At 68.8% G+C, this 56614-nt stretch carries 56 protein-coding genes and 1 pseudogene (1 of these 57 cut by a window edge); 19 read left to right on the forward strand and 38 right to left on the reverse strand.

The annotated features are described in order from the left end of the window. From ACWEVR_RS29225 to dmpG, 3 genes and pseudogenes are all read left to right on the forward strand, one after another. Window positions 1-101: pseudogene (locus tag ACWEVR_RS29225) on the forward strand (2-keto-4-pentenoate hydratase); the annotation flags it as partial. A gap of 85 nt (window positions 102-186) precedes the next feature. Then, window positions 187-1095, forward strand: a complete 909-nt coding sequence (locus ACWEVR_RS29230) for an acetaldehyde dehydrogenase (acetylating) (protein WP_452469560.1) — start codon at window positions 187-189, stop codon at window positions 1093-1095. A gap of 38 nt (window positions 1096-1133) precedes the next feature. Then, entirely contained in the window at window positions 1134-2162 is a 1029-nt protein-coding gene (dmpG, locus tag ACWEVR_RS29235; RefSeq protein ID WP_452469561.1) for a 4-hydroxy-2-oxovalerate aldolase, read from the forward strand. Window positions 2163-2171: 9 nt separating this feature from the next. Here the strand turns inward: dmpG and ACWEVR_RS29240 are convergent, their stop codons facing one another. Together ACWEVR_RS29240 and ACWEVR_RS29245 are read right to left on the reverse strand one after the other, a co-directional pair. Then, window positions 2172-2930, reverse strand: coding sequence for an SDR family oxidoreductase (locus ACWEVR_RS29240; RefSeq protein ID WP_452469562.1), 759 nt, complete (start codon window positions 2928-2930; stop codon window positions 2172-2174). Between the two features lie 121 nt (window positions 2931-3051). Then, window positions 3052-4029, reverse strand: a complete 978-nt coding sequence (locus ACWEVR_RS29245) for an NAD(P)-dependent alcohol dehydrogenase (RefSeq protein ID WP_452469563.1) — start codon at window positions 4027-4029, stop codon at window positions 3052-3054. Window positions 4030-4153: 124 nt separating this feature from the next. Here ACWEVR_RS29245 and ACWEVR_RS29250 point away from each other — a divergent pair, with 124 nt between their 5' ends. Then, on the forward strand, window positions 4154-4513 hold the full coding sequence (locus tag ACWEVR_RS29250) for a winged helix-turn-helix transcriptional regulator (protein WP_452469564.1): 360 nt from the start codon (window positions 4154-4156) through the stop codon (window positions 4511-4513). Between the two features lie 95 nt (window positions 4514-4608). Continuing rightward, window positions 4609-4872: a helix-turn-helix domain-containing protein gene (locus tag ACWEVR_RS29255; protein WP_067492131.1), complete on the forward strand. Its 264-nt coding sequence runs from the start codon at window positions 4609-4611 to the stop codon at window positions 4870-4872. Between the two features lie 44 nt (window positions 4873-4916). On the opposite strand, the gene ACWEVR_RS29260 is transcribed toward ACWEVR_RS29255, so the two are convergent. From ACWEVR_RS29260 to ACWEVR_RS29270, 3 genes are all read right to left on the reverse strand, one after another. Next, the gene (locus ACWEVR_RS29260) at window positions 4917-7325 is read right to left on the reverse strand and encodes an MFS transporter (RefSeq protein WP_452469565.1); all 2409 of its coding nucleotides are present in this window, start codon (window positions 7323-7325) and stop codon (window positions 4917-4919) included. Window positions 7326-7501: 176 nt separating this feature from the next. Further along, entirely contained in the window at window positions 7502-7879 is a 378-nt protein-coding gene (locus tag ACWEVR_RS29265; protein WP_452469566.1) for a DUF5655 domain-containing protein, read from the reverse strand. Further along, window positions 7876-8736 (reverse strand): NAD-dependent protein deacetylase, encoded by an 861-nt coding sequence (locus ACWEVR_RS29270; protein ID WP_452469567.1) that lies wholly within the window; start codon window positions 8734-8736, stop codon window positions 7876-7878. The genes ACWEVR_RS29265 and ACWEVR_RS29270 overlap by 4 nt, the downstream gene beginning before the upstream one ends. Window positions 8737-8846: 110 nt before the next feature. Between ACWEVR_RS29270 and ACWEVR_RS29275 the strand changes: the two genes are divergently transcribed. Both ACWEVR_RS29275 and ACWEVR_RS29280 read left to right on the forward strand, forming a co-directional pair. Continuing rightward, window positions 8847-9302, forward strand: a complete 456-nt coding sequence (locus ACWEVR_RS29275; RefSeq protein ID WP_067492129.1) for a hypothetical protein — start codon at window positions 8847-8849, stop codon at window positions 9300-9302. After that, window positions 9299-9841 (forward strand): hypothetical protein, encoded by a 543-nt coding sequence (locus tag ACWEVR_RS29280; protein WP_452469568.1) that lies wholly within the window; start codon window positions 9299-9301, stop codon window positions 9839-9841. Before ACWEVR_RS29275 ends, ACWEVR_RS29280 begins: the two co-directional genes overlap by 4 nt. Window positions 9842-9850: 9 nt before the next feature. On the opposite strand, the gene ACWEVR_RS29285 is transcribed toward ACWEVR_RS29280, so the two are convergent. Beyond that, window positions 9851-10702 carry an acyl-CoA thioesterase domain-containing protein gene (locus ACWEVR_RS29285; protein WP_452469569.1) on the reverse strand — a complete coding sequence of 284 codons (852 nt, stop codon included), beginning with the start codon at window positions 10700-10702 and terminating at the stop codon, window positions 9851-9853. Window positions 10703-10897: 195 nt separating this feature from the next. Between ACWEVR_RS29285 and ACWEVR_RS29290 the strand changes: the two genes are divergently transcribed. Next, window positions 10898-11440 (forward strand): hypothetical protein, encoded by a 543-nt coding sequence (locus tag ACWEVR_RS29290; RefSeq protein ID WP_452469570.1) that lies wholly within the window; start codon window positions 10898-10900, stop codon window positions 11438-11440. Here the strand turns inward: ACWEVR_RS29290 and cobN are convergent. The 6 genes from cobN to ACWEVR_RS29320 all read right to left on the reverse strand — a co-directional run bounded on the left by cobN (window position 11410) and on the right by ACWEVR_RS29320 (window position 18424). Continuing rightward, entirely contained in the window at window positions 11410-15072 is a 3663-nt protein-coding gene (cobN, locus tag ACWEVR_RS29295) for a cobaltochelatase subunit CobN (protein WP_452469571.1), read from the reverse strand. The genes ACWEVR_RS29290 and cobN overlap by 31 nt on opposite strands. Window positions 15073-15253: 181 nt before the next feature. Beyond that, window positions 15254-15610: a DMT family transporter gene (locus tag ACWEVR_RS29300; RefSeq protein WP_067492124.1), complete on the reverse strand. Its 357-nt coding sequence runs from the start codon at window positions 15608-15610 to the stop codon at window positions 15254-15256. A gap of 41 nt (window positions 15611-15651) precedes the next feature. After that, window positions 15652-15972, reverse strand: coding sequence for a DMT family transporter (locus tag ACWEVR_RS29305; RefSeq protein WP_357146603.1), 321 nt, complete (start codon window positions 15970-15972; stop codon window positions 15652-15654). A 72-nt stretch (window positions 15973-16044) separates the two neighbouring features. Then, a complete protein-coding gene (locus ACWEVR_RS29310; RefSeq protein WP_452469572.1) occupies window positions 16045-16512 on the reverse strand; it encodes a MarR family transcriptional regulator in 468 nt (155 codons plus the stop codon). A gap of 52 nt (window positions 16513-16564) precedes the next feature. Further along, complete coding sequence (locus ACWEVR_RS29315; protein WP_452469573.1) at window positions 16565-17716, reverse strand: DNA polymerase III subunit beta family protein; 1152 nt, start codon at window positions 17714-17716, stop codon at window positions 16565-16567. Window positions 17717-17749: 33 nt separating this feature from the next. Then, window positions 17750-18424 (reverse strand): hypothetical protein, encoded by a 675-nt coding sequence (locus ACWEVR_RS29320; RefSeq protein ID WP_452469574.1) that lies wholly within the window; start codon window positions 18422-18424, stop codon window positions 17750-17752. A 176-nt stretch (window positions 18425-18600) separates the two neighbouring features. On the opposite strand from ACWEVR_RS29320, the gene ACWEVR_RS29325 reads away from it, so the two are divergent. Together ACWEVR_RS29325 and cobG are read left to right on the forward strand one after the other, a co-directional pair. Then, window positions 18601-19215, forward strand: a complete 615-nt coding sequence (locus ACWEVR_RS29325) for a dihydrofolate reductase family protein (protein ID WP_452469575.1) — start codon at window positions 18601-18603, stop codon at window positions 19213-19215. Window positions 19216-19266: 51 nt separating this feature from the next. Then, a complete protein-coding gene (cobG, locus tag ACWEVR_RS29330; RefSeq protein ID WP_452469576.1) occupies window positions 19267-20529 on the forward strand; it encodes a precorrin-3B synthase in 1263 nt (420 codons plus the stop codon). Here cobG and ACWEVR_RS29335 read toward each other — a convergent pair. Next, window positions 20526-20966, reverse strand: coding sequence for a nuclear transport factor 2 family protein (locus ACWEVR_RS29335; RefSeq protein WP_452469577.1), 441 nt, complete (start codon window positions 20964-20966; stop codon window positions 20526-20528). The two genes, cobG and ACWEVR_RS29335, sit on opposite strands and share 4 nt — an antisense overlap. Before the next feature lie 47 nt (window positions 20967-21013). Beyond that, complete coding sequence (locus ACWEVR_RS29340; RefSeq protein ID WP_452469578.1) at window positions 21014-22216, reverse strand: low temperature requirement protein A; 1203 nt, start codon at window positions 22214-22216, stop codon at window positions 21014-21016. 148 nt (window positions 22217-22364) lie between these two features. Between ACWEVR_RS29340 and ACWEVR_RS29345 the strand changes: the two genes are divergently transcribed. Continuing rightward, window positions 22365-23456 (forward strand): RNA ligase (ATP), encoded by a 1092-nt coding sequence (locus ACWEVR_RS29345; RefSeq protein ID WP_452469579.1) that lies wholly within the window; start codon window positions 22365-22367, stop codon window positions 23454-23456. A 37-nt stretch (window positions 23457-23493) separates the two neighbouring features. Here the strand turns inward: ACWEVR_RS29345 and ddaH are convergent, their stop codons facing one another. Next, window positions 23494-24345: a dimethylargininase gene (gene ddaH / locus ACWEVR_RS29350; protein WP_452469580.1), complete on the reverse strand. Its 852-nt coding sequence runs from the start codon at window positions 24343-24345 to the stop codon at window positions 23494-23496. A 129-nt stretch (window positions 24346-24474) separates the two neighbouring features. Between ddaH and ACWEVR_RS29355 the strand changes: the two genes are divergently transcribed. The 4 genes from ACWEVR_RS29355 (at window position 24475) to ACWEVR_RS29370 (ending at window position 27795) form a co-directional block, all read left to right on the forward strand. Continuing rightward, window positions 24475-24912 carry an Lrp/AsnC family transcriptional regulator gene (locus ACWEVR_RS29355; RefSeq protein ID WP_067492196.1) on the forward strand — a complete coding sequence of 146 codons (438 nt, stop codon included), beginning with the start codon at window positions 24475-24477 and terminating at the stop codon, window positions 24910-24912. A 49-nt stretch (window positions 24913-24961) separates the two neighbouring features. Continuing rightward, window positions 24962-25597, forward strand: a complete 636-nt coding sequence (locus tag ACWEVR_RS29360; RefSeq protein WP_452469581.1) for a precorrin-8X methylmutase — start codon at window positions 24962-24964, stop codon at window positions 25595-25597. Next, entirely contained in the window at window positions 25594-27159 is a 1566-nt protein-coding gene (locus tag ACWEVR_RS29365; RefSeq protein ID WP_452469582.1) for a precorrin-2 C(20)-methyltransferase, read from the forward strand. The genes ACWEVR_RS29360 and ACWEVR_RS29365 overlap by 4 nt, the downstream gene beginning before the upstream one ends. 93 nt (window positions 27160-27252) lie before the next feature. After that, window positions 27253-27795: a PadR family transcriptional regulator gene (locus ACWEVR_RS29370; protein ID WP_452469583.1), complete on the forward strand. Its 543-nt coding sequence runs from the start codon at window positions 27253-27255 to the stop codon at window positions 27793-27795. Window positions 27796-27797: 2 nt separating this feature from the next. Here ACWEVR_RS29370 and ACWEVR_RS29375 read toward each other — a convergent pair whose 3' ends face one another. The 3 genes from ACWEVR_RS29375 to ACWEVR_RS29385 form a co-directional block, all read right to left on the reverse strand. Then, on the reverse strand, window positions 27798-28550 hold the full coding sequence (locus ACWEVR_RS29375; RefSeq protein ID WP_452469617.1) for a cobalt-precorrin-6A reductase: 753 nt from the start codon (window positions 28548-28550) through the stop codon (window positions 27798-27800). Between the two features lie 503 nt (window positions 28551-29053). Beyond that, complete coding sequence (cbiE, locus tag ACWEVR_RS29380; protein WP_452469584.1) at window positions 29054-30289, reverse strand: precorrin-6y C5,15-methyltransferase (decarboxylating) subunit CbiE; 1236 nt, start codon at window positions 30287-30289, stop codon at window positions 29054-29056. Window positions 30290-30491: 202 nt separating this feature from the next. Then, window positions 30492-31247, reverse strand: coding sequence for an SDR family NAD(P)-dependent oxidoreductase (locus ACWEVR_RS29385; RefSeq protein ID WP_452469585.1), 756 nt, complete (start codon window positions 31245-31247; stop codon window positions 30492-30494). A 122-nt stretch (window positions 31248-31369) separates the two neighbouring features. On the opposite strand from ACWEVR_RS29385, the gene ACWEVR_RS29390 reads away from it, so the two are divergent. Beyond that, window positions 31370-31768 (forward strand): PPOX class F420-dependent oxidoreductase, encoded by a 399-nt coding sequence (locus ACWEVR_RS29390; RefSeq protein WP_452469586.1) that lies wholly within the window; start codon window positions 31370-31372, stop codon window positions 31766-31768. A gap of 11 nt (window positions 31769-31779) precedes the next feature. Here ACWEVR_RS29390 and ACWEVR_RS29395 read toward each other — a convergent pair whose 3' ends face one another. After that, a complete protein-coding gene (locus ACWEVR_RS29395) occupies window positions 31780-32907 on the reverse strand; it encodes a M24 family metallopeptidase (RefSeq protein ID WP_452469587.1) in 1128 nt (375 codons plus the stop codon). Between the two features lie 153 nt (window positions 32908-33060). On the opposite strand from ACWEVR_RS29395, the gene ACWEVR_RS29400 reads away from it, so the two are divergent. Beyond that, window positions 33061-34035, forward strand: a complete 975-nt coding sequence (locus ACWEVR_RS29400) for a 5'-3' exonuclease (RefSeq protein ID WP_452469588.1) — start codon at window positions 33061-33063, stop codon at window positions 34033-34035. A gap of 79 nt (window positions 34036-34114) precedes the next feature. Here the strand turns inward: ACWEVR_RS29400 and ACWEVR_RS29405 are convergent, their stop codons facing one another. From ACWEVR_RS29405 to ACWEVR_RS29465, 13 genes are all read right to left on the reverse strand, one after another. Then, window positions 34115-34864 (reverse strand): DUF4333 domain-containing protein, encoded by a 750-nt coding sequence (locus tag ACWEVR_RS29405; protein WP_452469589.1) that lies wholly within the window; start codon window positions 34862-34864, stop codon window positions 34115-34117. An 88-nt stretch (window positions 34865-34952) separates the two neighbouring features. Beyond that, a complete protein-coding gene (locus ACWEVR_RS29410; RefSeq protein ID WP_452469590.1) occupies window positions 34953-37655 on the reverse strand; it encodes a DEAD/DEAH box helicase in 2703 nt (900 codons plus the stop codon). 3 nt (window positions 37656-37658) lie between these two features. After that, window positions 37659-38612: a twin-arginine translocase subunit TatC gene (gene tatC, locus ACWEVR_RS29415; RefSeq protein ID WP_452469591.1), complete on the reverse strand. Its 954-nt coding sequence runs from the start codon at window positions 38610-38612 to the stop codon at window positions 37659-37661. Between the two features lie 95 nt (window positions 38613-38707). Beyond that, window positions 38708-38974 carry a Sec-independent protein translocase subunit TatA gene (tatA, locus tag ACWEVR_RS29420; protein WP_067492102.1) on the reverse strand — a complete coding sequence of 89 codons (267 nt, stop codon included), beginning with the start codon at window positions 38972-38974 and terminating at the stop codon, window positions 38708-38710. A 92-nt stretch (window positions 38975-39066) separates the two neighbouring features. Beyond that, the gene (locus ACWEVR_RS29425) at window positions 39067-40095 is read right to left on the reverse strand and encodes a 2-dehydropantoate 2-reductase (RefSeq protein WP_452469592.1); all 1029 of its coding nucleotides are present in this window, start codon (window positions 40093-40095) and stop codon (window positions 39067-39069) included. After that, window positions 40092-41069: a helix-turn-helix transcriptional regulator gene (locus tag ACWEVR_RS29430; protein ID WP_452469593.1), complete on the reverse strand. Its 978-nt coding sequence runs from the start codon at window positions 41067-41069 to the stop codon at window positions 40092-40094. The genes ACWEVR_RS29425 and ACWEVR_RS29430 overlap by 4 nt, the downstream gene beginning before the upstream one ends. Further along, on the reverse strand, window positions 41066-42061 hold the full coding sequence (locus tag ACWEVR_RS29435) for a helix-turn-helix transcriptional regulator (protein WP_084456314.1): 996 nt from the start codon (window positions 42059-42061) through the stop codon (window positions 41066-41068). Before ACWEVR_RS29435 ends, ACWEVR_RS29430 begins: the two co-directional genes overlap by 4 nt. A gap of 65 nt (window positions 42062-42126) precedes the next feature. Beyond that, window positions 42127-42489 (reverse strand): VOC family protein, encoded by a 363-nt coding sequence (locus tag ACWEVR_RS29440; RefSeq protein ID WP_208115299.1) that lies wholly within the window; start codon window positions 42487-42489, stop codon window positions 42127-42129. 139 nt (window positions 42490-42628) lie between these two features. Then, on the reverse strand, window positions 42629-44122 hold the full coding sequence (locus tag ACWEVR_RS29445) for a long-chain-fatty-acid--CoA ligase (RefSeq protein ID WP_452469594.1): 1494 nt from the start codon (window positions 44120-44122) through the stop codon (window positions 42629-42631). A 292-nt stretch (window positions 44123-44414) separates the two neighbouring features. After that, window positions 44415-45611, reverse strand: a complete 1197-nt coding sequence (pcaF, locus tag ACWEVR_RS29450; protein ID WP_452469618.1) for a 3-oxoadipyl-CoA thiolase — start codon at window positions 45609-45611, stop codon at window positions 44415-44417. Then, on the reverse strand, window positions 45611-46768 hold the full coding sequence (locus ACWEVR_RS29455; protein WP_452469595.1) for an acyl-CoA dehydrogenase family protein: 1158 nt from the start codon (window positions 46766-46768) through the stop codon (window positions 45611-45613). Before ACWEVR_RS29455 ends, pcaF begins: the two co-directional genes overlap by 1 nt. Window positions 46769-46783: 15 nt before the next feature. Next, the gene (fabG, locus tag ACWEVR_RS29460; protein ID WP_452469596.1) at window positions 46784-47536 is read right to left on the reverse strand and encodes a 3-oxoacyl-ACP reductase FabG; all 753 of its coding nucleotides are present in this window, start codon (window positions 47534-47536) and stop codon (window positions 46784-46786) included. Window positions 47537-47552: 16 nt separating this feature from the next. Next, window positions 47553-48704 (reverse strand): acyl-CoA dehydrogenase family protein, encoded by a 1152-nt coding sequence (locus ACWEVR_RS29465; RefSeq protein WP_452469597.1) that lies wholly within the window; start codon window positions 48702-48704, stop codon window positions 47553-47555. A 137-nt stretch (window positions 48705-48841) separates the two neighbouring features. Here ACWEVR_RS29465 and ACWEVR_RS29470 point away from each other — a divergent pair, with 137 nt between their 5' ends. Next, window positions 48842-49474, forward strand: coding sequence for a TetR/AcrR family transcriptional regulator (locus ACWEVR_RS29470; protein ID WP_452469598.1), 633 nt, complete (start codon window positions 48842-48844; stop codon window positions 49472-49474). 136 nt (window positions 49475-49610) lie between these two features. Here ACWEVR_RS29470 and pafA read toward each other — a convergent pair whose 3' ends face one another. From pafA to dop, 5 genes are all read right to left on the reverse strand, one after another. Continuing rightward, window positions 49611-50969, reverse strand: coding sequence for a Pup--protein ligase (gene pafA, locus ACWEVR_RS29475; RefSeq protein ID WP_181696425.1), 1359 nt, complete (start codon window positions 50967-50969; stop codon window positions 49611-49613). A 164-nt stretch (window positions 50970-51133) separates the two neighbouring features. Then, complete coding sequence (gene prcA, locus ACWEVR_RS29480) at window positions 51134-51901, reverse strand: proteasome subunit alpha (protein ID WP_067492092.1); 768 nt, start codon at window positions 51899-51901, stop codon at window positions 51134-51136. Further along, complete coding sequence (gene prcB / locus ACWEVR_RS29485) at window positions 51898-52740, reverse strand: proteasome subunit beta (protein WP_452469599.1); 843 nt, start codon at window positions 52738-52740, stop codon at window positions 51898-51900. The genes prcA and prcB overlap by 4 nt, the downstream gene beginning before the upstream one ends. Beyond that, complete coding sequence (locus ACWEVR_RS29490; protein ID WP_067492090.1) at window positions 52737-52931, reverse strand: ubiquitin-like protein Pup; 195 nt, start codon at window positions 52929-52931, stop codon at window positions 52737-52739. The genes prcB and ACWEVR_RS29490 overlap by 4 nt, the downstream gene beginning before the upstream one ends. 117 nt (window positions 52932-53048) lie before the next feature. Next, on the reverse strand, window positions 53049-54548 hold the full coding sequence (gene dop / locus ACWEVR_RS29495) for a depupylase/deamidase Dop (RefSeq protein ID WP_067635717.1): 1500 nt from the start codon (window positions 54546-54548) through the stop codon (window positions 53049-53051). A 169-nt stretch (window positions 54549-54717) separates the two neighbouring features. On the opposite strand from dop, the gene ACWEVR_RS29500 reads away from it, so the two are divergent. Then, window positions 54718-55899, forward strand: coding sequence for a DUF418 domain-containing protein (locus ACWEVR_RS29500; protein WP_452469600.1), 1182 nt, complete (start codon window positions 54718-54720; stop codon window positions 55897-55899). Between the two features lie 3 nt (window positions 55900-55902). Here the strand turns inward: ACWEVR_RS29500 and ACWEVR_RS29505 are convergent, their stop codons facing one another. Then, window positions 55903-56614: the 3' portion of a TetR/AcrR family transcriptional regulator gene (locus ACWEVR_RS29505; protein WP_225282381.1), read on the reverse strand. Its footprint extends 20 nt past the window's final position; only the last 712 of its 732 coding nucleotides appear in the window; the start codon falls outside the window, past its right edge; its stop codon occupies window positions 55903-55905.

A 56614-nucleotide genomic window follows, 5' to 3' on the forward strand; every position in this document is an offset into this window, starting at 1 on the left:
TGCTGCCCGGCTCCTGCACCCGCGCGATCGACGCCCGCCCCGGCGACGACTTCCTCGCCGAATTCACCGGACTCGGTTCTGTCCGTCTGCGTTTCGCCTAGGCCCGCGCTACCTCTCCGCCGCTGAGTCGACGCGGTAATCCAGTACTTCGCCGGTTCGCCGGCCCAAATATCGAGGAGGCTTACCGTGGCCAACGGGAACGTCACCGCCGCGATCGTCGGATCCGGCAATATCAGCACCGATCTGCTCTACAAACTGTTGCGGTCGGAATCCATCGAACCCCGGTGGATGATCGGGATCGACCCGGCCAGTGAAGGGCTGAAGCGGGCTCGTGGGCTCGGCTTGGAGACCTCGGCCGAGGGTGTCGACTGGTTGCTCGCTCAGCCGGAGAAGCCCGACCTTGTCTTCGAAGCGACCTCGGCCTATGTGCATCGTGCCGCCGCACCGCGATACGCCGAATTAGGTATTCGGGCAGTCGATCTGACGCCGGCCGCGGTCGGTCCGGCCGTTGTTCCGCCGGTCAATCTCGCGTCGTTGGTCGACGCGCCGAATGTCAATATGATCACCTGTGGTGGACAGGCGACGATTCCGATCGTGGCCGCTGTCTCGCGAGTCGTTCCGGTGCCCTACGCCGAAATCGTGGCCTCGGTGTCGTCGGTGTCGGCCGGGCCCGGTACCCGCGCCAATATCGATGAATTCACCAAAACCACCAGCCGGGGTGTGGAAACCATCGGCGGCGCCCAGCGCGGCAAGGCGATCATCATTCTCAATCCGGCCGAACCGCCGATGATCATGCGCGACACCATCTTCTGCGCCATCCCCGAAGACGCCGACCAGGCCGCGATCACCGACTCGATCCACCGCATGGTCGCCGACATCCAGCAGTACGTGCCCGGTTACCGGCTTCTGAACGAGCCCCAATTCGACGAACCGTCCGTGGTTTCCGGCGGCTTGGCGAAGGTTTCGGTGTTCGTGGAAGTCGAAGGCGCGGGCGATTTCCTGCCGCCGTATGCGGGCAATCTCGACATCATGACCGCCGCCGCCACCAAGGTCGGCGAAGTCATGGCCGATCAGATCCACGCCGCCCGCGTGTGAGCGCGTATCCCTCCGCCCCGGCCTCGTTAGGAATTCCCATGCCGTACTCCGCTGATCTCGACATCCGTATCACCGACACTTGTCTGCGCGACGGGTCGCACCACAAACGTCACCAATTCACGACCACCGAGGTCCGCGATATCGTCGCCGCGCTCGACGGCGCCGGTGTTCCCGTCATCGAAGTCACCCATGGCGACGGACTCGGCGGTTCCTCGTTCAACTACGGATTCTCCAAAACCCCAGAACAGGAACTGGTTCGAATCGCAGCCGACACCGCCACGCAGGCCAAGATCGCGGTCCTGATGCTGCCCGGGGTGGGAGTCAAAGAAGACATCAGGATCTCCCAGGACAACGGCGCCTCCATCTGCCGCATCGCCACGCACTGCACCGAAGCCGACGTCTCCATCCAGCATTTCGGCTACGCCCGCGACCTCGGTCTGGAAACCGTCGGGTTCCTCATGATGTCGCACACCCAGACCCCTGAGGCGCTGGCGAAACAAGCCCGCATCATGGCCGACGCCGGCTGCCAATGCGTTTACATCGTCGACTCCGCGGGCGCCCTGGTCCTCGATCAGGTCTCCGACCGCGTCGCCGCCCTGGTCGCCGAACTCGGCACCGACGCCCGGGTCGGTTTCCACGGTCACGAAAACCTCGACCTCGCCGTCGCCAACAGCATCTACGCCATTCGCGCGGGTGCCACTCACATCGACGGCAGCGCACGCCGCTTCGGTGCGGGCGCGGGCAACACACCCGTCGAAGCCCTCGTCGGGGTCTGCGACAAACTCGGGATCAAAACCGGCATCGACTTCTTCGCCATCGCCGACGCCGCCGAAGATGTCGTGCGCCCGGCCATGCCGCAGGAATGCCTCCTGGACCGCCAATCCCTCATGATGGGCTACGCGGGCGTCTACTCCAGCTTCCTCAAGCACGCCGAACGCCAAGCCGAACGCTACAACGTCTCCGCCGCCGAAATGCTTGTCCGCGCAGGCGAACGCAAACTCGTCGGCGGGCAGGAAGACCAGCTCATCGACATCGCCCTCGAACTGCAACGCCGAGCCAAGGTCTAGCCGCGGTCACTACCCGACGGCACTCGAGGCGAGATAGTCCGCGCCGCCGACATATACCGTCCGCCCGTCGGCGTCGCGAGACTCGGCCGCGGTCACGATTGCCGCGGCGAAATCCTCGACAGTCGGCAACGGGCCCGCCGCACGGCGTGACGCGACACTGCTCGCGTCACGCCGTTCCAGCAGCCGGACGATGATCGTGCCATCGATCATGTCGCCGGATACAACACTGAAACCTACTCCCCGCGACCGGAATTCGGGAATGCGCGCGCGCAGGGCGTCCTCACCCGCGCGCTTGCTCTGCGCGATCGGTGCGTAACCCACAGGCACATCGGACTTCTCGTGAATGAAGTGCGCCTGATGGCTGGTGACGAACACGATGCGTCCACCCGACGGCATCAAGGGCAGCATCGCCTTCGCGAGATCCACCTGCGCGTCCCGATTGAGGCGCAGCGCGTAGCCGGGGTCCGCGTCACGCTCGAGACCGCCGGAAGCATTGAGCACCAACACATCCAGCCGACCATGTGTTCGCTGGATATCTGCCGCCATGGCAGCGACATCATCTGGCTCCGACACATCCGCGCCGATCGCTGAGGCGCTACCACCGGCCATCACGATCTCGGTGACGACGGTCTCGGCTCGCTTGCGCTTCTCCCGGAAGTTCACGAGCACGTGCGCACCGGTCGCGCCGAACTGCCTCGCCGTCTCCGCACCGATTCCGCGCGAAGCCCCGGTCACCAGCACCACCCGCCGCGCCGTCGATTCCACCATCGTGTTCCTCTCGCCCGCGTGCTTCTGATTCAGAAGCAACTATCGCGCTTCTGAATCAGAAGCGCAACCGGCGGATGATCCCGATGCCCGGCGGAAACGATGCTCCGCCAGGCGATTCGACCTAAGCGGCGACGGTGATCACGATCTTCGCCCTGCCATGTTCGGATTCCATGTAGCTGATGGCTGCGGGCGTCTCGACCAGTGGGTAGGTCCGATCGATGGCCGGGCGGACCTGCCCCGACTCGATCAGCTCACGGAGTTCAGTCAGCGACTCCGGACTCTGCTGAGCCAGCGGGCCGCGGATCGACGGTTTCACGAACGGCCGAGCCAGCTGGCCGAGCGCGAGCAAGCCGACCGGACCGAACACGCTCCCACCGTCGAAATTTCCACCACCGGACAGAACGAGGGTGCCGGTGGGCTCTACCAGGCGAAGGAGTTCGCGTAGGCCACGCGTGCCCGCCAGGTCGAGAACGGTGTCGTAGCGGCCGGTCACGGTCTCGCGGGTGTAGTCGAACACGTGCGCGGCGCCGAGTGACCTTGCCGCCTCGACATTGCGGGTACTGCACACCCCGGTGACCTCGGCACCCCTGGCCCGGGCGATCTGGACCGCGAAGGTACCAACCCCTCCGGAGGCACCGATGATCAACACCCGGTTTCCGGCGCCGACGTGACGCAGGCAGGTCAGGGCGGTGTTGGCGGCCAGCGGTACGGCCGCGGCCTCCTCGAAGCTCAGGTTCTTCGGCTTTCGGTCGAGGAGAGCGCGCGATACCGCGAGGTACTCCGCGAACGCGCCGCTGACCGCCTCTCCGAACACGTCGTCGCCCACCGCGACATCGGTGACCCCGTCGCCCACCGCCTCGACCGTCCCAGCGAAGTCCCCGCCCTGCACCGGATTCGCCGGGCCCTTGCGACGGAACACCGACCGATCCATCCACCGCGCGATCTTCGGATCCCCCCGCATCACATGCCAATCCCGCGCGTTCACCGACGCCGCACGAACCCGAACCAGCACCTCCCCCGCTCCCGCTTCCGGGCGCCCGACATCGGCCACCGCCAACATCGCCGACGACCCGTAAACCTGCTGCACGATTGCCTTCACCTCGACAACGCTAGGCGTCGCGACCGCCCGCACACATCGGGGAACTCCCCCAGGTATTCCGGATTCAGGACCCCGTCCGATCGCCCGAATGCTTCTGATACAGAACCAGCTATCGTGCTTCTGAATGAGAAGCGCAGCCGGCGGTGACGAGACCGCAGAACCCTCGGCGAAGATCATCGCCGCGATCGACCTGCTCGGACAGCGGTGGATGCTGCGCGTGATCTGGGAACTCGAACCCGGTCCCCTCGGCTTCCTCGACCTGCGCCGCCGGATGGGCAATTGCTCGTCGAGCATGCTGTCCGACCGCCTCCAGCAATTGACGTCCGCGGGCCTGACCCGCAAGAACGGACCGCGCGGCGCCTACGAGCTCACCACCGAGGGCGCCCTCCTGGCCGAGTCCCTCCAGCAGGTCTGGGACTGGGCCGAACAATGGACACCCACCGGCGACGGCAACGGCCGAATCCCCTGGCGTCCCACCCGCTAGTTCATGGGCAGTTGATCACCACGCCCTGGGACGGATCAGCGCCGTCAGGAGAGCTTTCTTGGCGGCTCGGTGAGTGAGCACTTACCATCGGGGGCATGGTTCGTCTTCCGCTCAGTCCCGCCCAGGTCGAAGCCGGGCGCCGGCTGGGTCGGCGACTGCGGACGGCTCGGGGCGATCGCGAACTGAACGAGGTGGCCGGGCGGGCGGGGATCTCTCCCGAGACCCTGCGCAAGATCGAGTCCGGGCGCATGCCCTCCCCCGCGTTCGGCACCATCGTCGGGCTCGCCGAAGCGCTCACGATCCCGCTCGCCGAGCTGGCCGAGGTCTACCGCGCCGAGCAGGTCGCCGAATCCGCCTGAGCCGTTCCGGTTCGTGCTCGTCGACGGCGAGGCGCTGGAACGATCTACCGGCGATGCATCGATTCTTCGTTGTCGTATCCCAGGGTGACGTCGTGGGTGATCTCGCCACGAGTGACCGCCACCTGACTCGCGACCGGTGGGTACCCGCGCGCGACGACCGTGTACTCCCCCTCCGGCAGGTCGGGCACGAGGTAGCGGCCCTTCTCGTCGGTGCGGGTGGTGGCGGCCGGGTCGCCGCTGGAATCGAGGACGGTGATCTCGACATCCGCGACCGGGCGGTCGCCGTCGACCCAGGCCGAGCCGGTCAGGATGGCCATCGGTTCCAGGTCGATATCGCGGTGCAGTGAGCCGGTTTCCGGGACGGTCAGGGCGAGTGCTGTCGGGCGCATGTGGTCGGCCACCGCGACCAGGGTGTACGTGCCGCTGACGACATCACGGCAGACGTAGGTACCGTCCTCGCCGGTGATCGCCGCCCCGACCACCTCCCCCTCGGGATCGGTCAGGGTCACGGTCGCACCCCACAGTGGTTCGCCGCGCCGCGCCGAGCGCACCACCCCGGTGAGCTCACCCGCCCCGGTGAGCATCAGGTCGACGTGCTGGGCCCGCTCCCCGATCGACACGCTCACCGCCTCGGGCTGATGACCGGCGGCGGCCGCGATGAGAACATAGTTGCCCGGTCGTGGTGCCTCGATCATGTAGGCGCCGTCGGCGTCGCCGTTGCCGCGCGCCACCTGGTGTCCGTGCTGATCGATCAGGGTGAGCGTCGCCGACGGGACCGGGCGGGCATCGTCACGGCGCAGCAGTCCCGCGATCACCCGGCCCGTCGCGCCCGGCCGCAGTTTGCCCGCCATCTCGTGTGCGTCGTAGAGGCTCACATCCCGCAACTGGGCACCTTCGTCGGCCTCGTCGGGCACGGGATCCTCTTGCAGCGGAATCTCTTTCATGAACACCAGGACCAGGCAGGCGACGATCGCCAGATCGGCGGCCAGCAAAAACACGGTGTGCATCGAGTCGGTGAAACCCTCGAGGATCGGGATCCGCAGGTGGTCGGGCAGGGCCGCGATGCCACTGGTGTCGCTCTGCAGGGCCTCGAGCCGGGCGGCGTCGAAACCCGGCGGGAGGGTGCCGCCGAACGCGCTCAGGATGGAACCGGGCAGGCGATCGAACAGCACGGTGAGGAACACCGCGACACCGAGGGTGCCGCCGAGCTGCCGGAAGAACGTGGCCGCCGCCGTCGACACACCCATCTCGGTGCGCCCGACCGCGTTCTGCGCGGCGATCACCAGTGTCTGCATGCAGCCGCCGAGCCCGAAACCCATGATCGCGCTGTAGGCGAGTGGCTGCCACAGCGGACCGTCGTAGGTGATGCGGGCGAACAATCCGCAGCCGATGGCCAGGATCAGCGCGCCGAGCACCGGCAGCACCTTGTAGCGCCCGCTGGCCTTGGTGATCAGGCCCGACAGCTGGGCGCCGACCATGATGCCGAGCACCAACGGCAACATCAGCAGGCCCGCCTCGGTGGGCGAGAACCCCCGCACCACCTGCAGGTATTGCGGAACCATCGTGATGGCCCCGAACATGGCGACACCGATGAGGAATCCGCCGAGAATCGCGACGCTGAAGGTGGAACTGCGGAACAACCGCAGCGGGATCAGCGCCGCGTCCTTCATCAGGAACTCGACGATGACGAACACCAGCAGCCCGGCAACGCAGATGCCATAGCAGAGCAGCGATTTCGGGGACGTCCAGCCCCACAGCCTGCCCTGCTCGGCGACGATCAGCAGCGGCACCACCCCGACGACCAGCGCCAGCGCACCGAACCAGTCGATCCGGCTGCGCTGCCGGGTGTGGCCGACGTTGAGCACGCGCCACACCACCAGGAACGCGAGCAGACCCACCGGCACGTTGACCAGGAACACCCAGCGCCAGCCTTCGATACCGCCGAGGCTCTCGTAGTCGGACAGGAACCCGCCGACCACCGGCCCGAGTACCGTCGCGATGCCGAAGACCATGAGGAAATAGCCCTGGTAGCGGACCCGTTCCCGGGCGGGCACGATGTCACCGACGATGGTGAACGCCAACGACATCAGCCCGCCTGCCCCGAGGCCCTGGAAGGCGCGGCACCCGGCCAGCTGGTACATGGTCTGGGCGAAGCAGCAGGCCGCCGAACCGATGACGAACAGTGCGATCGCCAGCAGATAGAACGGTTTACGCCCGTAGATGTCGGCGAGTTTGCCGTAGAGGGGCGTGGTGACGGTCGCGGTGATGAGGTATGCCGTTGTCGCCCAGGCCTGTTCGTCGAAGCCGTCGAGGCTGTTCGCGATCCGCACGATCGCGACGCTGACGATGTTCTGATCGAGTGCGGCCAGGAACACCCCGAGTAGCAGGCCGGACAGAATGGTGAGTGTCTGGCGGTGCGTGAGGCGTGGTTCGGCGACGACGGTATCGGTCATGGAAAAGCCCTGGTTCTGATCGGCTGGCTGGTGGGTGTCGATCATTCGGCCCACGCAAGGGCCGACAACCCCGCTGCGAGGAAAACTTTGCGCCGCGGGTGGAACTCTTCATGCGCTGGTGGCCAGAGCTTACCCACGTCGGATCCGGGTCCGTCACCGAGGGATCAAGTTACCGTTCATTTCGCACCGAAGCGGTAGGCGGCGGCAATCAGCTCCGCCAGTCGTGGATCGCGAGCTTCGTCGAGAGAATGCACCACTACCAGGTGATTCCAGCGGGCACGGCCCACCTGTGTCACCCGGTATACCGGCGCGTGCGCCGTTTCCCGGTCGAGCGCGAGCATGATCTGCACGGTGCCTTCGGGATTCTTTCCGGTGACGTTGTAGAGCCACACCCACGCGAACTTCCGCGCGACGGCGAAAACGATCTGCGAAGCCGCCGACACCTCGACCGGACCATTGCTCGCGATCAATTCGCGCAGTACTCCGAAGATCTCACGCGAATGTGGTTTGCCCGAAAAGTACGCCTCGACGGCGGGGCCGACGGAATCGCTCATCGCGGTACGGCCGGGGCCGCGGTGGTGAGCCGCTCGGCCAGGGTGGACAGGGTCTGCGAACAGCCGGCCGGAATGCGCACGGCGGCCAGGTCGTCGGCGCGGGTTGCGCCGCGATTCACGATCACCACCGGCACACCGTTCTTCGCGGCCCGGCGGACGAATCGCAGCCCGGACATCACGGTGAGTGACGACCCAGCCACCAGCAGCGCCTCGGCGTCGTCGACCAGGGCGAAGGCCGCCGCCACCCGCTCGGCGGGGACGGTTTCGCCGAAGTAGACGATGTCGGGCTTGAGCATGCCGCCGCACCGGGCGCAGTCGAGCATCCGGAAGCGGTCGGTGTCGGTGACCACCGCGTCCGCGTCGGGCGCGACCTCGATACCGCCGCCGTGCGAAACCTGGTCGGCGAAATCGGGATTGGCCGCCTCCAGTTGTTCGGCCAGCGTCATGCGGGAGATCACCGCCGCGCAGCGCAGGCAGCACACGCGGGCATACGTGCCGTGCAGGTCGATGACCCGGCGAGCACCTGCTTTCGTGTGCAGCAGGTCGACGTTCTGCGTGATCACAGCCGACACCACGCCCGCGTGTTCCAGCCGGGCCAGCGCGCGGTGGCCCGGATTCGGGCGGGCGGCGTCCATTCGCCGCCAGCCGATGTGGTTGCGGGCCCAGTACCGCTGCCGGAAGGCGGCGTCGCCGACGAACTGCTGGTAGGTCATCGGATTGCGGGGCGGTGAATCGGGGCCGCGGTAGTCGGGGATGCCGCTGTCGGTGCTCAAACCCGCCCCGGACACCACCACGACGCGGCGTCCGGCCAGCAGCTCGGCCGCACGCGCCACCAGGTCCCGGGTGGGCTCGCCCATGAAGTCATGGTACGAGTGGGCGGGCGCGGGGCGGCACGCCGGTGGAGTTGCGTGGCGAGCGGGTGCGGCGACATGATGACTCATCTGCCCGGCGATGTCAGAGGAAACTGGTGTCCGACAACGACGAACACGGCCGAAGCGCGCTCAACGGCGCGGTCGACGGGACCATTGTCGCCGTCCGCCGCATGTTCTATGTCCTCGGTGACGAGGTCGACCGCTCCGAGGGCCCGATCGAGTTCACCTTCCACAACGGTGCCACCCTGTTGCTCGATTCCGGGGTGGACGGCTCGGAACTGCGGATCCGGTCGGCACCGTGGCGTGATCCGTTCGAGCCGCTCGTCGACCCGGTCAATATCGAATACGTCGCCGAATCGGGCAAATACACCGCCTTCGATGTCACCGACGAGGAACCCTACAGCGCCTTCACCGGCCGTCGCGTCGACGCCGTCTCGGTCGTCCCCCTGCCCGACGGCCGCCCCCGCGCGGCGACCCTGTACCTCGGCGAGGCCGTGGTGAAAGCGGAAACGGTGGCCGACGAAGTGATCGTCACCCTGGTGCCCGCATGACGGGCTTCGCCCACCGCATGCGCCGATTGTTCGGCACCGGAACGGATTCCGCACCGACCGTGTTCGAGACGACGCCGTTGCGGCCGGAGTTCGCCGGTGAGCACCTGCCGGGGAACCGGGTATGGGACGGCACTCACGTCACCTATCTCGATGAACAAGCGCGCCTGCGGTTCCGGCTCCACACCCGCGACGGGCTGCTCCACACCGCCGACGGCGCCCTGTTCGACACCACGGCGGCCAGTACCCTGTGGTCACCGGAAGGCGGCCGGGCGATCTTCGTCATGGACGCCGCTGGCGCGCTGTACTCCTCGCCCCAGCACCTGCTCGGCCGGTTCCACCATTCGAGTTTCCTGGCCGGTGGCCCGGTAGCCGCCGCCGGGGAGATCGTGGCGCGACAGGGACGGGTGCTGCTGGTGTCGGATCACAGCACCCACTACCGGCCCCCGCGACGCTTCACCCGGCAGGTTCCGCTCGCCTTGCGCGCCCAGGGCATCGAAGCCGGCGACCTACCCCTCGAAATGCGTTCGCAGGAACCGTGATCGGCGGGCTCAGTGCCCCGACGCCAGTTCCGCCATCACCCTGTCGGTGAGCTTGTCGATGACGGCGCCGCGAATCTGGTGGCTCTCGTTGGCCAGTGCCGTAGTGGTGCACATCCCGAACGCGCCGTCGGCGTCGTAGAGCACGGCCGCGCCCGCCGCGATCCCGTCGTCGCTGAGATGACCTTCCGCCTCGATGCCCATCTCGACGCCGATCGGCATGCGCGAGAACGTGATCGACACATCGGTATTGATGAAACCGATGCCGTCGGTGCCCCAGTTGGTGACCAGACTCGTCTGCTCGCCCGTCATCGCGGCGTAGCAGAACGGGGAGGACTCCTCACCGGCGACGACCGGGATGTTGCGCACCCATTTGCGTTTCCGGGTGTCGTTCTGGTGCTCGGTCATCCGGATCGACCAGCCGTCGGCATGGCCGTCGCTGCCGAACAGGTGCAACCCCTCCTCGATCGCCGCGCGCGCGTCCGGCGGCGGCAGCGGCCGCGCCCGGTCGGACCGCCACACCGCACCGGGCGGCTGCGCCGAGCGCTTCAGCAGCAACGCGCTGCCCCTGGCCACGACCGCGTCGTCCGAGCGCAGGCTGACGGCGACCGCGCGCACACGCTTGCCGTCACGCACCAGCTCGCTCTCGACGGTCACGGGCACGGCGGGCACCGCGCGGTGCAGGTCGACGGTGAACCGGGCGGGCACGAACTCCTCGGTGCAGTACCGCGTCTCCACCTCCCGCGCCATCAACCCGCACACCGGCGGCCCCGACAGCGTCTTGGGACCCCACAGGCTCAGCGAGAACCTGGTCGGCTCGAACACCGCGCCCGTGCGGGTGAAGTACGCCGGTGAGGTGGTCATGGCGACCCTTTCCGGCCAGGGTGTTTCCCGGGCTCACCCGCCAAGATTAGAACGCGTTGCAGTTTTACGGCAACTCGCGTTCGCCGTCGATCACGAGACCTGGGTGGGTTCCCCGACCCGAGTTCAGGGTCGGCACCGGATGTCGCCGATACGACGTCGGCCTAGCGTCGACAGCACACCAACGAGGAGAACACCATGCGAAAAATCACTGTCGCACTCACGGCCGCGACCGTCTACGCCGTGCTGGCGACCCTGGTGGTGTGCACCACGATCGCCGAAACGGTCTTCCTGTACCCGAACTACTTCCACGACATTCCGGCATCGCTGGAGGTGGGCGAGGCATTCACCGCCGTGATCTCGGTCGGCGATGTGATGCGCCCGCTGGGGATGTTCCTGACCCTGAGCGCTGTGCTCGCCGTGGCTGCCGGTGTGTGGTCGGGGCGCGCCCGCGGCTGGCTGCTCGCGTCGCTGGTGCCGTTCGTCTCGGGGATGTTCCTGCTGTCGATGCTGTACCTGTGGCCGCGCTGGCCGATCCTGTTCGAGGATCGCGCCCTGTACACGGTCGACGAATTGCACCGCACGGTCGCCGAGATCGAGGTCGCGCATGCGGTGCGCATCGCCTGCGGCCTGCTCACCGCCGTCTTGGCCGTCATCGCGGCACTGCGGATCTACCGCGACCGGGTTCTGCTGCAGGCCGCGCAGGCGGACTACTCCAATTCGCCCTCGGTCTCGAGGTAGATCTGGCGCAGCTTGTCCAGGGTTTCCGGTTCGGGGTGTTCCCAGAGCTTGCGCTCGGCCGCCTCGAGCAGTCGTTCGGCGATGCCGTGCAGCGCCCACGGGTTGGACTGCTCCATGAACTTGCGGTTCACATCGTCGAAAACGTAGCTCTCGGAGAGCTTTTCGTACATCCAGTCGGCGACGACATTGGTTGTGGCGTCGTAACCGAACAGGTAGTCGACGGTGGCGGCCATCTCGAAGGCGCCCTTGTAGCCGTGGCGGCGCATCGCCTCGAGCCAGCGCGGGTTCACCACGCGCGCACGGAACACGCGGGTGGTTTCCTCCGAGAGAGTGCGGGTGCGCACCGCGTCGGGACGGGTGGAGTCGCCGATGTAGGCCTCGGGGTTCTTCCCGGTGAGCGCGCGCACCGTGGCGACCATGCCGCCGTGGTACTGGAAGTAGTCGTCGGAGTCGGCGATGTCGTGCTCGCGGGTGTCGGTGTTCTTGGCCGCGACCGCGATTCGCTTGTACGCGGTGCGCATGTCGTCGGCGGCGGGGGCGCCGTCGAGGTCGCGGCCGTAGGCGTAGCCGCCCCAGGTGGTGTACACCTGCGCGAGGTCGTCGTCGGTGCGCCAGCTCTTGGAGTCGATGAGCTGCAGCAGGCCCGCGCCGTAGGTGCCGGGCTTGGAACCGAAGATGCGGGTGGTGGCGCGGCGGGCATCGCCGTGCTCGGCCAGGTCCGCATCGGCGTGGGCGCGAACATAATTCGACTCCGCCGGTTCCTCCAGGGCGGCGACGAGGCGAACGGCGTCGTCGAGCAGCGCGAGCACGTGCGGGAAGGCGTCGCGGAAGAAGCCGGAGATGCGCACGGTGACGTCGATGCGCGGGCGACCGAGTTCGTCCAGGGAGATCACCTCGAGCGAGGTGACGCGACGGCTCGCCTCGTCCCATACCGGCCGCACACCGAGCAGCGCGAAGACTTCGGCGATGTCGTCGCCGGAGGTGCGCATGGCCGAGGTGCCCCACACCGACAGGCCGACCGACTTCGGGTACTCGCCGTGGTCGGCCAGATAGCGGGCGAGCAGGGACTCGGCCATGGCCTGACCCGTCTCCCACGCCAGTCGCGACGGGACGGCCTTCGGATCGACGGAGTAGAAATTGCGGCCGGTCGGCAACACGTTGATCAGACCGCGCAGGGGTGAACCACTCGGGCCCGCGGGGATGAAACCACCGTCGAGGGCGTGCAGGACCCGGGCGATCTCGATGCCGGTCTCGCGCAGGCGCGGCACGACCTCGGTCGCGGCGAACCGCAACACGGTCTTCACCGCCTCGAGACGCCCGCTCACCGCGACGCCGCCCGCCGACTCGGGCGCGGACGAATCCTCCACTCCCCCAGCGAGAATCGCGGTGGCGTAGTCGTCGACCAGCGGGTCCACGGCGTCCACGGACCAGTCCGTCGCCTGCAGGGCCGCGAGCAGCTCACGGGCGCGGGCTTCCACTACATCCACGCGGGTGCGGGCTTCGTCACCGGCTTCGCTGAGCCCCAGCGCTTCTCGCAGGCCGGGCACGTTCTGTTCGCCGCCCCACAGCTGGCGGGCACGCAGCATGGCCAGCACCAGGTCGAGTTCCATCTCGCCCTCGGGGGCCTGACCCAGGATGTGCAGGCCGTCGCGGATCTGCACGTCTTTGATCTCGCAGAGCCAGCCGTCGACGTGCAGCAGCATGTCGTCGAAGACGTCCTCGTCGGGGCGTTCGGCCAGGCCGAGGTCGTGGTCCATCTTGGCCGCGCGCATCAGGGTCCAGATCTGCTGGCGGATGGCGGGCAGTTTGGCCGGGTCGAGGGCGGAGATGTTGGCGTGTTCGTCGAGCAGTTGTTCCAGGCGCGAGATGTCGCCGTAGGTTTCGGCGCGCGCCATCGGCGGGATGAGGTGGTCGACGAGGGTGGCGTGGGCGCGGCGCTTGGCCTGGGTGCCCTCACCGGGGTCGTTCACCAGGAACGGATAGATCAGCGGCAGATCGCCGAGGGCGGCGTCGGTGCCACAGGACGCGGACATGCCGAGGGTCTTGCCCGGCAGCCATTCCAGGTTGCCGTGCTTGCCGAGGTGCACCATCGCGTCGGCACCGAAGCCGTCGGCCGACGACAGCCACCGGTAGGCCGCCAGGTAGTGGTGGCTCGGCGGCAGATCGGGGTCGTGATAGATCGCGACCGGGTTCTCCCCGAAACCGCGCGGCGGCTGCACCATCAGCACCACATTGCCGAAACGCAGTGCGGCGATGACGATCTCGCCCTTCGGATCGGCCGACCGGTCCACATACAGTTCGCCCGGCGGCGGCCCCCACGCCTCCACCACGGCTTCGCGCAGGTCGTCGGGCAGCGACTCGAACCAGCGGGTGTAGACGGTGGCGCCGATGCGGATCGGATTGCCCTCGAGCTGTTCGGCGCTGAGCCAGTCGGGATCCTGGCCGCCCGCCGCGATCAGGGCGTGGATCAGGGCGTCACCGTCGCCTTCGGCGAGGCCGGGGATCTCGTCGATATCACCGAGGTCGTAACCGGCGGAACGCATTTCGGTGAGCAGCCGGATGGCGCTCGCCGGGGTGTCCAGGCCGACGGCGTTGCCGATGCGGGCGTGCTTGGTCGGGTAGGCCGACAGCATGAGCGCGATCCGCTTGTCGCCGTTGGGAATATGACGCAGGCGGGCGTGGCGCACCGCGATCCCGGCGACGCGGGCGGCACGTTCGGGATCTGGGACATAGGTGGACAGACCGTCCTCGTCGAACTCCTTGAACGAGAACGGGACCGTGATGATGCGCCCGTCGAACTCCGGGACCGCGACCTGGGTGGCGACATCGAGCGGGGACAGGCCGTCGTCGTTGGCCTCCCACTGGGCGCGCGGACTGGTCAGGCACAGGCCCTGCAGGATCGGCACGTCGAGGGCGGCCAGCGCGGCCACGTCCCAGGCCTCGTCGTCGCCACCGGCCGACGCGGTGGCGGGCTTGCTGCCGCCCGCGGCGAGCACGGTGACCACCAGGGCGTCGGCCCGGCCGAGGAGGGTGAGCAGTTCCGGCTCGGCGGTTCGCAGCGACGCCGCGTAGACGGGCAGGGCGCGGGCGCCCTTGGCTTCGATGGCCGTGCACAGGGCATCGACGTAGCCGGTGTTGCCAGCCAGGTGCTGGGCGCGGTAGTAGACGACGGCGACCGTGGGGGCGTGCGGTTCGAGGATGCGCGCCGAGCGTTCGAGCTCACCCCACGTGGGCAGCTGGACCGGCGGCTCGAACCCGTGACCGGTGAGCAACACCGTGTCGGACAGGAAGTTGTAGAGCTGACGCAGGTTGTCGGCACCACCCGCGGCGAGATAGTTGTGGGCGTCGGCGGCGACACCGACCGGCACGGTGGAACATTCCATCAGTTCCGCGTCGGGTGCGATCTCGCCGCCGAGGGCGACCATCGGAATACCGCTGGCCCGCACCGCGTCCAGGCCCTCTTCCCACGCACGTTTGCCGCCCAGGATGCGCACGATCACCAGCTCGACGCCGTCGAGCAGCTGCCCGAGATCCTCGACCAGCAGCCGGGCGGGGTTGCCCCACCGGTACTCGGCGCCGCTCGCGCGGGCGCTCAGCAGGTCGGTGTCGGAGGTGGACAGCAGCAGGATCACAGGGTGAGACCTTCCTCGGGTTGACGCGCCCATCGGGTTGCGGTGCTCGCCGGAGAGGGTCTGGCTGTTCACAGTGGCGCGACCGCACCGGATTTCCACCGGTTTCCTCGACGCCCGCCGAGCAAGTCGATGGTACTGGCCCGGACGCGCCCGCAACTTTCCAGCCCGCGTCCGGGGTCGCTCAGGCGGCTTCGGCGCGGTCCGCGAGTTTGAGCCAGACCACTCCCGCGATCACCACGGCGAGCCAGAACGCCTTGAGCGGGGTCAGTGTTTCCTCGAAGAACACCGGTCCGAGGAGTGCCGCGCCGACCGCGCCGATGCCCGCCCAGACGGCATAGCCGATTCCTACGTCGATCGTTTTCAGCGCGACGCTGAGGGCGAAGAGTGTGAGGAGGAAGAAGACGATCGCCACCAGCGACCAGGTGAGCACGGTGAAACCGTGACTGCCGCCGACGGCGAGGGCATATCCGACTTCGAAGGCGCCTGCGAGGAGCAGGACGAGCCAGGCGGTGGCGGGAGTGCGGTTGTCGGTGATCATTGTTCGGCCTTTCGGTGAGAAGTGGTCGGGGACGAGGTTGCTCAGGCGCCGCTGCTGAGCTGCAGGCCGACGACACCGCCGATGACGATCACGATGCCGACCGCCTTTCGCCAGTCGACTCGTTGGCCGAACAGCACCGCTCCGAGAGCGACGATTCCGACACCGGCCAGGGAGGTCCAGATCGCGTAGCCGGCGCCGACGTCGAAGGTGAGCAGCGCCAGGCTCAGGAAGTAGGTCGCGATCGCGCCGCTGACCAGTGTGGCGACGGTCCATCGAATATCGGTGAAGCCCTTCGCTTTTCCGGCGGCCAGGGCGACGGTGACCTCGAAGACGACGGCGATGGCGAGGTAGAGCCAGTTCACGGTAATGCCTTTCTATGGTTGTACATACATATACATGCCGAGCGGAAGACCCTTACGGCATGTCAGGTCAGTTCAGGAGTCCTGGTGCCCCGTTCGACGCGCGAGCAGCGCATCGAACATCGGCGACAGCTCTTCGGCGTCGTCGAGCAGACGTTCCAGCTGGAGTCGGAAGGGTTCGCGCGCGCCCCTGACGAGCGCCTCCCCCTCCTCGGTGATCACGGCGTACACACCGCGCCCGTCCTCCGAACACAAGTCCCGCCGCGTGAACCCTCGCGCCTCGAGCCGCCCCAGCAATCGGGTCACCGAACTCTGATTCAACCCGATCCGATGGGCCAGCTCGCTGACCCGGATCTCCTTGTCCGGTGCGGCGGCGAGCTGCCGGAGCGCGTGGTACTCGGTGAGGCCGATGCCGTGGTGCAGCGTCAGCCATTTACCGAGGCCCGAGTCGACGGTCGCGACGAGAGCGGAAGCACGAAACCAGTCGTCGACCGGGTCGCCGACCGAGGGGGTTCCCCGTTCCGTAAGTCCATGCTTGTGCATGCACTTAACTTAGCAGTGAACCTGCCGGGCCACAACCCGGCAGGTCGAGCGATCAAGGGGCCGGTCTGCACGGCATGGCGAGGGTGCGGAGGTCACCGTCATCGGCGGAGCGGATGTGGGCAGGGAGGTCGGGGGCGGACAGCTCGAGCATGATGTCGGGACCGATCGCGTTCGCGATGGCCGGGTAGAGGGTGGTTACGGCGAAGTGGATGGTGATCGATGGGCCGGAGACCGTCGCACGCAGCTCGGTGGGCGGGTTCGGCGTGCCGTCCTGGGTCGACGCGTCCGAGCTCGGCACCGAGATCGTGGCCGTATCCGGGGAATCGAAGCGCAGAGTCACGATCGGTGAGTCCGCGCGTTCCAGCGTTTCCAGCAGGTGCGCGCGGTCGAGGACGGCTCTGGTCGGGGTCGAGGGCAGGGCTGCCAGCATGCGGCGGTAGTCGGGGAACTCCTCGGGCGAGCGGGGGCAGCGCTGACTCGTCGCCGAATCCTCGGTGGCAGTGTGGAATTCGAGGGAATCGGGCGTGGGACGCAGGATCACCGTGTGCCGGCGGCGCAGCCAGGACGCGGTGGCACGCAGTTCGGCGGCATCGATGGTCGCGGACCACTCCGCCCTCGCCGAAGACATCGGGCGCAGGGTTCGCGAGGCCAGCCGGTAGCGATCGGTGGCGGTGAGGATCAGTTCGTCGGGGCGGGCTTCGAACAGGATGGTGTCGAGCACGGGCAGGGCCGGATCGGTGAGGGTTGCCGTGGAGACCTGGTCGATGGCTGCCGCGAGCGCCGGTCCGCCGACCCGCACGGCCTGGTCGGGTTCGGTGCCGGGCACCGCGGCGTGGTCACTTCGGTCCGGCAACGGTCGGGAATCCACACCGAGCGCCCGGTGAGCGGCGGCGGCCGCGGCGTCGAACTCCCTGCGGCGGCAGTGCATTTCGGCGAGGTGGGCGTCGAGGAGATCGGCGGCCCTCGCGGCGTCGGGTTCGGCGAGCACCGCCGCGACAGTCGGCAACGGCATGTCGACGGCGCGCAGATGGCGGATCAGGCAGGCGGGACCGGCCTGGTCGGAGGTGTAGTAGCGGTAGCCGGTGTCCTCGTCCACCAGGGCGGGGACGAGGACTCCGGCGTCGGCGTAGAAGCGCAGGGCGCTGGCGTTCAGTCCGCAGACGCGGGCGAACGCTCCGATGGTGATCAGTTCGGTGTCAGGCACCGGCTCATGATCGGGGTTGCAGCGACTCGAAGGTCAAGACGAACCGTCGCGGGTGCCCGCGGCGACCATCTCGGGCGAACCGGTGCCCAGGTGGCGGTAGACGTTGGCGATGACCAACTGGCCGAGGGCGTTGTTGCCGTAGCCGCCGATCACCGCGCCGATCCCGGCGGGGATGAGGGTGCCGAAGAGCAGCAGTCCGCGTTTGACCAGATAGTTGACGATGAACCGTTTGGCAGGCCCGTCGGGCATGCTCGACAGGCCGGGAATGTGGTCGGTGACGACGGCGAGCCACTGGCCCTTCGTGTGGCCCGCGGTCTGTTCGAGGACCTTCGTGCCCGACTCGCCGAGCACCACCTTCGACACCAATCGCTGCTGGCGCGGATCCTCGGGCGCGATGCCGTACGCCGCGGCGGCGCCCACCGAGAACACCGAGGACGCTTCCACGAAGACGGCGGTGTCCACACCGGTGGCGGCCAGGCCGATCAGCGTGCCGATACCGGGTACGGCGGCGGTGAGCCCCACCGTCACGCCGCTGGCGGTGACGACAACGAGGTACTGGCGCGACAGCCGCTGCACGAGTTCCACCGGTGAATCGTCGGGGTGCCTGCTCCCCAGCCAGTCGACATAACGCTGCACCACGGGTGCTTGCGCATGGGCGACCTTGTCGAGCGCGGGAACTACACGCTTGTCCACGAATTCACGCAGCATGCGGTTGACCTCTCCTGTCGGCACTGCTCCGGCGGCGATCCGCCACTCACACTAGGCGGATACCGTTTCCGTCCGGTGCGCAAACACGAGCACGTCGCGGTACCACCGATGAGTTCGGCGGCGACGTCCCGTCTCTTCCTCTGAAAACAGCAGCTCGACGGAGAGGGATGTCGCCCATGTCGAACAACTCGCAGAGCACCGGCCGCAGAGTCGTGGCGGAGGTCACCGTGTCGATGGACGGATACAGCGGCAGCGGTCCCGACGACGATATGAGCTGGTGCATGGACTACATCACCAGCCCGCAGACCGAGATCTACTACGAGGGCATCTGGCGCGGCGCCGACACCGTCGTCCTCGGGCGTACCAATTGGGAAGGCTTCACGGCGGTGTGGCCGGGCATCACCGCGGATCCGGGCAGTTCCGCCCGCACCCGTGAGCTCGGTGCATGGCTCGCGACCGTCGAGAAGGTCGTCTTCACCAAGACCCTCGACCAAGCCGACCTGGACAAGGCCGAGTGGAGCAACGCGAGAATCGGTCGCGATCCGGAAGCGGACGTGCGTGCGCTCAAAGCGGCGCCGGGGCGCGAGATCCTGATCACCAATAGCGCCAGCATCATCCAGTGCCTGCTGCGCGCCGACCTCGTCGACGACCTCTACCTCACCATCGTTCCCACGACGCTCGGCGGCGGCCTGCGCCTGCTGCCCGACAACTACGCGTCGACCTGGCGCCTCGCCGCCGCGTCAACCTTCCCCGACTCGGGCGCCGTGTCCGTGCACTACGCCCGGCCCTGACGCCGGATCGGTCGCGGAGGGCACCGGCGCTGGTCGTAGGCTTGGGGAATCATGACCAGGAGCGCTCCCGATTCTTGCCCAGGTGTTCTGCGGCTGCACGAGGCCGCGGACGGACCGTTGGCGCGGATCCGTGTGCCCGGCGGACGCCTGGAGTCCGCACAGGTACAGGTGCTCGCGGAGGCGGCGCACGACCTCGGGAACGGCGATCTGGAGCTCACCTCGCGGGGCAATGTGCAGTTACGTCGGGTGCGTGACGCCGGTGAACTGGCGGCCCGGCTGGCGACGGCGGGGCTGCTGCCGAGCCGGACGCACGAGCGGGTGCGCAATATCGTCGCCTCACCGCTGTCGGGGCGGGTGGGCGGATTCGCCGACGTGCACGGGCTGGCCACCGATCTCGATATCGGGTTGCAAGCCGACGCGCGGTTGGCCGACCTGCCCGGGCGCGTCCTGTTCACCCTCGACGACGGACGCGGTGACGTGAGCACGCTGCGCGGCGATATCGGGATCCAGGCCGTCGGTGACGCATTCGCGGTGCTGCTCGCCGGTGCCGACACCGGCATCCGGGTCACCCCCGACGAGGCCGTCACCGTCATGCTCGACGCCGCACGGGGCTTCCTCGATCTGCGGGCGGAATCCGGGCAGTGGCGGTTGCACGAGATCCCCGGCGGTGTCGAGAAGGTCACCGAGACTCTCGACCGCTCCCCCGCCGGCGCTCCCTTGGAACTCGGTGCGACACACGACATTCCGATCGGCTGGCTCGAGCAGGACAACGGACTGGTCGCCCTCGGCGCCGGTGTTCGTCTCGGCACCCTGCCCGCGCGGGTCGCTGAATTCCTGGCCGCCGTCGAGCGCCCCGTGTTCCTCACGCCGTGGCGCAGTGTGGTGCTACCCGACCTGGAGGAAGGCCCCGCCGAAACGGTGGTGCGCGTGCTGGCGCCGATGGGCTTGATCTTCGACGCCGGCTCCCCGTGGTTACAGGTGAGCGCCTGCGCGGGCCGCCCCGGCTGCGCCAAGTCCCACACCGACGTCCGCACCGACCTCACCGAAGCCATCGAAACCGGGCGCGTGCTCGGCGACGAACCACCCGACCCGACCGAGAGGCGTCCCGCGACAGTCGAGCCTGGCCGCGATGCCGAGCGCACCCTTCCCGCCGACGCGGCGGACTGTGCCGAGTCCGGCCTCGATGCCGCCGACGTGGTGGCGACCGGCCGTCAACACTGGTCCGGCTGCGAACGCCGCTGTGGCCGCCCGACCGGACCTGTCACCGACGTCGTCGCCACCGAGAACGGCTACCGCATCGACCGCCTGGACTAGGTGAGGTCGGCGTTGCCCTCGATCACCTTCAGCAGGTAGTGGAACTTGCTGATCCGCCAGCCCGCGGGGGTGCGGCGCGCGGCGAGGGCGTAGCTGCCGATGAAGGTGCGGGTCTTGCCGTTGGTCGCGGAGTTGTTCACGTGGACGGCGATGGAGTCGGCGTGGGCGGTGGCCTCGTCGCCGTCGACGTCGATCAGGTAGTTGCCTGCCTGATGGTGCACGGCGTCGAGGGCGTCCAGCCCCGCCTTCCAGTCGGCGGCGATGTCTTTCGACGAGCGGATCGAGACCACGTCACCGAAGCCGCCGTCGAAGTCGACCTCGTCGGTGAAGACCTCGGTGACCAGGTCGTCCCAGCGCTTCCGATCGCAGTACACGAACATCCGGGTGATCGTCTCGGTGATCGCCGAAGTGTCTGCGAGAGTGTTCGATTCGGCCATGCAGGCGAGCCTAGAACAGTCGGGCTCACCGCGCAGTCCCGGCGGGATCACGCCATCGGCGTAGTCACCCGGGTAGCCTCCGACACCACCGAGGCGATAAGGACGACCGTCACGCCGACCACCGTCCACATCCCGCCGAGGTGTGGTGACACCAGGGCCAGTCCGAGGGCGACGACGAAACACGGCAGCGGCCACCGCAGCAACCAGCGACAGCCCGCACTGGCCACCCCACCCAGTCCGCACACCAGGAAATACGCCGCCGCCCCGCCGCACAGCACCCAGCCCATGCCCGCAGGCAGGTGACCCGACGGGTGCGCGGCGACCAGACCGAGCCCTGCGGCCACGGTGGCCACGGCCCCGCTCAGCGCGCAATGCATCGCCATCAACCGTGGCAGCAGCAGCGGCGACGCATCCGCCGACTGCTCCATCATGCGAGGAACGAACCCGAACCGCAGAGTCAGCGCCCACATCGCCAGCAGCGACAGGAACGCACAGACACCGATCACCGCGACGGGCACCGTCCATTGCTCCGCGGACACCGCCGCGATCACCGAGATCACGCCCTCCCCGAGCACGATGATCAGGAACTGACCGAGCCGCTCACCCAGATGCGGTGAATCGGCGTGCAGCGCTTGCAGTTTCGGCAGGGTCGCGTGGCCGCGTGGCCCGCCGCGCGGCGCCCGGCCACGTCCCCGGCGCAGGCGGGCCCGCATCCGGCGTTCGGCGTCGACCATTCTGCGTTCGGCGTCGACGGCGAACATGATCCACAGGTCGATCGCGAGCCCCACCGCCCAGAGCACGAACTTCCACGGCGCGGGAACCCACAGCGACACCACCCACGGCACGGTGCCCGCGCCGATCTGGGCAACCGGCCAGTCGACCACCACCTGCCCACGCCGCCACACCATCGCCGACACGATCCGCACCAGCACATAGATCGCCGCGAACACCCCGGCGTGTTCGCCGGGCAGCCCGTCGACGGCGGCCATCATCACGCACAGCCCGAACATGCAGCCGAACACCATCGTGGTCCTGGCCTGTTCGCCCGCCACGTTGCTGTACACGGTGACGCAGGCCCACACCACCCAGAAGGCCAGGTAGAGCACGACATACAGCCCGAACTCGGCGAGTGAGGGACCTCGGTGCAGCAGATGGGTGAGCTGGCCGATGCCCGCGACCGCCACCAAGTCGAAGAAGAGTTCGGTCCAGCTGGCGCGCCGTTCCTCGGTGGTGTGCTCCGGGTTTGCCACTCGCCAAGTATGGGGCCCGGCGCCGACCCTTCGCGTCAGCGCTCGGTCGTGTCGCATCGACGACGCGGGCCTGTCCACCGCGCGAAAACCGCTCGACTCCATGAACGGGACGGCCCTACGCTGACGTCCTCGAAACGAGGGGGTTTCCATGTCCACACTGCGCGTGACGGCCGAGCGGCTCGTCGTCGTCCCACACCCGAACGCCGACCGGCTGGAGCTGGCCCAGGTCGGGCTGTACCGGGCCGTCGTTGCCAAGGGGCAGTTCTTCAGCGGCGACCACGCCGTTTACATTCCGGAACAGGCGATCGTGCCGGACCCGCTGATCGCCGAGCTGGGACTCACCGGCAAATTGGCCGGGGCACAACGCAATCGGGTGAAGGCGGTGCGGTTGCGCGGTGAGGTGTCCCAGGGCATCGTCTGCACGCCGAGCGCTCTGTCGGGCACGGATCTCGCGGCGGCGGCCGAGGCGCGCACCGACTTCGCCGCCGAGCTCGGTGTGACGAAATGGGTGCCGCCGGTTCCGGTTTCGATGTCGGGACAAGTGGAGCCCGCTCCCGATCTGCTGCGCTGGGTCGATGTGGAGAACATCAAGCGGTTCCCCGACATCTTCGTCGAAGGCGAGCCGGTGGTGGCGACGGAGAAGATCCACGGCACCGCCTTTCTGCTCACCCATCTGCGCGCCGAGGACCGGATGTTGGTGTCGTCCAAGGGAATCGGTGGCCGGTCGCAGGCACTGATCCGCACCGAGGGCAACCTGTACTGGCGGGCGGTGCACAGCCATCGGCTCGACGAGACCGCCCGCGTGCTCGCCGACGCCCTCGACGCCGACCGGGTCGGGCTCTTCGGTGAGGTGTTCGGGGCGGGCGTGCAGGACCTGCACTACGGTGCGTCGGCCGCGCACGAAGACACGCTCGGTTTCGCCCTGTTCGACGTCGCGGTCGAGCAGGCGGGTGCGCCGGTGCGCTGGCTCGACCACCACGAGATCGGCTCCCTGCTCGGCGAACTCGGCCTCGGCGTCCCGCGCGTACCGGTCCTCTACGAAGGCCCCTACGACGCGGAGTTGTTGCTGAAGCTGGCCGAGGGCACCGAGACCGTCAGCGGGTCGGGCGGCAATATCCGCGAGGGGCTGGTGGTGCGTGCCGCGCGCGAGCGGCACTCGCCCGTGCTCGGCGGCCGTGCCATCGGCAAGATCGTCTCCGACGCGTACCTGCTGCGCGACGGCGGCACCGAGTTCGAATGATCGGGTCGGCCGGGGAGCCCAGTGCTCCCCGGCCGGTTCAGGGGCGGGGTGTGTGCAGTTCGAGGACGCAGCACTTCACGCCGCCACCACCTTTGCGCAGCTCGGACATGTCGACCGGGACCGGTTCGAAACCCCGCTCGCGCAGGGCCGCGATCAGCCCGGTCGCGCCCGGGTCGAGGAAGACGTGGCGGCCGTCGCTCACTCCGTTGAGGCCGAAGGACAGGGCATCGGCCTCGGTGGCCAGGATCGCGTCCGGGTAATGGACGGCCAGTGCCTCGCGGGCCTGCGGGCCGAAGGCCCCTGGGTAGTAGGCGATGGTGGTCTCGTCGAGGCACATCAGCGCGGTGTCGAGGTGATAGAAGCGGGGGTCGGTCAGTTCGAGCGAGAGCACGGGCAGGCCGAAGAACCGTTGCACCTCGGCGTGGGCCGCCGCGGTGCAGCGGAATCCCATTCCGGCCAGGATCCGCTCGCCCGCGAACGTGAAATCGCCCTCCCCCTCGTTGGTTTCGGCCGCCACCGCCAACTCGCGTAACTCCCGCGCCGCGAACCAGCGGTGGAACGCCGGGCCCTCCGGTTGCCGCTCGGGATGGGCGAAACGGGCCGACAACGCACGACCGCCGATCACGATCGCGCTGTTGGCAGCGAACACCATGTCGGGCAGGCCCGGCTCACCGGGCACGGTCTCCACCGAATGCCCGTGCTGTTCGAGCAGCGCGCGCAGGATCTCCCACTGCGACAGCGCCCGCGCCCGGTCCACCGGCGCCGCCGGGTCCATCCACGGATTGATCGCGTAGGTGACCTCGAAGTGGTCCGGTCGGCACATCACGAAGCGGCGCGGGGTGGCCACCCGCGCCGGAGTCGAGGAGGGAAGGGGAAGGACGGCGGTCATCAGGACTCCCGGTGGCTGCGCGGCGCGAATCGACGCCTCGACGGTAAATGTCGTCGCGTTGCGTAGGGAACACCGATTCATTGCGTGTATCGATGGGAAAATGGCGATCCATTGCGTGAGAGGACCCCCATGGACGACATCGACCGCCGCATTCTCGCCGCCCTGCTGAAGAACGCACGCGCGACCTTCGGCGAGATCGGCTCGACCGTCGGATTGTCGGCGCCCGCGGTGAAGCGGCGGGTGGACAAGATGGTGGCGGGTGGGCAGATCACCGGGTTCACCGCCCTGGTCAATCCGGCCGCCCTCGGCTGGACCACCGAGGCGTACGTGGAGGTGTACTACCGCGACAACATCTCCCCCGCCGAACTGCGCCGGACATTGGAACCGATCCCGCAGGTCGTCGGAGTGTGCACCATCGCGGGCGAGGCCGACGCGCTGGTGCACGTGATGGCCACCGACATGGCCGAGATCGAGGTGACCGTGGAGCGGATCAGGGAGAACGCGCGTGTCGGGCGCACCAGGAGTTCGCTGGTGATGTCGCGCATCCTCGAGCGCCCACGCACCTGAGCCGACCGCGCCGAACACCACGTCGCGGCCAGGTTCTAGGGTTGTGCGCATGTCCGACGTGCGCACCAGCTACCTCACCGACGGGGCCGAGATCTATCGGCGCTCGTTCGCGACCATCCGCGCCGAAGCCGACCTCGCCGGTTTCCCCGCCGATGTCGAGCGCGTGGTGGTGCGCATGATCCACGGGTGCGGACAGGTCGACCTGGCGGGCGACATCGCCTACACCCCCGGTGTGGTCGCGGCCGCGCGCACCGCGTTGCGGGCGGGCAAACCGATCATCTGCGACGCCAACATGGTCGCCTCGGGCGTCACCCGCAAGCGGCTACCCGCCGACAACCCGGTGCTGTGCAACCTCACCGATCCGCGCGTTCCCGAGCTGGCCGCGAGCATGGGCAACACCCGCTCGGTCGCCGCGCTCGAACTGCTGCGCGCCGAACTCGACGGCGCGGTGGTCGCCATCGGCAATGCCCCGACCGCGCTGTTCCACCTGCTCGACATGCTCGACGCCGGCGCACCGCGACCCGCCGCGATCATCGGTATCCCCGTCGGTTTCATCGGCGCGGCCGAATCCAAGCAGGCGCTGATCGACTTCGGCGGCGTCGAATATCTGACCGTGCGCGGTAGGCGGGGCGGCAGCGCCATCACCGCGTCGGCGCTGAACGCGATTGCGAGCGAACAGGAATGAGCGGCACACTCTGGGGCATCGGCCTCGGCCCCGGCGATCCCGAACTGGTGACGGTGAAAGCGGCCCGGCTCATCGGCGCCGCCGACGTGGTGGCCTTCCACAGCGCCAGGCACGGACGAAGCATCTCCCGTGGCATCGCCGAGCCGTACCTGCGGCCCGGCCAGATCGAAGAGCACCTCGTCTACCCCGTGACCACCGAGACCACCGACCACCCCGGCGGGTACCAGGGCGCGATCGACGAGTTCTACGAGCAGGCCGCCGCCCGGCTGGCCGCGCACCTCGCCGCCGGACGCGATGTCGCCCTGCTCGCGGCCGGTGACCCGCTGTTCTACTCCTCGTACATGCACATGCACCGCCGCCTGGCCGACCGGTTCCACGCCGAGATCGTCCCCGGCATCACCTCGGTGAGCGCGGCCTCGGCGGCGCTCGGCACGCCACTGGTGGAAGGCGAGCAGGTGCTCACGGTGCTGCCCGGCACCATGCCCGTCGACGAACTCACCGAGCGGCTGCGCGAGACCGACGCCGCGGCGATCATGAAGCTGGGACGCACCTTCCCCGGTGTGCGCCGCGCGCTCGCCGACGCCGGTCGACTCGACGACGCCTACTACGTCGAACGCGCGAGCAGCACCCGTCAGCGGGTACTCGCGGCCGCCGATGTCGACGAGGCGGAGGTGCCCTACTTCTCGATCACGCTGGTTCCCGGGCCCACCCCGACCACCGGGGTCGCGTCCCTCCTCGGCGGACAGCACCGCGGCGCACCGACAGACGGGTCGGCGCCGACCGAAACGAGTTCGCACGACGAATCTGCAAGCGCGACAGGCGAAGTCGTGGTCGTCGGCCTCGGGCCCGGTGCAACCGACTGGACCACGCCGGAGGTCACCGCCGCTCTGGACGAGGCGACCGATCTCGTCGGCTACACCACCTACATCAACCGTGTCCCCGAGCGGGCCGGCCAGCGCAGGCACGCCAGCGACAACAAGGTCGAGTCGGAGCGCGCCGCGATGGCACTCGATCTGGCCAAGCGGGGTGCGCGGGTCGCCGTGGTGTCCTCCGGTGATCCAGGGGTGTTCGCGATGGCCTCGGCGGTGCTCGAGGTGTCGGCCGAACCGCAGTTCAAGGATGTCCCGGTGCGGGTGCTGCCGGGGCTCACGGCGGCCAACGCGGTGGCGAGCCGGGTCGGGGCACCGCTGGGCCACGACTACGCGATGATCTCGCTCTCCGATCGGCTCAAGCCGTGGGAGGTTGTGGCGCAACGGCTTTCGGCTGTCGCGGCGGCGGATATGGCGATCGCGATCTACAATCCGGCCTCCACGCAGCGACGTTGGCAGGTGGGCGCGATGCGCGAGATCCTGCTGACCCATCGCGACCCGGAGACGCCGGTGGTGCTCGGTCGCGATGTCGGCGGGCCGACGGAATCGGTGCGGGTGGTCACCCTCGCCGACCTGAACCCCGACGAGGTCGACATGCGCACCCTGCTGATCATCGGCGCATCCACCACGACGGCCTTCGACACGCCTGAGGGAACCCGCGTCTTCACGGCGCGCCGCTACGAGAACGCCTAGACCCGCGACACGCCGCGACACGGGCAACCTTGGCGCGATCCCCACCCTGGCCTAACATTCCACATAGGAATGTAGTTCGAAGGGAGTTGACCGTTGACCGACACCGCGACCCGCCGCCGCCCGCTGAACTCCACCGCGGCTTCACTGCTGGGGTTCCTGCACGAGGGTCCGATGTCGGGGTGGGACCTGGCGACTCTCGCCCAGCAACGCATCGGCGACTTCTGGACCATCACCCAGAGCCAGGTCTACCGCGAACTCGCCACGATGGACACGGCGGGCCTGGTGACCAAGGGTGAACGAGGTGCGCGAGAGCGCATCCCCTACCGGATCACCGAGGCCGGGCGGGAGGCGTTCGCCGAATGGATCGCCCGCGATCCCGGCGCCGAGACGATCCGGGTGCCATTGCTGCTCACACTGTCGTTCGGCGAGCACCTCGATCCTGCGCACCGCGACCGGATCATCACCGCCAACCGCAACATCCACCAGGACCGGCTCGACCGGTATCTCGACGAGGACGCGACCGCTCTGGCGCCCCACCAGCGCGCCACTCTCGAATTCGGGATCTGCTACGAGCGCGCGGTGCTGCAGTGGTTCGACCAGCTGCCCGCCGTCTTTGCCGGGCAACCGCCGCGCTGAGCTCAGGAAACGCTGTGCGCGGTCGCGAGCCGCAACCAGTCGAGGGCGGCGCCGACCTCGTCGACGACGTTCGCGCCCGCGGGCAGCGGTGGGCGTTCGATCATGACGACCGGCACGCCTGCCGTGCGCGCCGCGGCGATCTTCGCCTCGGTCTGCGCGCCGCCGCTGTTCTTGGTGACCAGGACGTCGATGCGATGACGCGACATCAGCACCAGCTCCTCGTCGAAGGTGAACGGCCCACGCGCGAGCAGCAATTCGTAGCGCGGTGGCAGCGCGCCGGTCGGCGCGTCGATCGATCGGATGACGAAACGCTGCCTGCGACAGCCCGCGAAGGCGCCGACACCTTGGCGGCCGATGGTGAGCAGCACGTTCTCGCCCCGGTCGGCCAGGGCGGAGGCGGCCCCGGCGAGATCGGGTACCCGCGTCCACAGGTCGCCCCGGCGCGGCACCCATTCGGGGCGGCGCAGGTGCAGCGCGGGCAGGCCGAGGTCGGCGGCCGCGGTCGCCGCATGGGTACTGACCTGGGCCGCGAAGGGGTGAGTGGCATCCACGACGGCATCGATACGGTTCTCGCGTAGCCAGGTTCGGAGGCCCTCGACACCACCGAATCCGCCGATGCGCACCGGACCGACCGGCAATCGCGGGTTGGCGACACGTCCCGCCAGCGAGGAGACGATATCGACTCCACGCTCACCGGACGCCAGGTTCGCCAGCTCACGAGCTTCGCCCGTACCGCCGAGGATCAGAACTCTCAGGACTGCCCGCTGACGTCGTCCCGGTCAGGGGTGGTCGACCTGGTGCACCGCATACAACTCCGTCCATCGAAATCGAGGCTCCGAGTTTTGCCCGGGGCCGCGCCCGACCATACCCCCGTTGGGGAAGTGTTACACCTTCGGTGCATAACTTTCTGGGTGAGCTTGCAGATGCACTCACCGTTCGGCCGTGATCTGGTCGTGATCTGACCGTGATCGGTACGGTGCCGACATGGACGGTTGACCAGCATGTTCGCTGCCCGCGCCCGGGTGGACGGTGCGGGCGCACCGGCGACCCGGGCAACGGTTTCGAGTCCGACAGCGGCACTGGGCGATTGCCCAGCATCTCGATGCCATCGGAGACATACGCCGTGTGCGAGCGATGTTCGGCCGGTGGTGCGCGAGACCACGTGCAGACTGAACAGTCGCATCGGGCGCTCACGCGAAAAGGAGCAAATTCGGGGCGCACACCCCGGCACATCGTTATGCGAGCGACGGGTGACCCGTCAGGAATTTGCGCGCGGTTTGACGACGATCCACTGCGCGACGGGAAGCTGCGGCCGCCACGCGGTGAATCCGCCGAGCGGTTCGCCTCGGTAGATCTGAAATTTGCGCAGTGTCCCACCGTGGCGCGCGCACCAGCCCAGCAGCAGCGTTTCCGACTCGGCGGTCACCGCATTGGCCACCAGGCGGCCGCCGGGCCGCAGACGTTGCCAGCAGGCGTCGAAAACGCCGTCTTGGGTGAGTCCACCGCCGAGGAATATCGCGTCGGGCGCCGGGGAGTCGGTGAGGGTGTCGGGGAACGCGCCGCGCACCGCGATGCCGGGCACACCGAGCGCGTGCGCGTTGGTGGCGATCTGATCGCGACGGGCGGGCAGGCGTTCATAGGTGACCGCGCGGCACGCCGGGTGGGTACGGCACCATTCGATCGCGATGGTGCCCGAACCGCCGCCGACATCCCACAGCAGTTCGCCGGGGGCCGGGGCGAGGGCGCTGACGGTGAGTGCGCGGACCTCGGCCTTGGTGAGCTGGCCGTCGCCGGTGAACGAATCGTCGCGCAGGCCGGGCATTCTCGTGCGGCGCGGGTGATGCGGGTCGGCCACGCAGTCGACGGCACAGAGGTTGAGCGGGTCACCCGGGGGGTGCTGCCAGTCGTCGGCCGTGCCGGTACGCAGGCATTCGTTCTCGCCGCCGAGCTGTTCGAGCACGGTCAGCGTGGAAGCACCGAAACCGTTGTCACGCAGCAGTTTCGCCAGCGCGGCAGGGGTCGATTCGTTCTCGCTCAGGACGAGAATTCGACGGCGGTCGGCCAGTTCCGGCAGCACCGTGGTGAGCGGTCGGGCGACCACACTCACCACCGGGGTCTCGGCCAGCGGCCAGCCGAGCCGGGCGCACGCCAGCGACGCCGACGACGGTTGCGGGTACACGTCGAGCGCGCCGGGTCCGACGATGCGGGCCAGGGTGGCACCGATGCCGTAGAACATGGGATCGCCGCTGGCGAGCACGGTGAGCCGCCGACCGCTGTGGTGGGCAAGCAGATCCGGGAGAGCGGGCAGCAGGGGTGTCGGCCACGGGATTCGCTCGAACTTCCCGTCCGGTACCAGCGCCAGCTGTCGCGGCGACCCGAACACCACTTCGCTGTCCTCGACTGCCGCTTTGGCCCGCTCCCCCAGGCCACCCCACCCGTCCGCGCCGATACCCACCACGCGGATCGGGACACCCGACCACGCCGCACTAGTCATCGGGGTACCCCACCCGTCTGCGAGCGGACTATCGTTGTCGCACGCAGAGCAGTGTCGATGCGCTCACGCCGGGCCGTCGGGACGGCAGCCACCGCGACATACGGCGCCGAACCGGGGCGCGCACGCCGCGCCATCGAAGCCGAGGTCATCGCAGCATCCGGCGCCGAAGCGACACGCGCGCAGGGGACCATCGGGGCGGCAATCACCGTGGCATCCGGCGCCAGATGGACTGCGGCAGAAGGCGCATGACGAAGAAGGCCAGCGCTAGGCGGCCGGGGACGGCGACTCGGGTGGCGCCCTTGTTCAAGGCGCGGACGACGGCGTCGGCGACCTGGTCGGGGGTGCTGGCCATGGGCGCGGGGTCCATGCCCTCGGTCATGCGGCCGATGACGAAACCCGATCGGACCAGCAGCAACTGGACGCCGGTTCCGTGCAGGGCGTCGCCGAGGCCGCTGGCGAAACCGTCGAGGCCCGCCTTGGCCGAACCGTAGACGTAGTTCGCGCGCCGTACCCGCACGCCGGCGATGGAGCTGAACACGACGATCTGACCGCTGCCCTGCGCCCGCATCAGATTCGCGAGCGTGGTCAGGACGCTGACCTGGGCGACGTAATCGGTGTGCACGACAGCGACCGCGTGGTCGGGGTCCTGTTCGGCGCGGGCCTGGTCGCCGAGCACACCGAAAGCCAGGACGGCCGTGGCGATGCCTCCGTGTTCGGCGGCGACCTTCTCGAGCAGAGTGGCGTGCGTCGGGATGTCGTCGGCGTCGAATTCGACCGTGTGCACCGTGGTCGCCCCGGCCGCGCGCACCTGCTCGACCTCGGCGGCCAGCGCGTGGGAGCGGCGGGCCGCGAGGATCACCACCCGATCCGGTGCCAGCCTGCGCGCCACTTCCAGCCCGATCTCACTGCGCCCACCCAAGACCAGAACCGGCCCCTGGTTCGCCTGCTGCTTACCCATGCGCCCAGTCTGTCATCCCGGATCACCGCCGCCACCGGGCCGCCCCGCGATCACGAAGCGCGAGCGCCTGGGTGTAGCGCCCGCCGACCGGGCTTGCGTGCTGACGGACTAGCGTCGAACACATGCCCACCGCGACCACACAACTCTCCCCCGCCGCCCTCGCGTTCGTCACCGAGCGGCACCTGGCCACCCTCACCACCCTGCGGGCGGACGGCACACCGCACGTCGTCGCTGTCGGGTTCACCTGGGACGCGGACAGCGGCATCGCGCGGGTGATCACCGACGGCGCGTCGGTGAAGGCCCGTAATGCCGCGCGGGGTGGGTACGCGGCCGTCAGCCAGGTCGACGGGGCGCGGTGGCTCACCCTCGAAGGGCCGGCCACCGTGCTGACCGACGCCGACGACGTCGCCGAGGCCGTGCGCCGCTACACCGAGCGCTACCGGGTGCCGCGCGAGAACCCGACGCGCGTGGTCGTCGCGATCCAGGTGCGCCGGGTGCTGTCGTCGAGCACGCTCAAATAGCTTGTGGCCGTTTACAACACGGTCAGGCCGTGCGGGCGCTGGTTCATGGACTCGACGCCGTCCTCGGTGACGACCACGATGTCCTCGATGCGCGCACCCCACTGCCCGGGGAAGTAGATGCCCGGTTCGATACTGAACGCCATGCCCGGCTCGAGCACCAGGTCGTTGCCCGCCACGATGTAGGGCTCCTCGTGCACCGACAAGCCGATGCCGTGCCCGGTGCGATGCACGAACGCATCGCCCAGACCCGCGTCGGCCAGCACGGTGCGGGCGGCGGCGTCGATGGATTCGGCGGTGACGCCGGGTCGCACGGCGGCCACTGCCGCCGCCTGCGCCGCCTCGAGCAACGCCATCCGCTCGGCTACCTGCTTCCGCGGCTCGCCGAGCACATAGGTGCGGGTGGAATCGGAGTAGTAGCCGGGCGTCACCGGTCCGCCGATATCGATCACCACCACGTCGCCCTGTTCGATGACACGGTCGGAGAAGAGGTGGTGTGGGATGGCACCGTTCGGGCCGCTGCCGACGATGACGAACTCCGCCTCGGTGTGCCCCTCCTCGACGATCGCCGCCTCGATGTCGGCATGCACCTCGGCCTCGGTGCGGCCCGCCCGCAGGAACTCGCCCATCCGGGCGTGCACGCGGTCGATCGCGGCGCCAGCACGGCGTAAGGCGTCGATCTCGGCCTCGTCCTTGATCATCCGCGACTGGCGCAGCACCGGAGTGGCCGAGGACGGCAGCCCCGTGGTCTGCTCGGCCAGCGGAATCAAGTGCAGGGCGGGCATGGCGTCGGCGACGGCGATGCGTGAACCGGCATGCAGGGTGGAACGAACCAGCTGGTACGGATCGACGCCGTCGACCCAGTCGAGGATCCGCAGACCCAGTTCCCCGGCCGCCGAGCCGTCGAGCGCGGCGAGTTCGAGCTTCGGCACGATAATCGACGGTGTCGCGCCGTCGGCGGTGATCACCAGGCAGGTGAGCCGTTCGAACGATTCGGCATCGGAACCGACGAGGTACCGCAGGTCGGGGCCGGGGGTGATGAGCAGGGCGTCCAGATGCGCCGCGCGCATCAATTCCACCGCCCGCTCGAGCCGCTGACCGTAGACATCCGCCGCGAACCTGGCATTCGTGTGCGCGCTCATAGTCTCCGACGTTACCCGCCGCGCCGCGTGACACACAGATTCGCCCGCACGACGTGCGATCTCGGGCGAACGCACCACAACAGCCGCCCAGCGCGACGGCCGACGCGGCACCGATCTCGCTCACCTGTCGGAGCCACAGGGCACAATCACCGGGTGACCGTTGCCGAGAGCACCCGTGGACCCCTGTTGATCCTCGACGGCGCCAGCCTGTGGTTCCGCGCCTACTACGCGATCCCGGACAAACTGCGCGGCGCCGACGGCCGCTCGGTGAACGCGGTGCGCGGTTTCACCGACATGGTCGCCTCGCTGATCACCAAACACCGGCCGAGCAGGCTCGTCGTCGGGCTGGACCTGGACTGGCGCCCGCCGTTCCGGGTGGCGCTCGTGCCGTCGTACAAGGCGCACCGCCTCGACACCAGCAGTACGGCCACGCCCGGCGCCGAGGAGGTTCCCGACACTCTCACCCCGCAGGTGCCGATGATCCTGGACGTGCTCGCGGCGGCCGGGATCGCCACCGGCGGCGCCGAGGGGCTCGAAGCCGACGACGTCCTCGGCACTCTCGCCCACCGCGAGCGCACCGATTCCGTGGTGGTCGTCAGCGGCGACCGCGACCTGCTGCAACTGGTCCGCGACGACCCGGCACCGCCGGTGCGGGTGCTCTACGCGGGCCGTGGCCTGGCCAAGGCCGAGCTGTACGGGCCCGCCGAGGTGTCCGCGAAATACGGTGTGCCCGTGGTCGATGCGGGGCCCGCCTACGCCGATATGGCCACCTTGCGTGGCGACGCCTCCGACGGGTTGCCGGGTGTGGCGGGCATCGGCGACAAATCCGCCGCCCAGCTCATCTCCCGGTTCGGCTCCCTCGACGCCCTGATGGCCGCCGTCGACGATCCCGCTTCCGATCTCGCCAAGGGTGTGCGGGCCAAACTCGTTGCCGCACAGGACTATCTGAAAGCCGCCGCACCGGTGGTCCGGGTGGTCTGCGATGCCGATGTCGAGCTGTCGGGGCCCGACGCCCTGCCCGCGGTTCCCGCCGACCCGCAGCGGCTGCGCGAACTCGCGGCCGCCTACAACGCCGAGAGCCCGATCACCCGGCTGATCGCGGCGCTGGCCGCCGCGCACACCGCGTGAACGACGCCGGGCCGCCCGCATGCAGTGCGGGCGGCCCGGAAACCACCTGGCGGTAGGCTGAAAACCGCGGTACGACAGCCTAGTTGGGGCGGCCGACCTCGTAGGTACCGTCTTCCTTCGTGATCTTCACGGTGACCTTCTTGTCCTCACCGCTGACCTTCAGGTCACAGGTGAAGGTCGCGTCGACCTCGACCTTCTGACCCGACGGGCACGACACATCGGAGACGTCCGCGATGCCGTAGGAGCCGGTGAGCACCGAGGAGACACCGTCCTGCACCGCCGACTGATCGAGCTCGTCGGCCGAGAACACGACGAGCAGCAGGCCGACCACGGCGGCGATCACCAGCACGCCGGCCACGACGAGGCCGATGATCAGGCCCTTGCCCTTACCCTTGCCGCCGGGACCCTGCTGCGGCTGCTGACCCCACTGCTGCTGCGGCTGCTGGCCCCACTGCTGGGCGCCCGCGGGCTGCTGCGCGTTCCAGTCCTGCGGCGGCGGCTGGGTCTGACCCCACTGCTGCTGCGGACCCGTCGGCTGCTGCGGCTGCGGCTGGCCCCACTGCTGCGGCTGCTGGGGTTGCTGCGGCTGACCCCACTGCTGCTGCGGCTGCTGGGGTTGGCCCCACTGCTGCTGCGGTTGCTGTCCGGCGTTGGGGTCACCCCACTGCTGGGTCGGCTGGGCGCCCTGGGGCGGCTGCTGCGGCGGCTGTGCCGCACCACCCCAGTGCTGGGTGGGACCGGCGCCACCGGCCCCCTGCTGACCCCCCCAGTGCTGGGTGGGATCGTTGCTCCCCTCCCCTGGGCCGTTCGGTCCGTACGGGCCGCTCATCCACTCGCCTCCACTCGCATAGTTGTACACACGGTAGCCCCCCGCGCCAGGCCGGCTACGCCAGGAAATCAAATCACAGACGAAACATCTACGCGGCGTCCACCGCGACGACACCCCGTCGGACGGCACGCACGGCTTTGGCCGCGGTGCTCGCGATCTCGGTGTCGTCGGCGGTGTTGTGGATCTGGTCGAGCAGGTCGATCACCTGCCTGCACCAGCGCACGAAGTCGCCCGCCGACATCACGCTGCTCTGATCGCCGCTGGCCAGCAACGCCTCGGCCAACGCGTCACCGCGCGCCCACTTGTACACCCCGTTCACGAATCCCAGGTCGGGTTCGCGGGTGGGCGGCAGCTTGTGCCTCGCCTCGTCGGCACGCAACTGCCCCCACACCTCGATGGTCGCGGCGACCGCGCGCCGGATGGGGTCGGTCGGGCCGTGCGCGGTGAGCAAGCCGGACTCCTGCCGCGATTCGTACACCAGCGCGGACACCACTCCGGCGAGCTCGGCCGGACCGAGTCCGCGCCACAGCCCCTGCCGCAGGCATTCCGCGACGACCAGGTCGCTTTCGGCGTAGATGCGGGCCAGCCGCCTGCCGTCGGGCGTCACTTCACCGTGCTCGACGAAACCGCGTTCCTCGAGCAGGCCGACGATGCGGTCGAAGGTGCGCGCGAGGGAATTCGTCGTCGCGGCAACCTTCTGGCGCATCGACTCGGTCTCGCGGGCCAGCCGCGCGTAGCGCTCGCCGATACGGCTGAGCTGTTCGCGGTCGGGCCTGCTGTGGGCGGGGTGGGCGCGCAGGCTGCGGCGCAGGGTGGCCAGCTGACGGTCCTCGCCCGCGCGGGCGTGATCGTTGCGCCTGCGCCTGCCACGGCCGGGCGCCGAGATGCCGGTTCCGCGCAGGGCCGAGGCGAGGTCGCGGCGGATGCGGGCGGTGCGGTGGTCGACCCGCCGCGGCAACCGCATATGCCCGAGGGGTTCGGCGGGCACGGGGAAGTCGGCGGCGGAAATCCTTCCGGCCCAATGGTCTTCGGTCAACACCAGGGGTCGTGGATCGCCCGGGGTCTGATCGGGTTCGAGGATCACCGCGAGCCCCGCACGCTTGCCCGACGGGATCGCGACCACATCGCCGCGCCGCAATTCGATCAGCGCGCGCACGGCGGCGCCGCGCCGGTCGGCCCGGCCCTGCTGCTGGATGTCGCGCTCGCGCTGCTTGATCCGGTCCCGCAGCGACAGGTACTCCATGAAGTCACCGTCGACGCCGCCGAGCTGGCTCTCCAGCTTGCGCAACGCGCCCTGGTTCTTCTCGATACCGCGCACCAGCCCGACCACCGAGCGGTCGGCCTGGAACTGGGCGAAGGACCGTTCCAGCAGGTTGCGGGCGTCTTCGGCGCCCATCCGGTCGATCAGGTTGATCGACATGTTGTAGCCGGGCCGGAAGGAACTGCGCAGCGGGTAGGTGCGGGTGGAGGCCAGACCGGCGACCGCGCTGGTGTCGACCTCGGGCTGCCACAGCACCACCGCGTGGCCTTCGACATCGATACCGCGCCTGCCCGCGCGACCGGTGAGCTGGGTGTACTCGCCGGGGGTGAGTTCGGCGTGCGTCTCGCCGTTGAACTTCACCAGGCGCTCGAGCACCACCGTGCGGGCGGGCATGTTGATACCGAGGGCAAGGGTCTCGGTGGCGAACACGGCCCGCACGAGGCCCTTGACGAACAGTTCCTCCACCGTGTGCCGGAAGGCGGGCAGCATGCCCGCGTGGTGGGCGGCGAGCCCGCGCTGCAGCGCCTCGCGCCATTCCCAGTACCCGAGCACCTCGAGATCGGCCTTGGGCAGGTCGCCGGTGTGTTTTTCGATGATCTCGTCGACGATTTCGGCGTCGCCCGGCCTGCTCAGATCGAGCCGGGCACGCAGGCATTGGGCCAGCGCGCCGTCGCAGCCTGCCCGGCTGAAGATGAAGGTGATGGCGGGCAGCAGCCCTTCCTCGTCGAGGCGGGACAGCACCTCCGGGCGCGGCAACGGCCGGAAATTGCCACGGGCGCCGCGGCCGCGCGGACCGCCGTACCCGTGCATGCGGTCACTGGCCTCGCGCTGGCGGATGAACCGGACCAGGTCCTCGTCGACGAGGACCTTCTGATCGCTGGATTTCGTGTCGAACAGGTCGAACATCCGCTTACCGACCATCACGTGCTGCCACAGCGGCACCGGCCGCGTCTCGTCGACCACCACCGCGGTGTCGCCGCGCACGGTCTCCATCCACGCGCCGAACTCCTCGGCGTTCGACACCGTCGCCGACAGGCTCACCAGGCGCACATCGGGCGACAGATGCAGGATCACTTCCTCCCACACCGCGCCGCGGAACCGATCAGCCAGGTAGTGCACCTCGTCCATGACGACGTACGACAGTCCGCGCAGCGCGTCGGAGGAGGCGTAGAGCATGTTGCGCAGCACCTCGGTGGTCATCACGACCACGGGCGCGTCGGGGTTGATGGACTGGTCGCCGGTGAGCAGGCCGACGCTGTCGCGACCGTAGCGGGCGGTGAGGTCGGCGAACTTCTGGTTCGACAGCGCCTTGATCGGCGTGGTGTAGAAGCACTTGCCGCCGGAGGCGAGAGCCAGGTGCACGGCGAACTCGCCGACGATGGTCTTACCCGCACCGGTGGGTGCGCAGACCAGCACGCTGTGCCCCTCTTCCAAGGCCTCGCACGCGGTGCGCTGGAAGGGGTCGAGGTCGAACGAGATTTCGCTGGCGAACTGCGCCAACTCGCTGGTCCGCGCGGGAGAATCGGTCACATCTCAGAGCGTATCGGAGTAGTCCGACACCGGTCGCTCTGTTTTCCGTGCGTCCTCGACGGGTCCGCACGGCGCGACCGGATCGGGGGTGCCGAGCGGGGAAGCCTCGTCGTCGGACAGCCCGGCCAGGCCGTCGGCGGCCGCACGCCTGGCCCGGCGCGCGTCGTTGAACCGGGCGAACTGCACCGCCAGCTCGAACAGCACGGTCAGTGCCAGCGCGAGCGCGAGCATCGAGAACGGGTCCTGCGGGGTGACGATCGCGGCGAAAACGAACAGGCCGAACACGATGCCGCGCCGCCACGCCTTGAGCTTCGCGTACGGCAGCACGCCGACGAGGTTGAGCCCGATGACGATCAGCGGCGTCTCGAAGCTGACACCGAAGATGATGAGCAGCTGGATGATGAACCCGAAGTACTGCGTACCGCTGAGCGCGGTGATCTGCACGTTGTCACCGATGGTGAGCAGGAACGACAGGGCGTGCGACACGACGACGTAGGCGAGCACGGCGCCGGTGACGAACAGCACCGATCCCGCACCGACGAACCCGAAGGCGTACCGGCGTTCCTTGGCGTAGAGGCCGGGGGTGATGAACGCCCACAGCTGATACAGCCAGAACGGCGCGGCCAGCACCACACCGGCGGTGAAACCGACCTTCAGGCGGAGCATGAACTGTTCGAACGGCCCGGTCGCGAGCAGTCGGCAGGCGCCGTCGGGCGTGAGGGTGGCGCGGGCGGAGGCGGGCAGCTCACAGTAGGGGCCGCGCAGGATCTCGCCGAGGCTGTCGAGCCCGAACAGCGGGGTGGCGTACCAGAAGAAGCCGAGCAGGGTGGTGACCGCGATGGCGGCGAGGGCGAGCAGCAACCGGGTGCGCAGCTCCTGCAGGTGCTCGACCAACGACATGGTGCCGTCGGGATTCGTCCTGCGCTTGCTGCGCCGTGGATCGAACGGGATGCGCATGGTTGGTGTGGCCTCTAACCCTCGGTTCGGCGGATGCTCGGCAAACAGCACGGCGCCCCGGAGCGGCCGCTACCGCCCCGGGGTGAATGCGTGGGTCAGAGCGTCTTGTGCTGCGGCTGCGGCTGCGCGACCGGGGTGGCCTGGACCTGCGGAGCCGAGGCGGGCAGCTGCTGCTGTGGCGCCGCGTCGGTGGGCGCGGTGGTCGTGGCCGAGGACTCGGCCTGCATCTGCCCGACCTCGCTCTTGAAGATCCGCAGCGACCGGCCGAGACCGCGCGCCGCGTCCGGCAGCCGCTTCGCACCGAAGAGCAGGACGAACAGCAGCGCGATGATCAGCAGGTGCGACCAGCTGAACGTTCCCATTATGAGTTACCTCCAAAGACTGTGGTGATTACCGATGCTACCTGTGCGCGGAGTTTCGTGGACCCGCGCCCGTGGAGGTGTTCGCCACCCGTTCAACGGGCGACGGCGCGTGCGGCGGCGGTCAGTTCGGCGAACAGGCGGCTGCCGCTGAAGCGTCGTTCGTCGCCGGTTTCGGCGGCCCGGATCAGTTCCACGAGCCTGCGGTTGACCGGTGTCGGCCGTCCGACCATCTCGCCGAGGCGCACGATTTCCCCACACAGCCAGGCGATTTCGGTGCGTTTGCCACGGGCCAGGTCGTCGGCCATCGACGACCGCGCCACCGGGTCGATGGCGAGGACCCGGCCGAACACCCGCCGGAACAGCGAGTCGGGAACGCGCAGCAGATGCACCATCAGTTCCGGTGGCACCGGGGTGAGCTGAGCGGGCCGAATTCGCGCAGTGTTCATCACCGCGAGGGCTTCGGACTGAGTGAGGGCGAGGCAGCGCCGGTAGTCGCGGTCGGCCAGTTCCTCGCGCAGCGGCCTGCCCGACAGCGCGTTGATCGGGTTGTTCAGGTTGAGCAGGAGTTTGGCCCACTGGACGGGCCGCAGGTCACGGTGGCGGCGTAGCGGCAGGCCGGCCTCGCGGAAGCGGTCGGCGAACCGGTCGACGACCGGGTCGTCCTGGATGGCGACGACACCCTCGCTGGCCCGGTGGAACCGGCCCTCGCCCCGGTGCACCACGTTGAACATCACCATGCCCGCCAGGACCACACTGGTCGGCAGGATCTCGCGGATGACGGTGTCGTTGCCGATGCCGTTCTGCAGGCTCACCACCGGGGTGCCCGGGCGTAATCGCCCCGCGACGGCGCGCGCGGCGGCGGCCGTGTCGGCGGATTTCACGGTGACCAGGACGAGGTCGGCGCGTTCGGGCTCGTCGGGGGCGAGCGCCAGCCCGAACCGGTCGGGGCCCACTTCGGTGGCGCCGCCGTCGAGGTCGGTCAGGCGCAGGCCGTGTTCGGCGATGTCGTCGAGGACCCGCTGACGTCCGACGAAGATGACTTCCATACCCGCCGCGGCCAGCTGACCACCGACGAAAACCCCGACGCTACCCGCGCCGAGGACGAGGACTCGCTGACTCACGCGGGTTCGGTCTCCCCCAGCAGTCCGGCCGCCGCGTAGGCGGCCAGGGCGGCATCGGCGCGCTCACGCACCGCCGAGACCAGTTCGGGCGGTCCGAGCACACTCACGCCGGTGCCGAACCCGAGCAGCAGCCGTGCCATCCAGTCGGCCGAGGCGAATCGCATCCCCGCTTCGATGCTGCCGTCGGGGCGCGACCGGATGCGGTGCATCGGGTACTGGTCGAGCACCCAGGCGTAGTCCGCGCGGATGCGTAAGCGGGCGAGCGGAACGTCGGGGTCGTCCTGGAACAGGTCGAGCGCGGCGGCGTCGGCGGCGGCGTGGCTCGGCGGACGGGCCGGTTCGTCGAGTTCGGTAGCGTCCTCGATGCGGTCGAACCGGAACAGCCGGACGCCTTCGGCCTGGCGGCACCAGGCCTGCAGGTAGCTGTTGTTGTCGACGAGCACGACCCTGATCGGGTCGACGACGCGTTCGGAGACCTCGTCGCGGCTGGCCGAGTAGTAGACCAGGCGCAGTGCGTGCGCGTCGGCGAGGGCGGCGCGCACGGTGGCCACCACCGGGCGTTCGACGGGTACCTGCGCGGGCGGGCGACTGACATCGCCGCCCGCGATGGCGGATTCGATCTTGGCGATCGCGGCGTGCGCGGCGGTCGGGTCGACCATGCCCGGCATCTCGACGATCGAGCGCAGCGCCACCAGCAGTGCGGTGGCCTCGGTGGAGGTCAGGCGCAGCGGGCGTTCGATGCCGGCCGAGAAGGTGACATCGATGCTCTCCTCGGAGAACGACAGGTCGATGAGGTCGCCGGGGCCGTAGCCGGGCAGCCCGCACATCCACAGCTGGTTGAGGTCGCTCATCAGCTGCTTGGTGGTGACGCCCAGCTCGGCGGCGGCCTCGGCGGCGCTGATGCCGGGGTGCGCGAGCAGGTAGGGCACCATGTTCAGCAGGCGTGAAAGTCGTAGGGACAGGCGCGAACTCACGATGTCACCTCCGTGTGGTCCAGTACCGACCGTAGCCGGTTCATCACGTCGGCGCGCAATTCCGGTGGATCGAGCACCAGCACATCGGGGCCGAGGCCGGTGATGAGCCGGGCCACCCAGTCGCGTGAGCGCACCGGGACCTCGAGCACCGAGCCCGGGCGGCCGCCGAGGTCACGGGTGTCGACCTCGGTGCCGATGCGGCGCAGTTCGCGGCCGCGACCCTTGGCGACCCACACGGTGGCCGTCCCGGTGACAGGCGCGTCGCCGGTGACCCGGTCGACGATGGCGCGCAGGTCGGCGTCGGCCGGTTTGTGGACCGCGTTGACCGGTCCGTACGCCTTAACCTCGCCCCCGATCCGCGAGAGCCGGAACGTGCGCACCGCGTCGCGTTCCCGATCGTGGCCGACGAGGTACCAGCGACCGTGGCGGGTGACGACACCCCACGGTTCGACATCGCGGGTGACGAACGGGTCGGTGACGGCGCTGTGGTGCCCGAACCGCACCGCCTGCCCCGCGTCGATGGCGGCGAGCAGTTCGCGCAGCACCGGTTCGGAGCCTCGCGTACGGGCGGGCACCGCGGGCACCGAGACACCCACGTTGTCGGTCTCCACGGTGACGCCGGCCGCCCGCAACTTCAGCAATGCGCCTTCGGCGGCACCGGCCAGTTCGGGCGACGCCCACATCTGCACGGCGACCGCGACGGCGGCGGCTTCCTCGCTGGACAGGTCGATATCGGGCAGTTCGTAGGCGTCGCGATTGATCCGGTAGCCCTCCAGCGTCGAGAAGCGACCAACCGGACCTACTTCCAGCGGGATGCCGAGGTCGCGCAGTTCGTTCTTGTCGCGCTCGAACATCCGGCTGAACGCCTCGTCGGTCGCGGACTCCTCGTAACCTGCCACGCTGTCACGGATACGTTCCGCGCTCAGGAACTGCCGGGTCGACAACAGCGCGATGACCAGATTCATCAGCCGCTCGACCTTGGATATCGCCACCCGATAGAGGGTAATGGTCGAGGGCGTCGGCTCGCGCGTCGGCGCACGATTGCCGTCGACCGGCCTCAGGCCCCGTCGATCACCAAGCAGAACGGGTGTCCCGCCGGATCGATGAGGACGCGCCAGCGATCCGGTTCCGGTTGCACCTCGGCTTTGGTGGCGCCGAGCGTCAGCAGCCGGGCTTCGCCTTCGTCGAGGTCCGGGACCGCGAAATCGAGGTGGCACTGCTGGGGTGTCTGCTGTCCCGGCCACTGCGGTGGGCGGTAGTCGGCGACGCGCTCGAAGCCGAGCGACACTCCGTTCGGGCCGGTCAGCTCGATGTACTCGGGATCGGAGTCGGGGCTGCGTTCGAAGCCGGTTGCCCGCGCGTAGAACTCGGCGAGCGCATCCGGGTCGGGGCAGTCGATCGTGACGGCGGCCAGCTTCATCCATACCTCCTGCGTCGATGGCGAGAAGTACCTGTCCTCCGACAGCGTGGCACGACGAACGGCTTCTCGCCACCGGCCCGGATCTCACCCGGAAACGCAAGGGCCGCCGGGCGATCACGCCGAATCTACGTGGCGTCGCTCATTCTCCGGAGCCGAAGCGCTGCCGCAGCTCCCGCTTGAGCACTTTGTGCGTCGGGCCGAGCGGGAGTTCGGTGACGAACTCGACGCGACGCGGGTACTTGTACTTGGCGACCCGGGATCTGGCGAAGTCGATCACCTCCTGCTCGCTCACCTCGCCGTCGGGCACGACTACGGCGACAATCTCCTCGCCGTAGTGCTCGTCGGGCACCCCGATGACAGCCACCTGGGCGATGTGTGGATGCCGCATCAGTGCTGCCTCGACCTCCGTCGGGTACACGTTGAAACCGCCGCGCAGGATCATCTCCTTGATGCGGTCGACGATGCGGATCCGGCCGGTCTCGTCGCGGGTGCCGAGGTCGCCGGTGCGGAACCAGCCGTCGATCACGGCGGCGGCGGTCGCCTCGGGCTTGCCGGTGTAGCCGCTGAACACGTTGTGTCCGCGGACCACCACTTCCCCGACCTCGCCTGCCGGCAGCAGCTCGATGCGGTCGGCGATGTCCGGGTCGGCGATCTCCACGTCGACACCCCATACCGGGTGCCCGACGGTGCCTGCCTCGGTTCCGTACACCGGCTGATTCACCGCGGCCGTCGGTGAGGTCTCCGACAGGCCGTACCCTTCGAGCACGGGCGCCCGGAAGAGCCGTTCGAACTCCTCGAGCACGGACACCGGCAGTGCGGCACCGCCGCTGACACAGAGCTTCAGCGCCGGGAGCCCGGTCGCGGTCGCGGCGGCCTCGATCAGCGACAGGTACATGGTCGGCACCCCGTGGAAGAGGTTGACCCGTTCGGCCGTCATCAATGCGATCGCCTGCGCGGCGTCGAATCTCGGCATCAGTACCAGGGTGCCGCCGACGCGCCAGTGCGAGTTCATCGACACGGTCTGCCCGAACACATGGAACAGTGGCAAGGCGCCGAGGGCGATGTCGTCGCGGTGGATCTCGTTGGCGTCGAAGGTGTTCACCGTCGCGCACATCACCATGTTGAGATGGCTCAGCTCGGCGCCCTTGGGGGTGCCGGTGGTGCCGCTGGTGTAGAACACCACGGCCGTGTCGAGCGGCCCACGCGCGACGAAGTTCGGGATCGGCTCGCCGACAAGGTCTTGCGGCGCCACCACCTCGATTCCGGCGGCCCGCGCGGCCTCGCCACCGGTCTGCGCGACCATCGGGTGGCAGATCAGCAGGCGGGCGCCGCTGTCGCGCAGGACGTATTCCATCTCCGGTGCGGTGAGCAGCAGATGCACCGGCACCACGGTCGCACCGGCGGCCAGCACGGCGAAGTAGGCACGCGGGAAGTCGGCGGTGTTCGGGCACAGCAGCGCCACCCGGTCACCGGGTTTGACACCACGCGCGATCAGCGCTGCGGCCTGCGCGCGGGCTTGCCGCCACAGATCGGCGAAGGTGATGCGGTGTTCGCCCTCGATCAGGGCGAGGTGCTCGGGGCGGCGGCGGGCGGGTTCGGCGAGGATGCTCGCCAGAGAGAGGGTGGCGTTCACGGGGGCTCCTGGGTTCGACGGCGTCGGCGAGGTGTTGTCCGAACCCGCTGGTGCGAGCGGACGTTGTTGCGGTGATGGGCGATAACTGACTCCGACCGGGTCGGGATCGTCATGGATTGCGGGTGGGGCTGGGTTGGGCCGTCGGGTTGCACGACGGTGTCCGACATCGAGGCCGCTCAGGCCGGTGCTACGCGGGTCGGGCAGCTGTGCGTGCCGGCCGGGATGTTTCGCCCGGGTGCGGGCGTGTCAGGCGCGATCGGAGGGCGACACGACCGACTGTTGTGCGGGCGGGTCATCGGTGCAGGTGGACGGCCAGACCTTGGCCCACACCGACGCACAGGGTGGCGATCGCGTGGTGCGCGTCGCGTTCGGCCAGTTCGATCGCCGCGGTGAGTGCCAGCCGGGTGCCGCTTGCCCCGAGCGGATGGCCGAGGGCGATCGCCCCGCCGTTCGGGTTGAGGTGCTCGGCGTCGTCGGGCAGACCGAGCGCCCGCACCACCGCGAGCGCCTGGGCGGCGAAGGCCTCGTTGAGCTCGACCACGTCGATGTCACCGATGCCGAGACCCGTTCGGGCGAGTAGCTTGCCGACCGCCGGAACCGGACCGATGCCCATCGTGCGCGGCGGCACGCCCGCCCCCGCGACCGCACCTACGCGGGCGAGCGGGGTGAGACCGTAGCGGTGTACGGCGGCTTCGGAGGCGAGCAGGACCGCCGCGGCACCGTCGTTGATGCCCGAGGAGTTGCCCGCGGTGATCGAGCCCCCCGCCACCACCGGTGGCAGGGCGGCGAGTTTGTCGGCGCTGGTCTCGCGCGGATGTTCGTCGCGCTCGACGACGACCGGTTCGCCCCGCCGCTGCGTGACCGGGACCGGGGTGATCTCGCGGGCGAGTCGCCCGCGCGCGATCGCGGTCGCCGCCCGCTGCTGCGAGCGCAGGGCGAAGGCGTCCTGATCGGCGCGGGACACGCCGTGCTCGTCGGCGACGTGCTGGGCCGTCTCGGGCATGGTGTCGGTGCCGTACCGCTCGTGCAGGCGCGGATTCACCAGTCGCCAGCCGAGGGTGGTATCGGCCACTTGGGTCGAGCGATCCCAGGGCACGGCACTTTTGGGCAGCACATAGGGTGCCCGCGTCATGGACTCGACCCCGCCGGCGATCACAAGATCGGCATCTCCGGCCCGGATCGCGCGTGCCGCGTACCCCACCGCGTCCAGCCCTGAGGCGCACAGACGGTTCACGGTGACGCCCGGCACGCTGACCGGCAGCCCGGCCAGCAGCGCCGCCATCCGCGCGACGTTACGGTTGTCCTCACCCGCCTGATTGGCGCAGCCGAACACCACATCGTCGACGGCTGCCCAGTCCACAGCGGGAAACCTTTGCACCAGAGCGGAAATCACGTGGGCGGCCAGGTCGTCGGGCCGCACCTCGGCCAGTGCGCCACCGTAGCGGCCGAAGGGAGTTCGCACACCGTCGACCAGATACGCGGTGGCCATCACAGACCCATGTTCTTGGCGATGATCATCTTCATCACCTCGCTGGTGCCGCCGTAGATCCGGTTCACCCGGTTGTCGGCGTACAAGCGCGCCACCGGGTATTCGGTGATGTAGCCGTAGCCGCCGTGCAGTTGCAGGCAGCGGTCGATCACTCGCGAGGCCACCTCGGTGCAGAACAGTTTGGCCGACGCGGCGTCGGCGGGGCTGAGCTCGCCGCTGTCGAGCGCGTCGAGGGCCCGATCCACCACCGCTTCGGCCGCGTCGACCTCGGCCTGGCAGGCGGCCAGCTCGAACTTGGTGTTCTGGAACTGCGCCACCGGCTGACCGAAAACCTTGCGGTCCCTCGTGTATTCGAGGGCGAACCGGATCGCCGCCTTCCCCTGCGCGTAGGCACCGAGCGCGATCGACAGCCGTTCCTGGGGCAGGTTCTGCCCCAGGTAATCGAAACCCTGGTGCGGCTCGCCCAGCAGATCCGACACCGGCACCCGCACATCGGTGAAGGACAGTTCCGCCGTGTCGGACACCTTCAGCCCGAGCTTGTCCAGTTTGCGCCCGACCGCGTATCCCGGAGAGGTCGTGTCGACCGCGAACAGCGAGATCCCGTGTCTGCGATCGGTATCCGAGGGCGGCGCGGTCCGCGCGCAGACGATCACGCGGTCGGCGTGTACCCCGCCGGTGATGAACGTCTTCGCGCCGTTGAGCACGTAATGCGTACCGTCCTCGGCCAACTGGGCGGTCGTGCGCATTCCGGCGAGGTCGGAGCCGGTGCCCGGTTCGGTCATGGCGATGGCGAACATGATCTCGCCCGACACGAAACCCGGCAGCCAGCGGTGCTTCTGTTCCTCGGTGGCGAGGTTCTTCAGGTAGGGCAGGCACAGCCCCACGTGCACACCCGAGCCACCGAAAGACACACCCGCACGGGCCGTTTCCTCGAGCAGGACGGCCTGGAACTTGAACGATTCGATACCGGCGCCACCGTATTCCTCGGGCACTTCGATCCCGAACACACCCAGCTCGGCCAGCTCGCGGTAGAACTCGCGCGGCACGATGCCCGCTTCGTACCACTGGTCGTACACGGGAACGACCCGCGACTCGATGAACGCGCGCACCGTCTTACGGAACGCTTCGTGCTCGTCGGTGAAAACTGTTCGCTGCATGATGATCTCCGCGATTCAGAGACGGCGTCCGCCGTCGACGTACATGGTTTGCCCGGTGACGAATCCGGCGTCGTCGGAGGCCAGGAACGCGACCACGTTCGCGATGTCGGCGGGGGTGCCGACGCGCCGCAACGGGGTGATCTCGGCGGTCTTCGCCTGCAAGTCCTCGGCGCTCACACCCATGCGTTCGGCGGTGGCCGCGGTCATCTCGGTGGCGATGAAGCCCGGCGCCACCGCGTTGACCCGGATACCGAACGGGCCGAGTTCCATCGCCAGCGTCCGGGTGAGTCCCTGGATGCCTGCTTTGGCCGCGGCGTAGTTGGCCTGGCCGCGGTTGCCGAGCGCCGACACACTCGAGGTGTTGACGATGGCCCCACTTCTGTTGTCCACCATGTGTTTCTGCGCGGCTCGGCTGCACAGGAACGCGCCGCGCAGGTGCACGGACATGACGGTGTCCCAGTCGTCGACCGACATCTTGAACAGCAGGTTGTCGCGCAGCACGCCCGCGTTGTTCACCAGCACATCGAGGGACCCGAGGTCGGCGACGGTCCGGGCGACCGCGTCGGCGACCTGGGCCTCGTCGGACACATCGCAGCCGATGCCGATCGCGGTGCCACCCGCGGCGTTGATCTTTCCGGCGGCCAGCTTCGCGGCGTCGGGGTCGAGGTCGACCACCGCCACCGCGCAGCCGGCCTCGGCCAGGCGCGCCGCGGTCGCCGCGCCGATACCGCGCGCGGCCCCGGTCACGAAGGCAGTTCTCGAGGGCATGAGTCGTACTCCTGTGTCAGACAATGGCGTTAACGCCGGTGAGGGCGCGGCCGATGAGCAGTTTCTGGATCTGGGTCGTGCCCTCGTAGAGGGTGAGCACGCGGGCGTCGCGCAGATATTTGGCGACGGGGTATTCGTCGATGTAGCCGTACCCGCCGAACACCTGGATGGCGTTGTTCGCCGCTTTCACCGCGGCTTCGGAGGCGAACAGCTTCGCCATCGAGGCGGCGGTACCGAACGGCTCACCCCGGTCGACGAGGTCGGCCGCGCGCCAGGCGAGCAGTCGCGCGGCCTCGGTCTCCACCGCGATGTCGGCCAGCAGTTCCTGCACGAGCTGATAGCCCGCGATCGGTTTCCCGAACTGCTCGCGTTCACCGGCGTAACGCACCGACGCCTCCAGGCAGGCCCGCGCCACACCCACGCACCCCGCGGCGACGCCGATGCGGCCCTTGTCCAGCGCGCCCATCGCGATACGGAATCCCTGGCCGAGTTCTCCCAACCGATTCGCGTCGGAGACACGCACGCCGTCGAGGACGAGTTCGGCGGTGGCCTGGCCACGCAGCCCGAGTTTGCCCTTGATCTCGGTCCGGCCGAAACCCGGCGCGTCGGTGGGCACGAGGAACGCGGTGATTCCCTTCGGGCCCGGACCGCCGGTGCGAGCGAACACCAGGGCGATGTCGGCCCAGGTGCCGTTGGTGATGAAGATCTTGGTACCGGAAATGACCCAGTCGTCGCCCTCGCGGGTCGCCCGGGTGACCAGGCCCGCCGCGTCGGAGCCGGTGCCCGGCTCGGTCAGCGCGAAACAGCCGAGCCGCTCGCCCTCGCACAGCGACGGCAGGAACCGGCGCTTCTGCTCCTCGGTGCCATAAGCCGCGATCGACTTGCCGACCAGGCCGAGCGAGACCGACACGATGCCGCGCACCGCGCTGTCGCCGCGACCCAACTCCTCGAGCAGCACGCAGTAGGCGAGCATGTCGCCACCGGAACCACCGAATTCCTCGTCGATCCCGATGCCGAGGAATCCCATCGCGCCGAGTTTGCCCACGATCGCCGGGTCGACCGATTCCTCCCGGTCCCACCGCGTCGCATGCGGTACGACCTCCTTGTCCACCCAGCTGCGGGCGAGATCGCGCAGATCACTGTGCGCCGACGAGAGTTGGAAATCCACAGGACACTCCTGAACCAAACAGCGTTAGGTTTACTCGGGCACCGTATCCTAACGACGTTCGGTTAATCAAGAGGTGTTCTCCGCCCGCGGTGATACGGTTCGTGTCCCGAGGAGTTCCCGCAGGAGAGGAAGGCGCATTGGCCAGGCCGCGCGTACCGCTGTTGAGCCGCGAGCGCATCCGCGAGGCCGCGCTGGCCCTGATCGACCGCGACGGCTTGGCCGAGGTCTCCATGCGCAAGCTGGCCGCCGAGCTCGGTGTGCAGGCCGCCTCGCTCTACGGCCACTACCCCAACAAGGACGAACTGCTCGACGACATCGCCGCCCGCATCATGAGCCGCGTCGACACCTCGGCCTTCGACACCGCGACCTGGGACGAGGCGCTGGCCGCCTGGGCCCGCAGCTACCGAGCCGCCCTGGCCACCCACCCCAACTTCGTCCCCTACCTCGCCGCAGGCCCCGGCCGCCGTACCGAGAACCTGCGCGCCGCCGACGCCGTCCACGGCGGCCTCGTCGGGGCAGGCTGGCCGCCCCGCTACGCCACCATGATCGGCGCCGCCACCCGTTACCTGGTGATGGGCTCGACGGTCGGCTCGTTCGCCGGCGGTTTCGCCGACGATGTCCAGGTCTACCGCGACCGCTACCCCCACCTGAACCAGGCCCACCTGCTCCGCGCGATCGCCGACGAAATCGACGACGACAGCTTCGAATTGGCTCTGACAGCATTCATCGCGGGGCTACAGACCACCTATGCGGCGGTTGTCGCCGACTGATCTACGGCACTGCCCGACTGCGGCATAGTGGCGCCGACAACCTCAGCTCCTCCACACAGCACAAAACCGGTGGCGCCTACGCGTTCGCTCCCATGCGCCACCGGTTTTGTCGGTCCCCCCGTCTGTGGGGGTTCGCCTACATCGAGGCGATCAGCCGATCGACTCGCTCGTCGACCGACCGGAACGGGTCCTTGCACAACACTGTCCGCTGCGCCTGATCGTTGAGCTTCAGATGCACCCAGTCGACAGTGAAATCGCGACCGGCCTCCTGAGCCGCGGTGATGAAGTCACCCCGCAACTTGGCGCGGGTGGTCTGCGGCGGCGTCTCGACCGCGGCGTCCACCGCCTCGTCCTCGGTGATCCGCTTCGCCAGCCCCTTGCGCTGCAGCAGGTCGAACACCCCGCGTCCACGCTTGATGTCGTGGTAGGCGAGGTCCAGCTGGGCGATCTTGGGATCGGACAATTCCATGCTGTACCGGTCCTGGTACCGCTGGAACAACTTGCGCTTGATCACCCAGTCGATCTCGGTGTCGACTTTGGCGAAGTCCTGCGCCTCGACCGCGTCGAGCGTGCGGCCCCACAGGTCGACGACCGCGTCGATCTGCGGGTCGCGGTCCCGGTTGCGCAGGTGGTCGACGGCCCGCGCGTAGTACTCACGCTGGATCTCGAGCGCACTGGCCTGCCGTCCGCCCGCCAGCCGCACGGGCCGGCGGCCGGTGAGGTCGTGGCTCACCTCGCGAATGGCGCGGATCGGGTTGTCGAGGGCGAAGTCGCGGAACGACACCCCGGCCTCGATCATCTCCAGCACCAGCGAGGCGGTGCCCACCTTGAGCATCGTCGTCGGTTCGGCCATGTTCGAGTCGCCGACGATCACGTGCAGGCGCCGGTACTTCTCGGCGTCGGCGTGCGGTTCGTCGCGGGTGTTGATGATCGGGCGCGACCGGGTGGTCGCCGAGGACACACCCTCCCAGATGTGCTCGGCGCGCTGCGAGAGGCAGAAGGTGGCCGCCTTCGGCGTCTGCAGCACCTTGCCGGCGCCGCAGATGAGCTGACGCGTCACCAGGAACGGCAACAGCACATCCGAGATCCGGGAGAACTCGCCGGCACGCACCACGAGGAAGTTCTCGTGGCAGCCGTAGGAGTTGCCTGCGGAGTCGGTGTTGTTCTTGAACAGGTAGATGTCGCCGCCGATGCCTTCTTCGGCCAACCGCTGTTCGGCGTCGATGAGCAGCTCTTCGAGCACCCGCTCACCGGCCCGGTCGTGGGTGACCAGCTGCACCAGGCTGTCGCATTCGGCCGTGGCGTACTCGGGATGCGATCCGACGTCGAGGTACAACCTGGCACCGTTGCGAAGGAAGACATTAGAGCTACGGCCCCAGGACACCACCCGGCGGAACAGGTACCGGGCCACCTCGTCGGGGGACAGCCGACGGTGACCGTGGAAGGTGCACGTCACACCGAACTCGGTCTCGATCCCCATGATTCGTCGCTGCACACTATCGACACTACAGCCATGACCAGTACCCGCGCGGCGCTCTGAGATCCCATTCGCATACGTGTTCACAACGATTCGGACAGCGAACGACCGTGTGCCCACGACGAGGTCGGGCCCGTGAACCGAGGTGGTTCACGGGCCCGATCACGATCTTCACCCAGGCGTCAGCCGTCCGAACCGTCCTCGGGTTCGGGCAGCTTCGCCTCGGTCACCTTCTTGCCGGTGGTCCCGGCCAGTGCCTGCTCGAGCGGGGCGCCCTGCAGGCGCCGGAACGCCCGGCGCGGACGAGCCTGTTCGAGGGTGGCCACCTCGAGCGAGGCGACACCGAGCGAACGCTTGTCCTTGTCGGCTTCGGGCTGACCGGCCTGCAACGCGCCGATCGCCACCTTCAACGCCTCGTCCAGGGTGAGCCCCGGCTTGTAGGCGGCCTTGAGCGCGGTGACGATGGGTTCGGTGGTGCCACCCATCACGACGAACTCCCGTTCGTCGACGATCGACCCGTCGAAGGTGATCCGGTACAGCACCGAGGTCGGCGCCTGTTCCGGGTACCCGACCTCGGCCACACACAGCTCCACCTCGTAGGGTTTGAGCTGATCGGTGAAGATCGAACCCAAACTCTGGGCGTAGAGGTTGGCCAGCGAACGACCGGTGACATCGCGCCGGTCGTACTGGTACCCCTTCAGATCGGCCTGCAGGATGCCGCCGCGGCGCAGGGCCTCGAACTCGTTGTATTTTCCGACCGCGGCGAACCCGATGCGGTCGTAGAGCTCGCTGATCTTGTGCAGGGTCGCCGACGGGTTCTCGGCGACGAACAGCACGCCCTTGTCGTACACCAGCACGACCACGCTGCGGCCCCGACCGATGCCCTTGCGGGCCAGTTCGGTCTTGTCCCGCATGATCTGCTCGGCGGACGCGTAGTAAGGCAGCGTCATGCGCTGGCACCCCCGTTCACTGCGGCTTCCCGGTCGGCCGCGATCGCCGCGGCGACCTCACCGAGACGTTCCTCGGTGACATCGGCCGCGCCCTCGGCGTCGATGGTCACCACCGTCGGGTAGATCCCGCGCAACGCGTCGGGCCCGCCGGTGGCACTGTCGTCGTCGGCGGCATCGACCAGCGACTCCACCGCGATCCGCAGCGCCTGGTCCGCGTCGAGTCCGCGCCGGTAGAGCTTCTTGAGCGAGGACTTGGCGAAGTTCGAGCCCGAACCGACGGCGGTGTAGCCGAATCGTTCCTCGCTGCGCGAACCGACCACGTCGTAGGACACGATCCGCCCGGCCTTGTCGGGGTCGGTGACCTGATCGTCGTAACCGACGAGCAGCGGGATCACCGCGAGTCCCTGCATGGCGGCGGGCAGGTTCTCACGCACCATCTTCGACAGCTTGTTGGCCTTGCCGTCGAAGGTGAGCGGGACCCCTTCGATCTTCTCGTAGTACTCGAGTTCCACCGCAAACAACCGCACCATCTCCACGGCGAGCCCGGCCGTACCGGCGATGCCCGCGGCCGAGAAGGTGTCGGTGATGTACACCTTCTCCATGTCGCGTGAGGCCACCAGGTTGCCCTGGGTGGCGCGGCGATCGCCCGCGATCAGCACACCGCCGCGGTAGTTGACCGCGACGATGGTCGTGCCGTGCGGCGCGAAATCCGCGCCGACGAGCTCGCTGCCGCCGAACCTGTTGGCGGGCAACAGGTCCGGCGCGTGCATGCGGAGATGTTCGGTGAACGAGGACAGCGTCCGACCTGCGTGCAGACGCAACGGGTCACCTGAGGTCACTGGCCGCCCTTCTGCACATATGCCCGCACGAAGTCCTCGGCGTTCTCCTCGAGCACATCATCGATCTCGTCGAGCAGGTCGTCGGTTTCCTCCGCGAGCTTCTCGCGCCGCTCCTGTCCTGCCGCACCGTCGCCCTCGGGGCCCTCGTCCTCGTCGCCACCCCCGGCGCGCTTGGTCTGCTCTTGTGCCATGGCAGCCGACCTCCTCTTCCACTCAATGATCGTGCTCGTTCTTCAACCCTACCGAGCAGATCCGACAACATGGTCGATTAGCGATCGTATTGTCGCCCGGTCGTGCTGCGGATCGCCTCAGTGGGTGAGCTGTTCGACGAGATCGGCCGCCGACTCCGCCGCCTCGAGCAGCTTGCCTACGTGGGCTTTCGTACCGCGCCGCGGCTCCAGCGTCGGGATGCGGACCAGCGAATCGCCACCGAGATCGAAGATCACCGAATCCCAACTGGCGGCGGCGATATCGGCACCGAACCGGCGCAGGCACTCACCGCGGAAGTAGGCGCGGGTGTTGGTCGGCGGGTTGGTCATGGCGTCGAGCACATCCTGCTCGCTGACCAGGCGCTTCATCGACCCGCGCGCCACCAGGCGGTTGTAGAGGCCCTTGTCCAGGCGCACATCGGAGTACTGCAGGTCCATCAGGTGCAGTTTCGGGGCGGCCCAGCCCAGGCCCTCACGGCTGCGCATGCCTTCGAGCAGACGCAGTTTGGCCGGCCAGTCGAGCAGGTTCGCGCATTCCATCGGGTCGCGCTCGAGCAGGTCGAGCACCATGGCCCAGTTCTCGACGATATCGCGCACGCGCGGGTCGTCGTTGCCTTCGCGGTCGATGAACTTCGCGACCCGCTCGTGGTAGAGACGTTGCAGCGCAAGGCCGGTCAGCTCGCGGCCGTCGGCGAGGGCCACGGTGGCGCGCAGGGTGGGATCGTGGCTGATCTGGTGCACGGCGGTGACGGGACGGGCCAGCTGGAACTCCGAGAGGTCCTCGCCCGCCTCGATCAGGTCGAGTACCAGCGCGGTGGTGCCGACCTTGAGGTAGGTCGACATCTCGGCCAGATTGGCGTCACCGATGATGACGTGCAGCCGCCGGTACTTGTCCGCGTCGGCGTGCGGTTCGTCGCGGGTGTTGATGATGCCGCGCTTGAGGGTGGTCTCGAGACCGACCTCGACCTCGATGTAGTCGGCGCGCTGGGACAGCTGGAAGCCCGCGTGGTCACCGGACTGGCCGATGCCGACCCGGCCGGACCCGCAGATCACCTGGCGGGAGACGAAGAACGGGGTGAGACCGGCGATGATGTGACTGAACGGCGTATCGCGGTTCATCAGGTAGTTCTCGTGGGTGCCGTAGGAGGCGCCCTTGCCGTCGACGTTGTTCTTGTACAGCTGCAGGCGCGGTGCGCCCGGCACGCTCGAGGCGTGGCGCGCGGCGGCCTCCATGACCCGTTCGCCCGCTTTGTCCCAGATGACGGCGTCGAGCGGGTCGACGACCTCGGGCGCGGAGTACTCCGGGTGGGCGTGGTCGACGTAGAGCCGGGCCCCGTTGGTGAGGATCATGTTGGCCGCGCCGACCTCGTCGGCGTCGATGACCGGGGCGGGCCCGCTCATCCGGCTGAGGTCGAAACCGCGTGCGTCACGCAGCGGGGATTCCACCTCGTAGTCCCAGCGGGTGCGCTTGGCGCGCGGCACCCCTTCGGCGGCCGCGTAGGCGAGAACGGCCTGGGTGGAGGTGAGGATCGGGTTGGCCGTCGGCTCCGTGGGGGTCGAGATGCCGTACTCGACCTCGATTCCGATGATGCGCTGCATGCTGTCGAGCCTAGGCGACGTGCCACCCCCGCACCGTCATCTCGGCCCCACGGGGTCGCCTCGGGCACCGGCGCGGCTCGTCGATCGGGGTCGAGGTCCCCCGGACGGGGGACCTGCGGTGGTCCTCGCGGCCGATCCGATCCGAGCCGTCGCTCGCGATACTCGGATCATGAGCGAGATCGTTACGCGGACCGAGACCGCGGTGCAGGCCGGGCCACGGCGGTTGCCCGCGCTGGATGTGTTGCGTGGCATCGCGATTCTGGGCACGCTCGGCACCAATGTCTGGATCTTCACCGATCCCGAGGGCCTCGTCGGATATCTCGACGGGCTCGGCGCGGCCGCCGAGGGTGGGTGGATGTGGACCGAGCGGGTGCTGCAGCAGCTCGCGCAGGGCAAGTTTCTCGGCCTGCTCACGGTGATGTTCGGGATCGGGCTGGCGATCCAGCAGGATTCCGCCCGGCGGGCGGGCCGGAGCTGGCCGGGGAAGTATCCGATCCGGGCGGCGCTGCTGTTCCTGGACGGTTTGCTGAACTTCCTGCTCGTCGCGGAATTCGACGTGCTGATGGGGTACGCGGTCACCGGTCTCGTCGTGGCCTACCTACTGGCGACAAGTGAACGCGCGCAACGCCGTTGGGTGATCGTGGCGAGCGCCGTGCACGTGAGCATGCTCACGCTGCTCGCGGCAGCACTGGCCGTCGAACCGGACGACACGCGCGCCACCCCATCGACGCTCGACCCGAACCCCTACGCGGACGGCTCGTTCTGGGAGCTGGTCGCCTTCCGGATCGACAACGCCCTCACCTTCCGCATCGAGACGATCTTCGTCTTCCCGATGTCGATCGCGCTGTTCCTGCTCGGCGCCCACCTGTACCGGGCGGGCGTGTTCCGGGCCGAGGGCGCACGAATTCGCCGGTGGCTCATGGTGATCGGTTTCGGCGTCGCCGCGCCGGTGGACTTCGGGGTCGGCGTGTTCGGCGGTGGTGACCTGGTCCTGTTCACCCGGTACGGCACCGCGCCGTTCGTCGCGCTCGGCATCCTCGCCGCCGTCGCCGCCTACTACCTGCGCGATCCGCGCGTGGGGTTCACCGGGGCACGCTTGAGCGAGGTCGGCCGCACCGCGCTGAGCTGCTACATCCTGCAGAATCTGATCGCCGGAATCCTGTGCTACGGATGGGGCTTCGGGCTGGCGGCCCGGGTGTCCGACAGTGCGCGCGTGCCGTTCACGATCGGGATCTACCTGCTGGTGGTCGCACTCATCGCCTGCTTCGCCCACCTGTGGTTGCGGCGGTTCGAGCGCGGGCCGGTGGAGTGGCTGTGGCAGCGCACCTACACCGCACTGGCCCGCGGCTGACGCTCAGCGCAGCCGGTCCTCGGGCGGCGGGGCCGCCTCGGGGGCGACGAGCAGGTCGGCGACGAGCGAGTCCCGTTGCAGCGGAACACCGAGGCTGCGCGCGTTGCCCTCCAGCAGCGACAGCACCGATTCGGTGAGGATGCCCTGGATCTGCTCGGCGCCGAGTACCGGTTCCGGTTCGGCCCGCCAGCCGGCGATCACCGCGTCGACCAGGCCGACCACGGCCAGCGCCATCGGCCGGGCGCGTGCCGGATCGATGCCGAAGCGGGCCAGGGTCGCGGAGAACATGTCGGCCAGCTGACCGCCCATCTCCCGGCCCGCGGGCGACAGCGTGGGGGCGCCCTCCACCTGCGGTGCGGCGTCGCTGAGGAAGCGGTGCAGGTTCGGGTGGCGTTCGATCCAGCCGAGGTAGGTGCGGATCACCGCGCGCACCACCTCTTTGAGGGTGCCGTCGGGGCGCAGGGTCGGCAGCAGTTCGGCGAGCAGCAGATCGAGGATGCGCCTGCGGGCCAGTGCGTCGAGTTCGGAGCGTCCGCCGACGTGGCGGTAGACAACCGGTCTCGGCAGTCCGAGATGTTCGGCGATCAGCTGCACCGAGATCTCGTTGCCGTGTTCCTCGATGACCTCGATGGCGGCATCGATCATCTCCGTGCGGCGCCGGGCCTTGTGGCCCTGCCAACGGGTGGCGCGCCCGTCGCCTGCGGTCTGCTCGGCC

The sequence above is a fragment of the Nocardia sp. NPDC003979 genome (assembly GCF_053605015.1).

Coding starts and splice junctions, on each gene's coding strand:
- dmpG (WP_452469561.1), top strand. CDS start 1,134: ATGCCGTACTCCGCTGATCTCGACATCCGTATCACCGACACTTGTCTG.
- ACWEVR_RS29240 (WP_452469562.1), bottom strand. CDS start 2,930: ATGGTGGAATCGACGGCGCGGCGGGTGGTGCTGGTGACCGGGGCTTCG.
- ACWEVR_RS29250 (WP_452469564.1), top strand. CDS start 4,154: ATGAGAAGCGCAGCCGGCGGTGACGAGACCGCAGAACCCTCGGCGAAG.
- ACWEVR_RS29255 (WP_067492131.1), top strand. CDS start 4,609: ATGGTTCGTCTTCCGCTCAGTCCCGCCCAGGTCGAAGCCGGGCGCCGG.
- ACWEVR_RS29260 (WP_452469565.1), bottom strand. CDS start 7,325: ATGACCGATACCGTCGTCGCCGAACCACGCCTCACGCACCGCCAGACA.
- ACWEVR_RS29265 (WP_452469566.1), bottom strand. CDS start 7,879: ATGAGCGATTCCGTCGGCCCCGCCGTCGAGGCGTACTTTTCGGGCAAA.
- ACWEVR_RS29270 (WP_452469567.1), bottom strand. CDS start 8,736: ATGGGCGAGCCCACCCGGGACCTGGTGGCGCGTGCGGCCGAGCTGCTG.
- ACWEVR_RS29280 (WP_452469568.1), top strand. CDS start 9,299: ATGACGGGCTTCGCCCACCGCATGCGCCGATTGTTCGGCACCGGAACG.
- ACWEVR_RS29285 (WP_452469569.1), bottom strand. CDS start 10,702: ATGACCACCTCACCGGCGTACTTCACCCGCACGGGCGCGGTGTTCGAG.
- ACWEVR_RS29290 (WP_452469570.1), top strand. CDS start 10,898: ATGCGAAAAATCACTGTCGCACTCACGGCCGCGACCGTCTACGCCGTG.
- ACWEVR_RS29300 (WP_067492124.1), bottom strand. CDS start 15,610: ATGATCACCGACAACCGCACTCCCGCCACCGCCTGGCTCGTCCTGCTC.
- ACWEVR_RS29310 (WP_452469572.1), bottom strand. CDS start 16,512: ATGCACAAGCATGGACTTACGGAACGGGGAACCCCCTCGGTCGGCGAC.
- ACWEVR_RS29320 (WP_452469574.1), bottom strand. CDS start 18,424: ATGCTGCGTGAATTCGTGGACAAGCGTGTAGTTCCCGCGCTCGACAAG.
- ACWEVR_RS29325 (WP_452469575.1), top strand. CDS start 18,601: ATGTCGAACAACTCGCAGAGCACCGGCCGCAGAGTCGTGGCGGAGGTC.
- cobG (WP_452469576.1), top strand. CDS start 19,267: ATGACCAGGAGCGCTCCCGATTCTTGCCCAGGTGTTCTGCGGCTGCAC.
- ACWEVR_RS29335 (WP_452469577.1), bottom strand. CDS start 20,966: ATGGCCGAATCGAACACTCTCGCAGACACTTCGGCGATCACCGAGACG.
- ACWEVR_RS29345 (WP_452469579.1), top strand. CDS start 22,365: ATGTCCACACTGCGCGTGACGGCCGAGCGGCTCGTCGTCGTCCCACAC.
- ddaH (WP_452469580.1), bottom strand. CDS start 24,345: ATGACCGCCGTCCTTCCCCTTCCCTCCTCGACTCCGGCGCGGGTGGCC.
- ACWEVR_RS29355 (WP_067492196.1), top strand. CDS start 24,475: ATGGACGACATCGACCGCCGCATTCTCGCCGCCCTGCTGAAGAACGCA.
- ACWEVR_RS29360 (WP_452469581.1), top strand. CDS start 24,962: ATGTCCGACGTGCGCACCAGCTACCTCACCGACGGGGCCGAGATCTAT.
- ACWEVR_RS29365 (WP_452469582.1), top strand. CDS start 25,594: ATGAGCGGCACACTCTGGGGCATCGGCCTCGGCCCCGGCGATCCCGAA.
- cbiE (WP_452469584.1), bottom strand. CDS start 30,289: ATGACTAGTGCGGCGTGGTCGGGTGTCCCGATCCGCGTGGTGGGTATC.
- ACWEVR_RS29385 (WP_452469585.1), bottom strand. CDS start 31,247: ATGGGTAAGCAGCAGGCGAACCAGGGGCCGGTTCTGGTCTTGGGTGGG.
- ACWEVR_RS29390 (WP_452469586.1), top strand. CDS start 31,370: ATGCCCACCGCGACCACACAACTCTCCCCCGCCGCCCTCGCGTTCGTC.
- ACWEVR_RS29395 (WP_452469587.1), bottom strand. CDS start 32,907: ATGAGCGCGCACACGAATGCCAGGTTCGCGGCGGATGTCTACGGTCAG.
- ACWEVR_RS29405 (WP_452469589.1), bottom strand. CDS start 34,864: ATGAGCGGCCCGTACGGACCGAACGGCCCAGGGGAGGGGAGCAACGAT.
- tatC (WP_452469591.1), bottom strand. CDS start 38,612: ATGCGCATCCCGTTCGATCCACGGCGCAGCAAGCGCAGGACGAATCCC.
- tatA (WP_067492102.1), bottom strand. CDS start 38,974: ATGGGAACGTTCAGCTGGTCGCACCTGCTGATCATCGCGCTGCTGTTC.
- ACWEVR_RS29440 (WP_208115299.1), bottom strand. CDS start 42,489: ATGAAGCTGGCCGCCGTCACGATCGACTGCCCCGACCCGGATGCGCTC.
- pcaF (WP_452469618.1), bottom strand. CDS start 45,611: ATGGCCACCGCGTATCTGGTCGACGGTGTGCGAACTCCCTTCGGCCGC.
- ACWEVR_RS29455 (WP_452469595.1), bottom strand. CDS start 46,768: ATGCAGCGAACAGTTTTCACCGACGAGCACGAAGCGTTCCGTAAGACG.
- fabG (WP_452469596.1), bottom strand. CDS start 47,536: ATGCCCTCGAGAACTGCCTTCGTGACCGGGGCCGCGCGCGGTATCGGC.
- prcA (WP_067492092.1), bottom strand. CDS start 51,901: ATGACGCTGCCTTACTACGCGTCCGCCGAGCAGATCATGCGGGACAAG.
- ACWEVR_RS29490 (WP_067492090.1), bottom strand. CDS start 52,931: ATGGCACAAGAGCAGACCAAGCGCGCCGGGGGTGGCGACGAGGACGAG.
- dop (WP_067635717.1), bottom strand. CDS start 54,548: ATGCAGCGCATCATCGGAATCGAGGTCGAGTACGGCATCTCGACCCCC.
- ACWEVR_RS29500 (WP_452469600.1), top strand. CDS start 54,718: ATGAGCGAGATCGTTACGCGGACCGAGACCGCGGTGCAGGCCGGGCCA.